The organism is Sedimenticola thiotaurini (assembly GCF_001007875.1).
Classification (GTDB): Bacteria; Pseudomonadota; Gammaproteobacteria; order Chromatiales; family Chromatiaceae; genus Sedimenticola; species Sedimenticola thiotaurini.
This window is the reverse complement of sequence record NZ_CP011412.1, coordinates 3,676,851-3,734,521: the sequence shown is the minus strand read 5'-3', so window position 1 is coordinate 3,734,521 and position 57,671 is coordinate 3,676,851. Positions and strand designations below refer to the sequence as shown.

The following is a 57,671-nucleotide window of genomic DNA, read 5'->3' as shown; positions in this document are numbered from 1 at the left end:
ACGTGATAAAGCCACTACTGGCCAGCCTGCTCTGCGTAGCGCTGCTGACGACCGCCCCTGCCACACGGGCGCTGGAGCAGCTGGATCTGCCCGATATCGGCAACCCATCCGGCAATGTCCTCTCCCCGGCGGAAGAGAAGCGATTGGGTCGCGCCTTCATGCGCAGCATCCGCAACTCCATGTCGGTTATCCAGGATCCCCTGTTATCTGCCTATATCCAATCCCTGGGGGAGCAGTTGATCAGTGCCAGTGAGGATGCCGTCGGCAGTTATGAGTTCTTCATGATCGATAGTCCCCAGGTGAATGCTTTTGCCGGCCCTGGTGGTCATATCGGGGTCTATTCCGGCCTGGTGATCACTACCGAATCGGAGAGCGAACTTGCCTCGGTGATTGCCCACGAGGTGGCCCATGTAACCCAGAAGCACCTGGTGCGCACCTACGATGCGGTGAACAGCATGTCGCTGCCGGCAGCGGCTGTCGCCATCGCCGCGGTGATCATCGGCGCCGCCACCAACAATCCCGATGTGGGGATGGCCGCCGCTACCGGGGTGCAGGCCGGCATGCTGCAAAGGCAGATCAATTTCACCCGTTCTCATGAAGAGGAAGCCGACGCGATCGGCATCCGCACCCTGGCCAACGCCGGCTTCGATCCCACGTCCATGCCGGTGTTCTTCTCCAGAATGGGCAAGGCTTCACGGCTGTACGATAACGGCGAACTGCCCGAGTTTCTGCGTACTCACCCGGTCACCAGTAACCGTATCGCCGACGCCTATGGCCGGGCCGAGGCATTTCCCTACCGGCAGCGGCGTGACTCACTGGCCTATCACCTGGCCCGGGAACGCCTGCGCGTCAAGGCATTTAATGATGCAAGCGAAGGCATCCAGTTCTACAGCAAGGCGTTGAATGACGGGCGCTATCGTAACGAGGAGGCCCATAAGTATGGCTATACACTTGCCCTGATCCTGGGCAGGGAGTTTGATCAGGCCCGCAAAATGATCGACGGACTGCTGGCTGACCGGCCGGAGCAGATTGAATATATCGTCGCCAAGGCCGAACTTGAAAAGCTCTCCGGACAATCGGCAGCCGGCGCCGAACTGCTCAGGCAGGGACTTGATCAACACCCGGGCAACTACCCGCTGGCGATCTACTACGCCCAGGCACTACTGGATCTCGGCCGGCCCAAAGAGGTAAAGAAAATTCTGGAGCCGCAGCTCACCGGCCGGCCGGACGACACCCTGCTCTATAAATTGCTGGCCCAGGCTTCCGGTGACGCCGGGAACAAGACCAGCGGACACCAGTACCTGGCCGAATATTATTATCACAGCGGCGCATTAAGACCGGCCGCCATGCAACTGGAGATAGCACTGAAAGACCGAACGCTGAGTTATTACGAAAGTGCGAGGATGGCTGCCCGCCTGAAAGAGATCCGGACCGAGGAACGCGATCTGAAAGCGCGTGACAACTAGGTAATTACCCTCTTTTCCCTAACCAAGGCATGGGTTATGCTTGGCTCAGCCTGGCAGCACGGACACGGCGATAGACAGGATCCAAATAATAAGCATAAACAAGTCGCCGGCCGTGGATAAATTTTTTTGGAGGATAGATACACAGTTTTCATTCCCGATGGTACTCACTCCCGTTCCGCACCAGACAAGCTGACTTTGTCGCTGAGTCTGCTGCTTATCCAGGCACCGGGAAGTGCACTCCAAGCGTTTGATGGCAAGACCAACCGACACACCAACGGTGTGCCGTGCGGAAACTGCGGGTTGGGGAAATCGGAGACAGAGCAATTCCTGTAACTGATTCGGAATGAAAACAACTATCTGGTCCGGCCTTTCGGACCAGATCACAGGCGCCTCTTAACGACAGACAAACACCGTCCCTCTGTTGAGACAGGAGATAAAGATGAAGACCGATTTAAAACGTCGACTACTACTGAAAGGCTCTGTAGCCACCAGCACGATTGGAATCGCCATCGGCGCCGGACTGCTAAGCCCGACCACCGTACTGGCCGCCTGGCCTAAAGAAGCCTTTGCCGCCAAGGATATTCCCGGTGCATTGAACGCACTGCTGGGAGCAGATAACGCAGAGGAGAGCGACGCCATCAAGATCAAGGCACCGGACATCGCAGAGAATGGCGCAGTGGTCCCGGTAACCGTCTCCACTACTCTGACCGGTGCAGAATCGATCGCCATTATTGCGGCCAACAACCCGGTTCCACTGATTGCCAACTTCGACCTGAAAGAGGGTGCAGAAGGGTTCGTCTCCTCGCGCATCAAGATGGGCAAGAGTGGCGATGTGATCGCCGTGGTCAAGGCCGACGGCAAGCTCTACAAAGCCGCTAAAGAGGTCAAGGTGACCATCGGCGGTTGCGGCGGATAAACACCCCATTGCGAGTTTCCGGATCATCGCCGATCCGGACGATCGAACAGATTTATGAGGAGTGAATAATGGCAACAAAATCCATCAAGATACGGGCCAAGCTGAAAGATGACGTGGTAACCGTAAAAGCATTGATGTCCCACCCCATGGAGACCGGCAACCGCAAAGACAGCAAAGGTGAAATAATCCCGGCCCATTTCATCCAGGAGATCACCTGTACTTCAAGCGGCAAAGAGGTGATCGATGCCCAGTGGAGCGGCGGCATCTCTAAAAACCCCTACATCTCTTTCAAATACCGGGGCGCAAAAGAGGGTGACGAACTGACCCTGACCTGGGTTGACAACCAGGGCAACAGTGCATCCGCCACGGCTAAGGTAAGCTGATGGTTTCGGACCTGCCCGGTACTACCGCGAGGTGGTCCGGGCAGGTCCCTATGGGCAGTTGGTCCGGTGTTGATCAGGTATCTTTGCTATCCGGATCTTCCAGCACATCATCCAGGTTAACCACCTCCTCGTCCTGGGCTGGGTGCAAACCCGCCGGGGTATCCTGTGAATCGGCATTAACCTGCACTGCTTCATCCTGATCAGGGCTAGTGGACACCCCATCCTCAGCCACCACTTCAATATCCCCGTCCGGCTGGTCCGGCACCACCGGCTCATCACCCTCGACCGGTGATTCATCGCCCACCTGCTGCGCCTCATCCCCGAGCGACTCCGGATCGGGGTCTGGCCCTGCTGCTGCCTCCTCGGCCGGCGGTTCGGCAGTTTCATCGCCGGATGGGGCTCCTGAGTCTGCCCCTGGGGCAATCAGTTGACGTATCTTGCTCCTGTCCATGCCAGCTTCTGCGCCACCGGCAAACATCTGGGTGTATTCATTCAACATGGTGCCCATGGTGTTCATGGTCAGTTGCAGTTCGTCCGACAAGCGCTTGTTTTCCTCCCGCAGCAAGTAAAGCTCATCAGCGGAGTCATCCGGCGCCTCAGCAGGCGGTTCAGTTGCCGCGCCCGCCGTTCCCAGCGACAGCTCCAGCGTCCGGTAAGGCTCAACCGACTTTTCGTAATCCACCGAAAAGTTCTGTAATGCCACCGTGTTGCGGTGCAGAAACAGGTCGATCACCGTTTGGTAGAACTGCTTCTCCCCACGGCTGATTTTACCTGCCGTCTCGTCCAGCCCCCCACCGGACAATCCAAACCGTTGCTGCAGAACCTGACGGGTTTCACCGTCACGACGCTCGCTGTCCTGTCGAACAGCGGCAATGAGACTCTTGACGGCGGCCCGCTCGCGGCGGCGCTTGGAGAGAAACAGATAGGTAATGACACCGGCGCAGGCGCTACTCAGGATGAGCAGTTCAATCAATATCATCAGGAGTAAGCGGCTTACTTCGATCATTTCTCAGACTCTCCTTCGTCCACACCCTTTTCAGCAGACCCTGCTTCCTCCACCTGAAACTCGCTAGCTTTTTTACGTCGCCGCATAAACCAGGTGACCACTACCACCAGCAGTGCAAGCAACAGGTTGGCAATCCCGAACAGAGTGACATCCTGGGTGAAACTATCTTCCGGTTCAGGTGCCGGCGGGCTGAGCGGAGGCTCAGGCTCCACCACCGGCTCTGGTTCCGGTGCCGGCTCCAGCGGTTTTTCCGCCACCGCTGATGTACCCTGTACCGTCAGTGGATCAAGTAGCAGTTCCAGTTCAGCACCATCGCGGGTCTGCCCTTGTACGGAAACGGACAGGGTCCAGTCACCCACCAGCTCCGCACTGTTAATGGATGCCTCCAGCGCCCCCGCTTCCGTTCCGGGCTGCAGTTCGACCGAACGGGTCTCCCCGGTCGGCGATACCAGCTCCGCCTGAAACACCAATGTTGCCGGGTCGATCAGTTCAACATCGGTGCGCAGACTCAGCTGTTGCAGGGCATCATCGTCCCCATCCGGCTTCAGCCGCATGACTATGGGATCGACCAGCTCAAACGTCTGGCGCTGTTCACGCTGAAAGGTTTTCCCTTCCGCACGGATCAGCAACTCCACCTTACCGGCACTCAGCCCGTTACCCACCAACAGGGTAAACTCCCCGTCTCCAGCCGCCTTGTCAGCAGCTTCACCGTTATCGAAAATGGGTTGTGCCTCAGCGCTCCCCCGGCTATCGCTGAACCGGCCCTCCAGAGTCACTACGTCAAGAAACTCCTTACGGACGATCTGCTTACCCTGATTGGTAAAGGAGACGGTCAGCGGCAACTGTTCTCCACGGACAAATCGACTGGGTAGCTGGCTGGCGCGCATCTTCAGATCGGTGACCACGATGACCCGATTATCCGGATCCATCGGCGCCTGGATATGCCACTCCCCGGTGTCCGGCTGGGAGATGGTCAACAGGTCGTAGCCCACATCCCGGTGCCAGTTCACCCCCTGGGGCGCAGTGCTGGCATCGAAGGATTCACCTGAGGGCGGCAGAACCCGCGTCGGCTCGGCAGACTCCTGGCGAAACACCAGCAGGGTAACCTCCTGGATACTGTTATCCACCAGAAAACTGTTATCGGTCAGCGGCAGGGTGTCAGGACGCCCGACCCGTTCGAAGATGCGCAGAAACACCCGCTTGAGCTGCTCGGCATCATTAACCTGCTCATACCAGCCCCCGGTCTCCCGGGAGAGGGTCTGCATCAGATCGTGATCAGCCCGTTCGGACAGGGCGATGGTATGGACCTGGGCACTGTGGGCCCGCAACCGGGGCAACAGTTGCTCCAGGATACGTTGACGCGAAGCGGCATTTTTGTGCGGATTATTGCTGATATCCACCATGCCGTCGGTGAGCAGGATCAGGTGGCGCTGATAGCCGGACGCTGGTCCCTCCCAGTCCGCAATGGCCCGTTTGATCACCTCTTCGATATTGGTGAACTGACCGGGTGAGGCGATATTGTCAGCTTCTGATCTGGCCTTGTCTTTCCACTTTCCATCCACCTGGCCGAGCGGAATCAGCATGTTGACGTACTGACCGAAGGTCCAGACCCCCGCCCGGGTTTCCCGGGGCAACAGCCCGACCAGCATGCGCAGTGCCGGTCGCCGCAGATTTTGCGGATCGTTCTGTTTCATACTGCCGGAGATATCGATCAGTATGCGGGCATCCGCCCTGTCACCGTTTTCGGCCAACGCAACAGTACTGACCACCAGCAGCAGGGCAGCCCCCCATAGCCTCAACAACCAGTTTCCAGCACTCTCTCTATAAAACATCCGGGGTCTCTCAAATGGGGATGGCATCGCTCGGCCCGATCCCTTTCGATCCTATTGTGGACTGTTTATCGGCAAATCAGCAGCAACTCTTTAAAAAATTTGACAAATTGGGTAGTAGAGCGACTGGCGTGGGGGAGTCAGCGGAGGCAAATCAACGTCATCCCGGCAACCGGAAGACGGGGCATTTATCAACCAAAAATGTTTCGAAGCCGGCAGTTCAGTCCAGCGGGGGATCTCAGGATGCGGGTCTGTAGTAGGGCGAAATCACCCCTTCCGGCTGGCTGGTGAAACGCTTGTAACTCCAGAGATACTGGGCCGGGGCCCGGCGTATACAGGCTTCCAGTCCACGATTGAGTGCCGCCGCGGTCTCCTCCGGATCTTCGCTGTAGATCTCTGCCGGCGCTTCAAACCAATGCATCCGATACCCACCGGCCCGGGGCAGGCGCTCCGCAAACCAGAACAGCACCGGGGCACCGGTCTTTTGCGCCAGACGTCCAACCAGCACCATGGTAAGTGCAGGATGGCCAAAAAAGGGGGCGTATACGCCGCCCTGTCGCCCGGCCGCCTTGGGTTGCTGGTCGGCCAGCAGGGCCATCACTTCACCCCGCCGCAACGCACCAAACAGCGAACGCACCCCTTTGGGGGTGGCCGGCACCAGGGTTGCGCCCCCCTTGGAGCGTCCCTCCTTGAGCAGTCCATCCAGGCCCGCCTGACGCGGCGGTCGATAGATAGCGGTCACTTTTGCCAGCGAAGTGAGGTAGTGCAGACCAACCTCCCAGTTACCCAGATGGGGGCCGACCGCAATCACCCCTTTGCCCTGACGCAGGGCCGCATCGAACAGCTCGCTCCCTTCGCCGACCTGCATCTGGTCGACCCATCGGTCGGGATTGGAAGCCCACACCACCGGCATCTCCACCAACCCTTTCGCCTCCTCGATCATGCTCGCCCTGAGCAGCGCCCTGCGCTGGTCAGGATCGAACTCGGGAAAGCAGGTATTGATATTGATTTCGGCGATCTTGCGCTCCTTGTTGGGCACCCGATAGGCGATGCGACCAATCACTCCGCCAAGTCCCTGGGCCACAGAGAGGGGCAACCGGGAAAAAATGGCTAGAATGAAAAGTATTACTTTGTCTCGCATAAGGTATATTTATTACTAAGTGGATTGCCGGTATTATACTCCGGCCCCAAAAGATACCGAAATCAGACCAGGAGTAGAGTGATGAGCAATGCTGAACCGATCCCGCTGAATCCGCAGCAGGCCTACAAAATGCTGGAAGATGACCCCAGGGCGATCCTGGTGGATATCCGCTCAAGCATGGAGTTTCTGTTTGTTGGCCACGCCAAGGGGGCGGTTCATGTACCCTGGATTGATGAGCCTGACTGGACCATCAACCCCCATTTCGTCACAGAGATCCGCAAACTGGTACTGGGTGGTGTCACCTGTAGTGAAGATGAAGGCTGTGCGCCGGTGATCCTGATCTGCCGCAGTGGCAAACGTTCTCTGGAAGCGGGCAAGGCGCTGATCGAGGCGGACTTCCATCAGGTCTATCATGTCGACGAGGGGTTTGAGGGAGAGCTGAACGATCACCATCAGCGCAGTTCCCTGAATGGCTGGCGTTATCACGGCCTGCCCTGGGAACAGTGTTAAAACGTCCGGAGAGGTGCCCATAACGGCCCCTCTCCGGACCTGTAGCTGTTACCGATCCGGGTTGGTACCCCAGTTACCGGATTCGGAGCTGGTGTTACTGTTATTGTTGCCGCCGCCGAAGAATCCACCGCTCTTCTTGGGAGGGGTAAAGGAACTGGCGTACATCAGCGGATCCGCCTTGCTCTGGGACACCACCTTATTACCCCGTTTGATTCTGGAGAGCTTGATCCCCACCGGCTTGGCCAGGGAGTATTTCTCCTTGACCGCAGTCACCTGCAGTTCGCCAATCGGTTCATCCTCACCTCCCAGCTCAATACCGGTCTCCGGATCAATCAGTTTTTCACCGCGCTCCATCAGGGTCAGACGATCCCCGGGAGAGACCACCCCCTGGCCCAGGTTGAGGTATACCTTGCCTTTCTTGACCTGAACCACCGAACCGGACGGGGCCTTACTGCCAACCTGGCCCACCAGATCGAACACCCCTTTGTTGACCGCCGCAATCACCGCGTGGCCAATCGGGGTCTTGGCATAATCAGACAGGAACCCCCCCAGGCCGACACCACCGGTAAACCCGAGCCCCCCAAAATTGAGTCCGGACGAGGAGAGGTCCACCTGCACCTGGTCGGTATAGATAATCTCACTGGTCTCAGCATCGATCAGGCGAAAGTTCATGCCGATGATCGCCTTGCTGGATTTCATCGACAGACCGCCCAGCAGTGCGCCGGCGCTGCCCCCGATCAGGCCGCCCAGGCCACCCCCTTTCTGCTCCACGCCATCCTCGTAATTGGTCACCACCGCCTGAAACAGATACTCGGCGCCCAACACCTGCCCCACCTTGGCTGCGGACGGCTTGGCTATCCGGCCGGACGCACCGAGATCCTGCTCACGCAGGGTCTGATCCAGCACCTTGCGCTCCACCATGCGGAAACGGCCGGTACGGTGCATCACATCGGTCAAAATGGCTTCAATACCCTGCACCGGCACTCCACCACGACCGGCATCATAAGTGACCGTACCTCCCGGCCCGGTGATATTGACCGATGAGGAGCTGGAGTTATTCTCCACCTTCAGCACACCGATACGGGTCTTGTTACCACTGTACTTGCCCCATTCCACGTTCACCAGGTACTCCACATCAATACTGTTGATGTCCTTTGGCAAGGGCAACCGTTCTCCCGCTTCGGTGACCGAAAAAGCGACAAAATCGGCCCGAGCAACGGATAGAAAACCCAACGCCAACCCCAACCCAACGAGCAAGACTCCTTGTTTGAACAACCGCATCCCCATTCCTCCAGTAAAATTATCTCCATTACGCCACGGTTCGCAGGCGCAGAGTGAACGCAATATAACGTAAAACAGCGCTCGGCCCCAACGCGATTTAGCCGGTTTTATCCCTGAGCCGGCCGTAATCACCAGCCACACCAAGCTCCCGATTCAGCCGTTTTTTCAATGGCGCCCAGCCCCGTCGACCAGGCATCGAACCGGCAGGTTGCGACCAGTCCCGGCCGGGGGCCGGAAGGGGCGCAAACTAGTGGTGCTTCTCCGCCTCCACCGCTGTAGCCTCCGGCGTCGGCAGATCCTCCAACTCCACCCGTTCAATCTGCACGAACCGTTTGCTGATCTTCTGGGCCGATATATTCACATCCTTGACGTCATCGTGGGCCTGGCGGATGTGCACCGCCAGTTTGTCCATCCGTCCCCGGAAACGGCCGAAGTCCTTGGAGAGCAGATGCAGGTGGTGCTGGATGAGATGGAGTTGCTCCCGGGTATCGGCATCTTTCAGCACCGCCCGGGCGGTGGTCAGGATGGCCATCATGGTGGTGGGTGAGACCAGCCAGACCCGCCGCCGGCCCGCCGCCTCCACCAGGTCGGGATAGTGAGCATGGATCTCCGCGAAGACCGCCTCGGCGGGGATGAACATCACTGCGCCATCAGAGGTTTCACCCGGGATAATGTATTTGTCGGCAATATCATCGATATGTTTGCGGATATCCTGCCGGAACTGGCTGGCCGCCCGGCTGCGCTCCGCTTCCGGGGCGTCGTTGTCGGTCATTCGTCGATAGCTCTCCAGGGGGAATTTGGCATCGATAGCGATTTTGCCGGTGGGTTCCGGCAGAAACAGCATGCAGTCGACCCGGGTCCTGTTGCTGAGGGTGTATTGCAGAGCGTAGCTGTTTTCCGGCATCAGGTTGGCCACCAGCCCGCTCAGTTGTACCTCGCCAAATGCCCCCCGGGAACGCTTGTCGGCCAGCACCTCCTGCAGACTGACTACGTTGGAGGAGAGTTCGGTGATCCGCTTCTGTGCCTCATCGATCCGGGAGAGATGCTGTAGCACCCGATTGAAGGTCTCGTTACTCTTTTCGAAGCCCTCGTGGAGTCGCTTCTCTACCAGACCACCAATCTCTTTCAGGCGCTGATCGGTACGCTCGGTCAACCCGGCCACCTGCTTACCCAGGGACTCCGTGGTGCGGGTGAGGCCATCCATCAACTGCCGCCCTACCCCTTCCAGCCCCTGGGCCAGGCCCTCCTGCTGGGCGATCCGGCCATCGGACAAGGTTTGGGTGACCCGCTGCTGCAGCTGTTCAAAACGCTCGGTCAGATCGAGCCTGAGTTGGCCGCTGTCCTGCAGCAGGGCCTGCTGCAGTTCCCCAAGGCGGCGTTCCGTCGCCTGATGGGAGTGTGCCGTCAACCGCTGCAGCTGCTGTTGCAGCTGGTGGGCAATCTCCCGTTGTCGCTCCCGGTCATCCTGCAGCAGCTGACCCAGCTGCCGCCCCTGCTCTCTGATCAGCAATTCCAGGCTATCGCTGTCCGATTGCGCGCGCATCTGCTGTTCCAGCACCCGCCGGGAGAGGGTCGACTGCCGGTACCAGAGTCCCCATACCAGCAACAGGAGCAGCAGTGCCACCGCCAGCAGGATCGCATCACGGTAAATCATCAACTGTTGAAACCATAGACTCATTATGGGTTTTCCTTTGCACTCATGCAGTATTCGACAATCGGCCGACAGCCGGTTGTTTTTCAAATAGTAACAGTATGTTACATGAATAGAAGTGGCGATTCCCACAGCTTAAACCGGCCCGGACTCATCCGGTGAGCCCGTCCCGGCAGACAAAATAGTCGCCAACCGCTTGCATCCCCGACGGACAACCGTAAACTTGCCCGGATTCTGCTCCGTCAAACTGATCAATCCGATGCGCATACACCTGAAAACCCTGGGCTGCCGGCTCAATGAAGCCGAACTGGAGAGCTGGTCCCGCGATTTTGAAAGCCGCGGTCACCAGATCACCGGCGAGCTGACTGACGCCGACCTGGTGGTGGTCAACACCTGCGCCGTTACCGGCGAGGCGGTACGCAAGTCACGCAAATTGTTGAGCCGTGCCCAACGCCAGAATCCCCAGGCCAAGCTGGTGGTCAGCGGTTGTTACGCCACCCTCAATCCCAGTGAAAGCAGCGAAACTCTCGGCATTGACCTGGTGGTGGACAACCGGGACAAGGAGCGCCTGGTGGAGATCGCCACCCGGGAGCTGGATCTGCATGCCATGCCGGAACAGGCCACCGCGCCGGGCGAGTCCAGTCTGCTCAGCCGGGGGCGGCAGCGCGCCTTCATCAAGGTCCAGGATGGCTGTCGTTACCAGTGCACCTTCTGTATCGTCACCGTGGCCCGGGGGGCGGAGCGCTCCAAACCGATCGACCAGGTGGTGGCCGAGATCAATGACCGGGTAGCGCAGGGATTTCAGGAAGTGGTGCTCACCGGGGTCCATATCGGCGGTTATGGCAGTGATACCGGCAGTGACCTCTATCAGCTGATCCGGGCGGTGCTGGAACGCACCAGTATCCCCCGTCTGCGACTGGGAGCGGTGGAGCCCTGGGATCTGCCGCTGCAGTTCTGGGAGCTGTTCGACAATCCCCGCATGATGCCCCACCTCCACCTGCCCATCCAAAGTGGCGCCGATTCAGTCCTGAAACGGATGGCCAGGCGGTGCAAGAGCGGGGAGTTTTTACGCCTAGCTGAACAGGCACGCCAGCGGGTACCGGACATCAACCTGACCACCGATATCATTGTCGGCTTTCCCGGTGAAACCGAGCAGGAGTGGCAACAGACTCTGCACTTTGTCGAGCAGATCGGTTTCGGCCATCTGCATATCTTCGCCTATTCCCAACGCCCCGGCACCCGGGCCGCACAGTTGCCGAACCCGATTCCCCGCGAACTGATCCGTGAGCGCAGCGAAGTGCTCCATGAACTGGGGGAACGGCTCAAGCGGGAGACATTGATGCGCTTCATCGGGCGCCGTTTTCCCGTACTGGTGGAGAGCCGGCTGGCAGGAACCCCAACTGGCTGGAGCGGTTACACCCCCAGTTTCCTGCGTGTGAACATTCCGGCTGCGCCACAGCGTGATCTGGAGAACCGCGTGGTCGATGTCCAGCTGCAACAGCTCACCGATTCGGGCGATGCCCTGACTGCAACCCTTGAACAGGAAACCCGGTTTTGAATAACACCCCGCATACCGATTGGCACAAGACCCCATTGATCCTGGCCAACCTGATCGGCCTGCTGTTGATGCTCAGTTGGCTGATCGAACCCACCCGCGGCCTGTGGCTGGCGTTCGACGAACAGCTGTTCTGGGCGATGAACCGCTCTCTGGAGTGGAGCGAGGAGTGGCGGCGTCTCTGGGCCATTGCCAACAACCGGGCCTTTGATCTGGTTGCCGCAGTAGCCATGCTGCTGCTGTTTGCCCACCAGGCCCTGCTGCGGGACCGGAAGCGTCTGCAACACTATATCGCGGTGGGGCTGCTGATGTTCACCACCCTGCTGTTGGTGATGGCGATCAGCAAAGAGATACCGATTGAACGACCCAGCGCAACGGCCCAGTTCCCGGAGGCGTTACGCCTGACCCAACTGGTGCCGGACATACCCACCAAGGATTACTCATCGGACAGTTTTCCCGGCGATCATGGCCTGGTGCTACTGCTGTGTGCCGGCTTCGCCATCGCCTACCTGCCACGGCTGCACGGCGTGCTGGCGCTGCTGTTCATGGTTGTTTTCACCCTGCCCCGGCTGATGAGCGGCGCGCACTGGGTTACAGATGAGATTGTGGGCGCCCTGAGTATCGGACTGATCGCCCTCAGCTGGCTGTTTGCCACCCCGCTGCACCGGCGGCTGCTGGACTGGTTTGAACAGCAGGTGAAGCGGCTGTTCCGGCGCTTCGGCCTTAGCTGAAGCCGTTGGCCTTCAGTTCCGCCAGCAGAAATCGGAGTTCATCGGCAAACAGGTTCTTGCCATCGGTGCGCAGCCCCAGGCGTCCCCGTTCCAGGCGAAACTCCAGTGCCATCAGCAGGGTCTCTTCCGGTTCCCACTGTCCATCCATGCCATCGCTGGAGTCATGGCTGGCATTCACCTCATAAAGGGACATGCCCCGGCGGAACAGGACAAAAGCCTCACCGCAGAAGGCATCACGGGAGTATGAGGCGAGTAACAGTTCAATCCCGGACAGACTCTCATCGCCGATCTTGAAGGCGCGCTTGATCAGCTCTACCCCGCCCCCTTCCCAGTCATTCAGAAACTGTGTCTTCGATTCCATAGTGCTCAGATCGCAAATTCCGCCCACACGGGACAGTGATCGGATGGCTTCTCCATCTCCCTTATATCATAGGCTATTCCCGCATCCGTGCAGCAGTTCAACAGGCCGGCAGTGGCCAGTATCAGGTCGATACGCAAGCCCCGCTTCGGCTCCCGGTCAAAACCCCGACTGCGATAGTCAAACCAGCTGAAACGATCTTCCACATCCGGATGAAGCGCACGATAGGTATCGGACAGACCCCACGCCAGCAGGCGATCCATCCACTCCCGCTCCTCGGGCAGAAAGCTGCATTTACCGCTTTTAAGCCAGCGTTTGGCGTTGTCGGCCCCGATGCCGATATCCTTATCCAGACGGGCGATATTCATATCCCCGATCACCAACACCGGCTCGTCCGGGGAGAAACGCTCCTGCAGGTAACGCATGAGATCCCGATAGAATTGCGCCTTGGCAGGAAACTTGACCGGGTGCTCACGACTGTCACCCTGCGGAAAATAGCCGTTGATGATTTTGACACTCTGTCCCGACGGGGTGGCGTATTGGCCGCAGATAATCCGGCGCTGGGCGTCCGGGCTATCAAACGGATAACCTTTCTCAATCAGCTGGGGTTCCTGTTTCGACAACAGCGCCACACCGTAATGACCCTTCTGACCGTGGAAATGGGCCCGGTAGCCCAGGGATTCGATCATCTCAACAGGAAACTCCGAGTCCTGCACTTTGGTCTCCTGGATACCGATCACATCCGGATCATAGCGCTCCTTCAGCCTGGCCAGTTGATGTTCACGAACCCGGATACCATTGGTGTTGAACGAGACAATTTTCATAACCACTTCCACCTGCTTTTCAATAGAGACAATACCTGGCGCCGAGCGGCTGCCGCCAGGAAACCTTAACATGACACCCCGGCCAGAACAGCAGATGCCTTACCAATCGCCGGTTGTTTATACTAGCTGATATGGAACTCATCGATACCCATACCCATCTGGATCACCCCGCTTTCGCGCCCGATTTTGAACAGATGCTGGAACGGGCCAGAACAGCCGGCGTCAGCGCCATGATCGTGGCGGCTATCCGGGCCTCGGGCTGGACCAGCCAGGGACAACTCTGCGCCCACCGTCCCCAACTCTACCCGGCCTATGGGCTGCATCCGATGTTCATGCCGGAACACAGCGAACAGGACCTGACCCGCCTGGACAATCTGCTGGAACAGGGCGATGCGGTCGCGGTCGGAGAGTGCGGCCTGGATTTTTATATCCCCGAACCGGATAAAGAGCGGCAGCAGCGCTTCTTTGAAGCGCAACTTGAACTGGCCCAACAGTACCGGCTGCCGGTGATCATTCACGCCCGCAAAGCGGTTGAGCAGGTAATCCTGACCCTGCGCCGCTATCCCGGTCTTACCGGGGTTCTGCACAGTTTTTCTGGCAGTCGACAACAGGCCGAACGACTGATGGAAATGGGATTCATGCTGGGTTTTGGCGGCCCCAGCACCTATAGCAACGCCCACCGTCTGCGCAGTCTCATCGCCTGGCTGCCCTGTAACGCCCTACTCCTGGAGACCGACTCCCCTGACCAGCCGACGGCGACACACCGGGGTGAACGTAACGAGCCGGCCTATCTGCCGGAGATACTCTCCACCATCGCCCAACTCAAGGGGATGTCGACCGAACAACTGGCTGAACAGACCACCGGGAACGCCCGCCGACTGTTCAGGCTGCCCCCTACTTCAGGCCACTGAGTATGCGAATCAGATCCATCGTGGCAGTAAAGAAGTCGTCCGTCGGGTGTTCGTCACAGTAGACCTGGATACGCCGCATGGCCCCCTTGACCTCCACCCCTTTCAATACATCAGTGGCCGTTGCCAGTGACAGCCCGGTGACCAACCCGGTCAGCCAGTCGCGATAGTGTAAATACTCTGCGATCTGCTCCGCCTGACCGTTCTCCCAACCCTCGAACACATCATTATAGTGCTCACAGCTGCGCACTCCGTACCCCAACACCTGGGGAGTCTCCTGGGCCTGGAGTGGCAAGGCAAACATCAGAAAACCAAGTAGACAAACACGCATCATCACGAAAAACCTCCTGCTTCCGCCGCCGCAGAGACAAATTTGCTCATTAATATTACTAATATGGTATTAAATTGTTCTATTGAATTAACCGGGACAACAGTCGTCATATATATTAGTATTTACTAAACCTCTTATGCAGTAACCGTGAGGCTTCACCATGATTTTCGATAACCTGACCTACGCCGGCATGGCCCTGTTCATACTCGTCAGCGCCTTCCTCATCGGCACCAGAAACCGCCCCCAAAACAAGGGAGACAATCCCTGTCCTGATTGCACAGACAAGCAGAACGATCAATAAAGCCCGATAGATTCTGCAGTTCGGCTGCCTCCTCCCGTGACAAGTGAATTGCCATGGTTGCAGGATCATTGTCCCTGAAAAACCTGCCGTTTCACCACTCTGGCCGTGTTAACCATTAGCCAGACAGCGTACCGGTACCATCCAGAAGCTGCCGGTCAGTTGAACCAACCCCTTTCCAAAGCGGCCATTATGCACATATTCCCCGCCCTGTATGGCATAAAAGTGATCTGACACCGAATCGAATATAACACTCCATCATGCCGTTCGGCCGTCACTTTGCGTAACCTGCCACCCCGCCCCGGCATGAACCTCGGAACAGCCCCGCCAGGGCATATCACCTGCTTCCCGAATTTTTCCCGGGAGGGTCCATATCTCCGTCCACAAAAAGGCGGTCATAGGAGCGTCTTGGACTATGCTTAAACCTGAAAATGGGGCGACAACAATCAACAACTCTCCTACCCGGAGGTAAGGCATGACTAATGGAACAGGCGGTAAATGTGGGCTGCATCTAGTCAATAACCAACGGGACTGTCAAAGTTGCACACTGCCGAGAAAGTGCATTGGCGCGGACCTGGATCAAAGCCAGAGTAACAATATCACCAACATCATCCGTAAACGCGGCCCGTTCAAGGCGGGCGAGACCATTTTTAAAATTGAAGATCCGTTCAGATCCATCTTTGTCATACAATCGGGGTCAGTAAAAATCGAATCATCCCTGGATGACGGCACACCCCTGATCCATGGGTTCTATTTCGGCAGTGAATTGATTGGTATCGAGGCGGTAGGGGATGTGAAATACCAGTGTGACGCGGTTGTGCTGGACACCACCTGGGTCTGTGAACTGCCGTTTGACAAACTGGAAACCCTCTGCAGCCAGATGCCCCTACTTCAGCATGAAATCCTGGAACTGCTGGGTAAACGCCTCCGCTACACCAACCGAACTATCGTGCAGGGCCGCTACCTCAGCGCTGACCGGCGCTTTCTGCTGTTTCTGAACGATCTCTACCAGCGCAGAGGCTGCATCACCAAGGATGGCAAGAGGAGCGTGCTGCTCCCCATGACCAAGGGGGACATCGCCATCCACCTTGGCCTACGTCCCGAATCCCTGAGCCGGGCGCTGGCCAAGCTGCAGGATGAAGGGGTGATACGCAATCACGCCCGGGAGATCCAGATTCTGGGAGACAAACGGACTTCGCTATCCTGTCTCTGGGTATAGAGCGGGCCGGACACTGAGGTCCGGGCTTCGATCATTAATGGTGGGCCGTGAAGGATAACTCGGCGGCTGCGCCGCCTCTTGCAGCTACGCTGTCGAACCAGGCCTGTTCCAGTCGAAGGTTCGAATCTGATCCCCTGAAACAGAAAACCCGGACACTGAGGTCCGGGCTTCGATCATTAATGGTGGGCCGTGAAGGATGACTCGGCGGCTGCGCCGCCTCTTGCAGCTACGCTGTCGAACCAGGCCTGTTCCAGTCGAAGGTTCGAATCTGATCCCCTGAAACAGAAAACCCGGACACTGAGGTCCGGGCTTCGATCATTAATGGTGGGCCGTGAAGGATGACTCGGCGGCTGCGCCGCCTCTTGCAGCTACGCTGTCGAACCAGGCCTGTTCCAGTCGAAGGTTCGAATCTGATCCCCTGAAACAGAAAACCCGGACACTGAGGTCCGGGCTTCGATCATTAATGGTGGGCCGTGAAGGATGACTCGGCGGCTGCGCCGCCTCTTGCAGCTACGCTGTCGAACCAGGCCTGTTCCAGTCGAAGGTTCGAATCTGATCCCCTGAAACAGAAAACCCGGACACTGAGGTCCGGGCTTCGATCATTAATGGTGGGCCGTGAAGGATTCGAACCTTCGACCAATGGATTAAAAATCCACTGCTCTACCGACTGAGCTAACGGCCCAACGAAGCGCGGGATTATACATTACCCGTCGAGCCAGTCAACGGGTAATGGCCGACTCAGACCGCTTCCAACTTGCGCAGACGTTCCGGCAGTAACTTAAGGTCTACCAGTCCAGTCAGCAGCGCCTTGGAGAAGCTCGCTTCATCTTCGTAGACCAGTTTGTAGTACTGCACTTTCATGGTCAGGGCACTACCCAGCATAATGGCGCCAAGAGCCAGAAATGAGCCGATCGCCAGGGTCGATGTACCGGTGATACCCTGGCCGATCGTGCAACCCATGGCCAGCACACCGCCAAAGCCCATCAGTATCGCCCCGATAACATGGGTAGCGAAATCCTTGAAGTTAACAAACCACTCGATCCGAAAACTGCGGCTGATCAGTGCCCAGAGCAGAGATCCGGCAATCACGCCAAACAGCGCCATGATGCCAAAGGTCAACAGTGTGGATTTGAAACCGGTGGCCGCATAGCCCAGGGTCTGCCCCATGGGATTGATAAAGGTGAACGACTGGGTGCTGAGGGGACGGCTGTCAGCGGGTTTACCTTCCGCGGAATCGGCCAGGAAATCCCACTCCTGTACGTAACCGCTCAGGGAGTGCACTTCACCATCCAGATCAACTGCAACGTTGGCGCTGACATACCAGGCTGCCAGAACTGCCAGTCCCACGATCAGGCCGCCCAAGACATTATCAAAACTGCGTCGAAAATCGGCAGACTTGAAAGCAAACAGCAGTAACAGCAGTCCCAGAACCAAGCCGATAGCCATTCGACCGCCAGCGGCCTCTTCTCCCAGAATCACCGAACCCAGATCCTGGGGTGTCTCCAGGCTGATCGAGAGAGGACGAATCCAGTCGTAGAAGAGCACCGACATCAGGGTCTGATCCGATCCGGGAAAGGGATTCACCATATAGAAGGCGATAACGCCGATGATCAGCAGCACCACGATCGATTTCAGGTTGCCGCCCCCGATACGAATCAGGGTCTTGTTACCACAGCCTGAGGCCAACGTCATACCAATGCCGAACATGAGTCCACCGAGAATATTTTCGGCCCAGAGCAGCTGATTCCCGCGATAGGGTGGAAACGATTGACCGGGATTAACCAGACCCATGAACTCCAGTACCGCGACACCCACCATAGCCACAGCAATCGCCAGGAACCAGGCGCGCATACGGCCCGTGTCACCCATATTGACCGCATCAGATACCGCACCCATGGTGCAGAAATTGGTCTTGTTGACCACCGCGCCCATGAGCAGGGCTATGATAAATGTCGCCCAAAGCAGAAAAGACTGGGCCTGGAAAAAAGACTCAAACGCCACGTTGTACCTCCTCAAACCTCTCTGTCGGCATCTGCTGATGCCTGTCGTTTTATCCCGGCCAGTCTCGGCCGGAAGGGCAAGATTAGCCTATAAGCTAACGATGATCTACAGGGGTTTGTGGTAATACGGCGACATTTATTTATACAAGGTCGGGTCGGAAACGCCGGCCGTCCGGAAGCCTTCAGCACGTAATTGACAGGAGTCGCAGCGGCCGCACGCGGCCCCCTTGTCATCCGCCTGATAACAGGAGACCGTGAGCCCGTAATCCACTCCCAGTCCCATACCGGCCTGGATAATTTCCGCTTTGGTCATATCGATCAGCGGCGCATGAATCCGGAACCGGTCACCTTCAACGCCCGCCTTGGTGGCCAGGTTGGCCAGCCGCTCGAAGGCTTCAATAAAATCCGGACGACAATCGGGATAACCGGAGTAGTCCACCGCATTGACACCGAGAAACAGATCCCTGGCACCCAGCACCTCGGCCCAGCCCAGCGCCAGGGAGAGGAAAACCGTATTGCGCGCCGGCACGTAGGTGACCGGGATACCCTCACTGCCCGCATCCGGAACCGCGATAGCACTATCGGTCAGAGCCGATCCGCCGAACGCATCCAGGGCGATCGGGATAACCTTGTGCTCCACCACGCCCAAAGCCCTGGCCACCCGGCCGGCCGCCTCCAGTTCCACCGAGTGGCGCTGGCCATAGGCGAGACTTAAGGCATAACAGTCATAACCCTGTTGGCGGGCCATGGCCAGGGCGGTGGCGGAATCCAGACCACCAGAGAGAAGAACGACAGCTTTTTTCATCAGATCATTTCATATACAGGAGAAAGTGGGGTCATTTACCGGCAACATCGCCCCAGAGATACTTGTGCAGCTGGATCTGGAACCGCACATGCAGCCGGTCCCGCAGGATCCATTCCGCCAATTGGGTGGCATCCTGCCGGCCAAGCGCCGGTGAAAACAGCACCTGGCAACGGTTGTCCAGATCCCAGGCCTGCAACTGCTCACAGGCCCAGTGGTAATCGACCTCGTCACAGATGACAAATTTAACCTGGTCGGTCTGCTTCAGATGGTCGATATTGCTGAACCGGTTTTTTTCCACCTCGCCGGAACCGGGGGTCTTGAGATCCATCACCGTCACTACCCGCGGATCCACCTGGCCAATATCCAGCGCTCCGCTGGTCTCCAGGGAAACCCGGTAACCGGCATCGCAGAGCCCGCCGAGCAGTTCCAGGCAGGCCTCCTGGGCCAGAGGTTCGCCACCGGTCACCGTGACATGGCGCGGTGCATAATCCGCCACCTGCGCCAGCACCTGTGCCAGTTCCAGCCACTCCCCACCCTTGAAAGCGTAGGTGGTGTCGCAGTAGCCGCAGCGCAGTGGACAACCGGTCAGGCGCACGAACACCGTGGGCAGCCCCACGCTGTTCGACTCACCCTGAAGGGAGTAGAAAATCTCGCTAATACGCAATCGCGTCATGTAGATCAGCCTGCCCGGAAAGGGTCAGTATAAACCGCTCAGGGCGGCCAGTTCATCCGCCGCTAGTGTCCTTCCGAGCGCATGCGGTCCAGGCGCTGGGTTGCTAGCCGGCTGGCGGTGGAGTTGGGATAGAGCGTCACCAGCCGTTGCAGAATCTCCCGCGCCTCGGCCCACTGCTGTTTTTCGTAGTGGATGAAACTGCTCTTCAACATAGCATCCGGCACCTTGCTGCTGTTCGGATACTCATCGATGACCCGCTGGAACTCCTGCAGGGCCAGATCGAAATCCCGGGTCACGTAACTCGCCTCGGCCAGCCAATACTGGGCGTTATCGGCATAGCTACCGTTTCTGTATTGGGCCAGAAACGCCTTGAATGCGGCACTCGCTTCGCCGTAGCGGCGTTGCATCAGCAGGTTGAACGCCGCCTTGTAGTCCCGTTCTTCTGCGACCGGGTCAATGGGTGCAGCCACCGCCTGCTGTGGGACTCCGGCGTCCGCTGCCACCGTGCCCGCAGCCGGGGTGCCGGTGACGGTCGGCGACGTGTCGGTCACCGGTGCCGGAGTGCCGGTCGGCATGGCCGATTGTGCGGCAGATGGGGCTGGCACGGCTCCCGCCATCGGAGCGCTCCCGTGGGACAACTGATTGATGCGCTGATCCACATCCAGGTAGAGATCCCGCTGGCGTTTCTTCAGGGCATCCATGGCGTGATTCTGTACTTCGATCTCACCACGCAGCTGCTGCACCTCGCGCTGCAGTGCATCCACCCGCAACACCAGATCGGTCATGGCGGCAAGTTTACGCTCCAGCAATTCGATCTTGCGCGACTGGATCTGCTCCGCCGTCAGTTTCTCTGTCCGCTGTTGTGCCTGGGTCGCCTGCAATGACGCAATCAGAAGTACCCCGATCAACAGACCGATCTGTTTCTTGTTCACCTGTATTCTCCAACCGTATTACACTGCGCCGGTGTGGCGTTTTCTGCATAGCGGCCCGGACATTGTCCGGGCTACGGAGCCCATCCTATCAAACGCCGGTGCATCCGGGGCAGGGAAAATGCCAATCTGTCAGTAGACGATTTCAGCGCGCCGGTTCAGTTCCCAGGAGGTCTCACCGGAACCCATGGCGGCCGGGCGCTCCTCGCCATAACTGATGGTGATGATCTGGCTTTCCGCCGCTCCCTGGGCCATCAACAACCGTTTGACCCCGTTGGCCCGCCGTTCACCCAGGGCGATATTGTATTCCCGGGAACCCCGCTCGTCCGCATGACCCTCGATGGTGACGGTGACTGATGGATTGGCCGCCAGATAGTCGCCATGGGCCGCTACAACATCGCGGTAATCGGCACGCACTTCGTCGATATCGTAATCAAAATAGATCGTCTTGGTGTACAGCAGACTATCCGGGTTTTCCAGTGGACTCCCGCTCCACTCGCCCCCTTCAACAGCACCGGAGATCTGGGCGCCATCGGTCGCTGCATCCTGCCCCCCTTCCGTGACCGGTGCACCTTCCTGATTTGCGTCACTTCCTGACATGCCGGGCATACTGGAACAACCGGCCAGCAGCAGCGTAAACGCCAGCAGCGGGACAATCTTGGACAGACTCAGTTTCATGGGTTTCTCCTGTTGGTTTTTGTATAAGGTGACCAGACCGGCTCGCGCACATCACCCTCCTGGAGGGCTAGACGTTGACGAACCCGCCCATCCACCGAGACCGCCGCAAGTTCGCCCTTGCCATTGATCTTGGTGGCATAAATTATCATGCTGCCATTAGGCGCAAAACTGGGGGATTCATCCAGCCGTCCGTCACTCAGCACTTGCAAGGCATTGTTGGTCAAATCGAGCACAGCCACCCGGTAATCACCGCCAACCCGGGTCACCAGGGTCAGCGACTGGCCGTCTGGTGCATAGGAGGCGCGGGCATTATAGCTGCCCTCGAAAGTGACCCGACTGACTTTGCCGCCGAACGCAGGCACCCGGTAGACCTGGGGTTTACCGCCGCGGTCCGAGGTAAAAACGATGTAGCGGCCATCCGGTGACCAGGCCGGCTCCGTGTCGATGGAGTAGTGGTTGGTAAGCCGGGTCAGGGCGTTGGTATTGATGTTCAGCACGTAGATTTCAGGATTGCCGTCCCGGGACAGGGTCAGGGCCAGTTTCCGGCCATCCGGCGACCAGGCCGGTGCCCCGTTGATTCCCTTGAATGAGGCCACTTTCTGACGCCGGCCGGTGAACACCTCCTGGATGTAGATGGAGGCCTTTTTCTGCTCGAATGAGACGTAGGCCAGACGCCGTCCGTCCGGCGCCCAGGCGGGCGACATCAGGGGTTCGGTGGAGGTCACAATGGTCTGGGGATCGAAGCCATCGGCATCGGCCACCTTCAAAGAAACCTCCTGGGAGCCGTCCGCCTTGCGGCTGGAGACTACGTAGGCGATACGCGTATCAAATGCGCCCGGTTGGCCGGTCAACTTCTCGTACACGATATCGGCAATCTTGTGGGCCGTTGAGCGCAGGTCACGGCTGGTGGTGGGGAAGTTGTAGCCGATCAACTGCTCCCCCTTGAAGACATCGAACAGCTGAAACCGCACCAGGTAACCGCCCTGGCCGTTTGGCCGCACCTGCCCCACCACCAGGTTATCCATCCCCAGCACTTTCCAGTCCCGGAACTCCACATCCGCATCCGACTGGGGACGCGCCAGCATATCCTTCACCGGCAGGGCCGAGAAACGGCCACTGCGTTGCAGGTCGCTGCGCACGATAGCGGCGATCCGCTCACCCACGTCATCCGCTCCTGGACCGACCCAGCCGAACGGTACCACGGCGATCGGCAGCGCCCCTTCAGCGCCCTCGGTAATCTCAATGGTGAGCGGCGCGGCGCTGGCACCGACAGCCCAGCACAACAACAGGATCAAACTCAAAAGTCTTTTCATCATAGTCATTTCTTGTTTGGATCAAATTCAAAATTAATATCCCGGAACTGTTCGAACAGCGCCCCGCTTGGCACAGGTAGTGGATCCGCCTTGAGTACGGCCGCCTCTGCCGAGCGGTCAAAGGCACCGTTACCACTGCTGCGGGTGACGCTTACCGCCAGCACAGCCCCGCCGGGCGCCAGGCGCACCCGCAGGGTACACTTCAGGCCATCACTGATACCAGCCGGACGCAGCCAGTTGCGGATCACCTTCTGGGAGATCTGGATTCTGTAGCGGTCCAACTCCCGGGCATTGTGCTCCGCCTCCATGGCCGCCAGTAACTCCGCCTCGCGCGCCTTCTGGGCGGCTTCCGCCTGGCGCCGCGCCTCTTCCGCCTGGCGTTTCTTCTCCGCTTCGGCTTTTTTCCGGGCTATTTCCGCTTGACGTTTCTTTTCCGCCTCAGCCTTGCGCTTCGCCTCGGCGGCTTTACGCTTCGCCTCCTCGGCCTGGCGCCGCTTCTCTTCCGCCACCCGTTTCGCTTCCGCCTCCTGGCGCGCCTGCTGTTCCGCCTTGCGCTTGGCCGCTTCCGCCTTCTGTTTCTGCTCCGCCTGCTTGCGCTGCTGTTCGGCCTGCTGGCGGCGCTTCTCCTCTTCCAGGCGTTGCGTGCGCGCCTCCTCGCGCTTGCGGGTCTCTTCTTGCCGCTGCTGTTCCAGTTTGGCCAGACGCTGTTTCTCTTCTGCCTGCTGACGTTTCAGTTCCGCCAGTCGCCGCTCCTCTTTTTCCCGGGCCGCACGCTTCTCTTCCGCCTGGCGCTTCTCGTCCTCCTGCAGCCGCTTTACCTGCTCGCGCACCTTGGTTTCGTCAATCACCTGGGCCTGTACCACCTGCACGGCAGAGGCCGGCTGTTTCGGTTTCTCACGCCAGTCCACCCCCACCACCAGGAACAGCAGGATCACCAGGTGCAGTAGAACCGCGATCAGGGCCGCCAGCGGGTTGCGTTTAAGGATCTGCCACATCGCTGGACTAACGCTCCGGTGTCTCGGTAATCAGCCCCACATTGGGTACCCCGGCACGCTGGATCAGCACCATCGCCTCCACCACCCGGCCGTAATCCACGTTGCGGTCACCCTTGACCATGATCGGGGTTTTCGGTTTGTGCTTGATCACTGCGGCGATGCGGGTGATGAGTGTCTCCCCATCCACCGGTTGATCCTTGCCCTCGCCAATATCGATGAACATCTCGCCCTGGCTGTTGACCGATACCACCACCGGGTCTTCCGCCTCGGTGGGCAGTGGTTCCGAATCCGCCTGGGGCAGATCCACCTTGACCCCCTGGGTCAGCAGGGGGGCGGTAATCATGAAAATCACCAGCAGCACCAGCATCACGTCGATGTAGGGCACCACGTTGATCTCCGCCATCGGGCGACGTCTCTTGCGCTGCCGACTCACGATGAACTCCCTTTCACGGCGGCCTGGTCAGACATGGGCCTGACGCTGCAGAATGGTGGTGAACTCATCGAGAAAATCCTCGTAGCGTCCGTTCAGTCGCTCCACGTCGTTGGAGTAGCGATTGTAGGCCACCACCGCCGGAATAGCGGCAAACAGCCCCATGGCGGTAGCGATCAGCGCCTCCGCAATACCCGGCGCCACCAGAGAGAGGGTCGCCTGCTTCACATTTCCCAGCGCATGGAAAGAGTTCATGATGCCCCAGACAGTGCCGAACAGTCCCACATAGGGGCTGGTGGAGCCGACTGTAGCCAGGAATGACAGGTTGTTCTCCAGCCCGTCCATCTCCCGGTTCATGGCCACGTGCATGGTGCGTCGCGCCCCCTCCACCACGGCCATCGGTTCGATATCGGGATTTTTTTTCAGGCGGGCGAACTCCCGGAAACCGGCGTGAAAAATGGTGGCCATGCCGGTGGCCTGGCCCTCTTCCCGATCCAGTTCCCGGAACAGCTCACCCAGGTCGCCCCCGGACCAGAAGCGCCGTTCAAACGCCTCCGCGGCACGGCGTGCCCGTTTCAGTACCCGGGCCCGGTCAAAAACCATGGTCCAGGAGATCACCGACGCCAGTAACAGCGCCGCCATCACCAGTTGCACCAGTGGACTGGCCCCCGCTACCAGGGAGATAAAGGAGAGATCAGACGTCATCATGTATCACCGAAAACAGAGCCTGGGGAATCGGGACGGGTCGAAAACTGGCTGCATCCAGACAGGCGATCTTGATCTCACCGTGGCACAACACCCGGCCATCGACCGCCAATCGGACATCCTGCCGGAATACCAAACTCGCTTTTCCCCGTGAAATAAGTTGAACACTCACTTGTAATGCATCATTAAAACGGGCCGGTGACCTGAAGTCGACCCCGGCCCTGCGTACGGCAAACAGGACTCCCTCTTTTTCCCGAAGTTCATCCTGCTCAAATCCCAGTTGGCGCAGCCATTCGGTCCGCGCCCGCTCCATGAACTTAAGGTAATTGGCGTAGTAGACCACGCCACCGGAATCCGTGTCTTCGTAGTAGACCCTAACCGGCCATAGAAATTCCTTCACGCCCGTCACAATTCAATCCAATAACGAAATACCCCTGAGTGGGGAGAGTCAAAGCCCAGATCCGGTGCGATCCGGGTCCGCTGTGGCGGGCCCGGGGTCAGGTCCATGCCGGTGACTGACAACTTCCATTCGAACCCCATCAGACGGCTCAAAAAAGTTCACCCGGCTCACCCGGCGGGGCGGCGTCCTCCTTCGGTTCCAGGCCGAAGTGGAGGTAGGCCGCATTGGTGGCCACCCGACCCCGTGGGGTGCGCATCATGAAGCCCTGCTGAATCAGGTAGGGTTCCAGCACATCTTCGATGGTGCCGCGCTCCTCGCCGATAGCGGCCGCCAGGCTGTCCACTCCGACCGGGCCACCATCGAACTTATTGATGATGGCGCTCAACAGCTTGCGATCCATGATATCGAAACCACTGCCATCCACCTTGAGCATATCCAGTGCACTGTCAGCCACCGCACTGGTAACCCGTCCCTCCGCCTTCACCTGGGCAAAATCCCGTACCCGCCGCAGCAGCCGGTTGGCAATGCGCGGGGTTCCCCGGGAGCGCCGGGCGATCTCGGCAGCGCCGGCCGGGTCGGTCTCGATATTGAGGATACCCGCCGAGCGTCCCACGATATGGGTAAGGTCGGTGGTGGAGTAGAACTCCAGCCGCTGCACGATGCCGAAGCGATCCCGCAGGGGCGAGGTGAGCAGGCCGGCCCGGGTGGTGGCACCCACCAGGGTGAAGGGCGGCAGTTCCAGCTTGATGGAGCGGGCCGCCGGCCCTTCGCCGATCATGATATCCAGCTGGTAATCCTCCAGGGCCGGATAGAGCACCTCTTCAACCACCGGGCTGAGCCGATGAATCTCGTCCACGAACAGCACATCGTGGGGCTCCAGGTTGGTCAGCAGAGCGGCCAGATCCCCCGGTTTCTCCAGCACCGGGCCGGAAGTCTGGCGCAGGTTGACCCCCATTTCGTTGGCGATGATATGGGCCAGGGTGGTTTTACCCAGTCCGGGCGGACCGAAGATCAGTACATGGTCCAGCGCCTCGCCACGGGCCCGGGCAGCCTGGATAAAGATCTCCATCTGTTCCCGCACCACCGGCTGACCCACATAATCCGCCAGCAGACGGGGTCGGATGGCGCGATCGATCGCCTCATCGTCCGCCCCGGCTTCGGCACTGATAATCCGCATATTGTCATTCATGACTATTTGGTCACCACTGCGCGCAGCGCCAGGCGGATGATCTCTTCACTGGAGAGATTTTCGCTCTCCACCGAGCGTACCATCCGGCTGGCGTCATTGGGTTTGTATCCCAGGGCGATCAGGGCACCGATGGCATCCGAGACCGGTGTCTCCACCGCACCGCTGCTGGGACGCGTCTGGGGCAGCGGTGTGTCGCCGGCGGACTCGATCCGGTCCAGCCGGTCACGCATCTCCACAATCAGTCGCTCTGCGGTCTTCTTGCCGATACCCGGTAAGCGAACCAGCGCCGCCGTATCGTCCCGCTGGACACAGAGGGCAAATTCGTCGGCACTCATGCCGGAGAGTATGGCGAGCGCCATCTTGGCGCCCACGCCACTCACTTTTAACAGGGCGCGGAACAGGGCCCGCTCCGATTCGGTGGCGAAGCCATACAGCACATGGGCATCATCGCGGATCGCCAGATGGGTAAACAGGACCACCTGCCCCCCCTGCAGAGGCAGATCGTAAAAAGTGGACATGGGTGCTTCCAGTTCATAGCCGACGCCCCCCACATCCACCATCAGAAACGGCGGTTGTTTGTGGACCAGCTCACCACGCAAGCGCCCGATCATCGCCAGCCCCCCCGCCGGGAGCGGCCGATCAACTGCAGGGTGCTGTTGGCATGGGCATGGCTGATGGCCACGGCCAGAGCATCGGACTGATCCGCCGTCAGCGGCTCATCCAGCTGCAGGATATGTCTAATCATGTGTTGCACCTGATCCTTGTCCGCACTTCCCGAACCCACCACGGTCTGCTTGACCGCCCGCGGGGCATATTCGAATACCGGCAGACCCGCCACCACGCAGGCACAGATGGCGGCACCCCGCGCCTGGCCCAGCTTGAGCGCCGATGAGGCATTTTTGGCCATAAAGACCTGTTCAATCGCCATCTCTGCCGGTTGATAAGTAGCCACCAGCTCGCTCAACTGACGGTAGATTGCACCCAGCCGTTCCGGGAAAGCCTCGTGACCGATGCGGATACAACCACTGGCGACATGGATACTTTTAATCCCATCACTGTCGATGATGCCGTACCCGGTGATACGGGAGCCCGGGTCGATACCCAGAATACGGCGTTTGAGCCCCCCGGTTCCGCGCTGTCCGGCATTGTGATTGGTGATTTTGATATTGCTTTCCGCTGGTTATGTCAGGGGCGCAGTGAGCGCCCCATTGGGAATCACCCCTCAACCGATGGCGTCCATGATCTCGTCCGAGATGTCGGCATTGGTGTAAACATCCTGCACGTCATCCAGATCTTCCAGGTGATCCACCAGCTTCATCAGCTTCTCGGCCGAGTCCTGGTCCAGCTCCGCCATGGTGGAGGCACTGAAAGTGACCTCGGCGTTGTCCGGCTTCAGACCACTGGCCATTATGGCATCATTCACATCGGAGAACTCCTCCGGGGTGGTCATGATGTCGATCGAGCCGTCGTCGTTGGTCACCACATCCTCGGCACCGGCCTCCAGCGCCGCCTCCATGATGGCATCCTCGTCGGCGCCGGGGGCAAAACTGATAATACCCTGTTTGCTGAACATATAGGCCACTGAGCCGTCGGTACCGAGATTACCACCATGCTTGGTAAAGGCGTGACGGACCTCGGACGCGGTGCGGTTACGGTTGTCGGTCATGCAGTCCACGATGATTGCCGCGCCACCCGGGCCGTAGCCCTCGTACCGCAGTTCATCATAGTTATCCGTATCGTCTCCGCCAGCGCCCCGCTTGATCGCCCGCTCAATGGTATCCCGCGGCACATTGGCACCATTCGCCTTGTCCACCGCCAGGCGCAACCGGGGATTGCTCTCGATCTCACCACCACCGGCCTTGGCGGCAACGGTCACTTCGCGCAGCAGTTTGGTCCAGATCTTACCGCGTTTCTTGTCGTTGGCCGCCTTCTTGTGCTTGATGTTGGCCCATTTACTGTGTCCAGCCATAAGACTCCTCTCAATTTTCGATCAGGCGGGAGTTTACCATCACCCGGGGCAGGCAGAAATAACGGGGCAGCGATTTCTGCACCCTATCGCCGCTTCAGCGGTCGGATCTGGCCGGGGGAAACCGGCCATTGTGGAGAAAACCGGCCACATCGGCGGCCACCTCGCTCGAGAACAGCAATCCCATATGACCGGCCGGATAGAGACGCCGATCGGTAGCGGTCGGTATTTCGGTCTCTTCAAGCAGCACCGTTCCGTCATTCTCCCCCATCAGGCCGCCTACCAGGCGCCCCACGCCGAGCAACCCATTGGTGCCGGCAATCAGGCCCAATTCCCGCCCGCCGTTCCAGGCCGGCGCGCCCTCAATCAGCCCCCGCTCACCGGAGCGCCCGATCAGGGGGCGCCCCCAGCCATGTCGCACCAGACGCCTGGCCACGATGCTGCCGCGCACCGGCGCGCCCAGCAGCACTACCCGTCCGGGGGGCTGATCGGGGAAAAGGTCAAACAGATTCAGCAGCACCAATCCCCCCAGACTATGGGCGACAAAGTGCAGGCAGTCGTACTCCCGCTGCTGCAGATACTGCTGCAGGCGCTGTGCATTCTCCACCGGTGATCCACTCAGGGAGGGGTAGTGGAAACGCTCCACCTGGAATCCGGCAGCCTCCAGACGGTGCCCCAACCAGCCCATCTCCAGCCCGGTCATCCAGATTCCGTGCAGCAGCAGCACCCGGCCACATTCGTTGTTATTACTCATTGTTCATTCAGGCATGGGGTTGTTATAGGGGGTAACAGTGACCATAGTTTACCAGCCGGCCGCACCCGCTGTCTGGCTACCCGTGCCCACCCGGCAAGCCCCCGCCAGGGGAACGGAACTCCGGGGGGAACCGGGGTCTTACAGACCGGCTTCCCTTCTTACCGGTGGCCCGGTAGTGTAGAATTCCACTTTTATCAAACCTCTCGAGTGCCCGTGGAAAATCAACAGCTCAGCTATGTCATCGGCGACAGCCTCTACCTGAACATCACCGATCGCTGTACCCTGGAGTGCGCTTTCTGCCCCAAGACCCAGGGGGTTCTGCAGGTACATGAATATGACCTGACCCTGGATCACCGCCCCTCCAGCGAGGAGATTATTGCGGCCATCGATGATCCGGCCGCCTACAAGGAGGTGGTGTTCTGTGGTTATGGGGAACCGACCCTGCGCCTGAAGGTGCTGCTGGAGGTGGCCCGGTATATCAAGGCCCACGGCGGACGGGTGCGGGTCAATACCGACGGCCTGGCCAATCTGGCCAACAAACGCAATGTGCTGCCGGAGATGGCGGAGTGTGTCGATGCCCTCTCCATCTCGCTGAATGCACAGAACGCCGAAGTCTATGACCGGCACTGCCAGCCGGCACTGGTCGGCTCCTTCGAAGCGATGCTCGATTTTGTCGCCAAGGCACCCGAGTACATCGCTGATGTGACGGCCACCGCCATTGACGGACTCGAGGGCGTGGATATCGAGGCCTGCCGCAAACTGGCGGAGGCCCGTGGCGTCAAGTTCAGAAGACGTGTACTGGATGTGGTTGGCTGAACAGCCAGCAGCATCCGATACCAACAGATTCCAGCTTCCACTGTTTACGGACCCGAGCAGCACCATGAGTGATAAACAGCCAACCCGGATACCCACCGCAATCAACCTGCACAGCAAGTCCCGTCTGCTGGCGATCGAGTTTTCCGACGGTGCCAGCTTCCGGCTGCCGTGTGAATACCTGCGGGTATTTGCCAAGGCCAAGGAGGTCCGCACTCTGGATCATCCGGTCACGGGAAAGGAGTCGGTCAATATCACCAATATCGAACCCCAGGGCCAGTATGCGGTGCGCCTCACCTTCGACGACGGGCATGACAGCAGCATCTACTCCTGGGATACCCTCTACGAACTGGGGGTGCACCAGGAGGAGAACTGGCGGGCCTACCAGGAGAGCCTGGAGAAGATCGGCTACACGCCGGGCCAGGAAGGCACCGGGGAAGGGCCCAGGCGTATCCGCCTGCTCTACTTCACCTACCTGGTGAAGCAGTTGCAGAAAGAGTCAGAGGAGGTGGAGATTCCCACTTCGGTCACCGATGTGACCAGCCTGATCGAGTGGCTGCGCCGCCGGAATCCGGACCAGGCCCACCTGTACCGGGAAGGGAGCTTCCAGGTGACTGTGAACAAGCAGTTCAGTGAACCTTTCACCCGCATCGAAGGAGGCGATGAGGTGGCGTTGATACCCACCTCGCCCAACGCACCGACGAAAAAGTAACCGCGGTCAGCCGGTCTCAGTGATCCTTGTAGAGATTGGCCGCGATCACCATCTTCACCAGCCCGGCCAGGGATGACGCCTCCATCTTCTCCATCACCCGGGCGCGATGGGCCTCCACCGTTTTGGCGCTGACGCCCAGGGCACTGGCGATCTCCTTGTTGGATTTGCCGTTGGTGACCATCTCCATCACCTCATGCTCCCGGGGGGTCAGTTGGGCCAGGCGGGCAGCGATCTCCGCCCGTTCGGCCTGAATCACCCGCTGATCCTGATCGATTTCCAGGGCGCTGCGAATACTGTCCAGCAGCTGCTCGTCATTGAACGGCTTTTCGATAAAATCCACCGCACCCGCTTTCATGGCCCGAACCGACATCGGCACGTCCCCGTGACCGGTGATAATGATCACCGGAATGGTGATATTCTGCTCGGCAAAATACTCCTGCAGCTCCAGCCCACTCATGCCCGGCATGCGTACGTCGAGCAGCAGGCAACCGGCCCGGCCCGGATAGTATGACTTGATAAACTCTTCAGCCGAGGCGAAGGTCTCCACCCGCATACCGACCGTCTCTATCAACCATTTCAGCGAGTTACGCATGGCCGAGTCGTCATCAACTACAAACACAGTGGCATTACTGTTCATCACTGTTCCTGTTACTGGGTAACCTAATACTGAAGCAGCTACCGCCCCCGGTCCGCTGTTCGGCGTTAACGGTACCGCCGTGATCTTCGATAATCGTCCGACTGATTATCAACCCCATACCCATGCCGCCCTGCTTGGTGGTGAAAAAAGGCTCAAACAGCCGGGCCATCTCCTCATCCCGGATACCCGGGCCGGTATCCAGCACCCGGGCCACCGCCCACTCACCATCCTGACAGTCGGTCTGGATCACCAGACTGCGCCCATCTTCCGGCATCTCCCTCAAGGCTTCAAGGGCATTTCGGATCAGATTGAGCAACACCTGTTCGATCTGCACCACGTCGATTCTGACCAGCAGGTTGTGGACATAAAACTCCTGCTCGATCACTATCCCCGCCTTGCGCGCCTCGAACTCCACAAAACTGCAGACCTCCCGCACCACTTCGTTGAGATCGGCGACCCGCCGCACCGGTGTCTGTTTCCTCACCAGGGCGCGCAACCGCTTGATAATCTCCCCGGCCCGATCCGCCTGGGCAGTGATCTGTCCCAGGGCGTAGAGGATATCCTCGGGTCCCTGGCCACTGGCCTGCAGACGTCGCACCGAGCCATTGGCAAAATTGGCAATGGCCGACAGGGGCTGGTTCAGTTCATGGGCCAGTCCGGTGGCCATCTCACCCATGGTACTGAGTCGGGAGACATGGATCAGCTCCTGCTGATGCTCCCGGGCCTGGTGCTCCGCCTGCCGTTCGGCGGTGATATCCCGTCCGTAGATATTCACGTAACCCAGATCCACCACCGGGGTAAACAGAAGGGAGTAGATCCGGCTGCTGCTGTTCACCTGGGTCTGCCAATCCTCGCCATTACCCAGGATCTCGGTTACCCGGTTGCGCCAGTAGAGCGGCAGGGTCTGGGCCCGTTCACAGCCCCAGTAGTCAAGCAGTTCATCGCTGGCGCCGTTGGCATAGAGGATAACCCCGCGCCGGTTCACCCGCAGGATCGGACTGGGACTCTCGGAGGCGAACTTGGCAAGACTGCGAATCTCCAGTTCGGTACGCCGCCGGTTGGAGATGTCATGCATGTAGATGGTGAACGCAAGCCGGCTCTTGAGCCGGATCGGTTTGATCGCCAGTTCCACCGGAAACACTGCGCCACCACGCTTTACTGCGGTCAATTCGTGGCGCATCTCGTCCGGGGCCCAATCCCGGGAACTGAGCACATCCGCCATCAGCAGGGTGAACTGGGGACGACTTTCATTATTGAAAATCAGCTCAGCGAACACCTGCCCCAGCGCCTCCTGGCGATCATAACCGAAAGTCTGTTCAGCGGTGGGGTTGAACTCGATAATCACCCCCCGGCGATCGATAGTGATGATCGAATCCAGGGCGGTCTCCATGATCGCCTGTTTGAGCATCTCCGACTCATGCATTTCACTTTCGTGCTGTTGGCGCATCTCCTCCCGGGTATCCCGCACCAGCTGGATAAACTGGTGTATCCAGTCCTCCAGTACAAACAACTGATTGCCCCGCTCAATCACCGGCTGTTTTGCCCCCAGCGCCCGGCGGGAGAAACGGGAGATACGTTGCAGAATCTTGTTCAGCCGTTCCGACAACAGGTAGAACACCAGGGTAAAAATGGTCACGAAGGTGAAGGCGGTGACCAGCCGTTGGCGCATCTCCAGGCCGGCAACCCGGTCCCGCATCGCCTGCACCACCGAGCGGGGAACCAAAGTGGCAAACTGCAGGTTAAGGGTGGTGTCCTCGTAATCGGAAAACGACTGGGAAGTGACCAGGAAATCGGCCTCCACCTCGTTGAGTCGCTGTTGCCGGTGCAGTCTCGACTGGTCACTGCTGGCCAGAAAGCGCTGCTCATCCGCCTCCAGAATCCCCACCAACACCCCGTTTGAAGAGATGCCCTGCTGAGATGCCATCAGGAACTGCTCGTCAATCGGCACCACCAGCATCAGGAAGCCCATCTCCGTGCCGGTGGCGTCCTCAGCCGGTTCAGAGACCAACAGATAGAGCTGTCCAGCCAAAATAGTAAGGGTAGCCCGCGCCTTGCGTTCCCCCAGCAGCAGTTCACTGGCACCGCCCAGTTCGGCCGGCAGCTGCCGCTCCCCAAGCTGATAGACCTCCCGGGGACGGCCGTCATTGTCCAGCAGCAGAATATGACTGGGTCTGATCAACGACTGCCAGAGACTCGACTCCGGTAACCAGCGGGGGGATTCACGGTACTGCTCTGGCAGATCCCCATCCGCCCGGTACCAGTAGACCGGTTCCAGGTAGTCAGCCAACTGGCGATGGTTGGCCAGCAGGCGTGCCGTCGAGGTGTGGGCCAGCACATAGTTATCAAAGCGGATCAGGGTTTCCCGGGCCTGCTGATCGAGCCGGCTCTGCAGCTCTTCAGCAAAAATGCTCCTGAGCGCCCGGGGTTGGACCTGATCCAGCACACCCCAAACCAACAGACCGCAGAACAGGCCAATAATGACAGACATCAGTGGCATGGGGATTCGGCGCAGCAGCGACAGCTTCTGGGGACGTTTCAGGGACAACGGCATAATGGGATGGGTAGTGACTTCATTGAGCTGGGCATCCTGCCCGAATCATGTGGCTGCGACCGGCTTCTGTATCGCGAATCTATTATGCACTGATGCCGGGGCATTACAATGGCGCCGACCGGGGAGTAAGGATGAACCGTGAAGTGGCCCCCATGCGGCCAGTTCACCCGGTAACCGGCCGGGGATCATGGGTCAGTGCAGCAGATCGGGACAGCCCGGTTCCGCCGGAACCTCCACCGCACTTCGGATCAGTCGGCTGAGGGTATTTCGGCACCCCTCATCCAGTTCATCAAACATCAATCCGACGCCCTGCTCGGCACAACGCACCACAATCGCCTCCACCTGCATGTGGCAGTCGAGCCCGTCCCCACCGAGCAGCAGGGAAGCCTCCAGGGTGGCGTTCACCGGTAGCTGGATCCGACCAATGTCGACAAACATGCCGCCCATACCGATATTCCGGATACAGCCCCTGATCAACCCCAGACTGGGGTAGTTCAGCATGGTGTAGAGATTGACCGGCAGGCGTGGTGAATTGCGATTATCCACAGAGAGTCTGGCCTCCAAACAGTTAAACAGCTCCCTGCCCTTTCCCGGATAGGCAACGGGATAACTTTCTCTTACTATAGACCAGATTTTTCATTCCCATGTGGACGCAACCCAATCCAGTAAAAAGTCACCAGCCGATTTCGCTATCCGGATCAACAGATGAAAAAAGAGCAAAGTATCGATATTGACCAGGCGGTTGCCCCGGGACTGGCACGACGACTGGCGGCCATGCTGTATGACACTCTGCTGGTATTCGGCCTGCTGCTGCTGGCCTCCATGGTGGTCACGGTACCTGTCGGCATACTGGCCGGCGAACAGGCTTCCCAGGCGCTGGCCGGGAATCTGCTGTTCCAACTCTGGTTGGCCCTGGTGCCACCGGCCTTTTTCCTGCTGTTCTGGTTGAAGGGGGGACAGACCCTCGGCATGCGATCCTGGCGCCTGCGGGTAGTCCGGGAGGATGGAGCGGCCCTCACCGGTTCAGACGCCCTGAAGCGACTGCTTTACGCCCTGCTCTCCTGGCTGCCCCTGGGGCTGGGTTTTCTCTGGATAGTGGTGGACAGGGATCGACTCGCCTGGCACGACCGGCTGTCCCACACCCGGCTGGTGCTGCTGAAAAAGCGCTAGCAGACCGGGTCAGTGCACCCGGCGCACAAACCAGAAACCCAGTCCCAGGAACACCAAAGTGGGCAGGGCCGCCGCAAACAGGGGATTCAGGGAGAAGACCACGGCCATATGGCCCAACACCTTGTTCATCAGGAAGAACGCCAGCCCCAGCAGGGAGCCGGCGAAGATGCGCTGACCGATCCCCACGGAACGCAACACCCCGAACACAAAGGGCACCGCCAGGAACACCATCACCAGGGTAACCAGGGGCATGATCACCTTGCTCCAGAAGGCCACTTCGTAAACCACCACCTCCTGGCCGTTTTTCTGCATGAAATCAATGTACTGGTAGAGTCCCCAGACCGGCAGCATGGTGGGACGCACCACTACCACATTGAGAATATTGGGGTTGAGCAAGGAGTCCCAGGTGGCCTGTTCCAGGGTCCGGCTCTCCACATGATCATCCAGGAAGCGGGTCTGGTTGATATCGCGTAACAGCCAGCTTCCATCCTGATACTGGGCGAAACCGGCATGGGTGGAGACCTCGAGCTTTCGATCCGGGGAGAACTCGTAAATATAGATATCCTTCAGTTGGGAACCCGGCAGAATCTGCCGGATATTGACGAAGGAGCTGCCATCCCGGGCCCAGAAGCCATATTTTGACTTCAGGGTGATCTGCTGGCTCATCTTGCTGGCACGCATCCGTTCCGCATACTGCTCCGTATTGGGTGCCACCACCTCGCCGATAATCAGCACCATCAGGGTGGCCAATACGCCAGCCTTGAGTACCGAGACGATAATCCGGGCCAGGGAGACACCCGCCGCACGCATCGCCACCAGCTCGGAATTGTTCGCCAGGCCGCCCAGCCCCATCAGGCTGCCCAGCAGCACGGACATGGGAAACACCTCGTAGGCGCGGCGCGGCAGGGCCAGCAGTACGTAGTAAAACGCATCGATGGTCGTGTAGTCGCCCTTGCCCACATCGCCCAGCTCATCCATCAGGGTAACGAAGCCCACCAGCACCAGCAGAATCAGCAGAGTCAGCGTGATCCCGACCAACACCGTGGTACCAATATAGCGATCCAGCAGTTTCACGCCTGTTGTCTCCGCAACCGTTTTCGCAGCACCCTCAACATACGGGGTGATTTGTACAGCATCACCGCACCGCCCACCAACAGCATGAACAGATGCACCCACCAGCGTCCCAGCCAGACCGGCGTGATACCGGATATCATCCAGTTACCCGACAGCGCCTGGAGATTGAGAAACAGGGCATAGAACAGCAGCGCCAGCATCAGCCGTCCATAGATACCTTCCCGGGGCATCGACTTGGCCAACGGCACACTGAGGATGGCGAACACCAGTACGGCGATCGGGAACATGAAGCGGTACTCCAGTTCCGAACGTATACGCAGGTTATCGCTCCCGAACAGCTCCGCGGTGGGCATTGCCTTGGCCGGCAGGCTCTTAGTCACCTGGTCCCGCTGGTCGATCAGGATGGCGTACTTGTCGAAGTCACCCACCGCCTGATCGTTCTGTCCGGGGGCCCCCTCATAGCGGTGTCCCTGGGTCAACACCAGATAGAGATCACCACTCTCCGGATCGGTGTGCTGGTAACCTTCCGCGGCGGTGATCAGGCCCAGTTTACCGTGCTGGCGATTTTGCACGAACACGTTGTACATCCGCTTCTTGTTCTCGCCCATCTTCTCCACATAAAACACCAGTCCGCCCCGACTGAACTCGTTAAAGCGGCCGGCCGATGCCATGCCCAGTTCGGCGGACTCGCCCTTCTGCTGCTCCATGATCGCTGCCTTGTTGGCATTGACCCAGGGCACCAGATCCAGGGTGAACCAGGCTACCGTCAGGGCCACCGGCAATGTCACGATGACGAACGCCCGATAGATGCGCGCCAAACCGACGCCGCCCGCCGCCAGCGCAGTCATCTCGCTGTCGCGATACATACGGCCCAGGGTATAGAGAATGGCGAAAAAGAAAGCGGGCGGAGTCACCGGCCCCAACACCTGCAACACCTCCAGCCCCAGCAGGCGGGCCATCGCCTCGCTGCTGACCGTGCCGGCAACCGCATCCTGCAGGATCTGTATATAGCTCTGGCTCACCACAATCAGCATCAGCACGGTCATGATGGCCAAAAATGATTTGGACACTTCCCGGAGAATGTAGCGATCAATTATAGGCAGCATAAAAAGCGTTCTGTTGAAAACACCCGGGCCCGGTCCCGCATCGGTGGTAAACAGTTACAATTCTTGTAGACTAGCTATCACAAAGATGAAACTCGGGCTATGGCTGTAGCCGGACAGGGCGACTGGGCAGCGACTTCAGTACCGACTGAAGTATTCCGCGTAAACCGCGATGGATAGTACATGCTGTCCAGCCTGCGGGCAAACGGCCACCGACAGAGACTGATCCCGCCATGGCCGGGACCACAACAGATAAACCGCAACCATCCAGGGAACCCTTATGGAATTTCACGTAAAATCAGGCGATCCATCCAAACTGCGTACCGCATGTCTCGTTCTGGGCATATTCAGTCGACGCCAGCTGACCGGTCCGGCCAAACAGATCGATCAGGCCAGTAAGGGCCATCTCAGCGCCATCCTGAAAAAGGGCGACATGGACGGCGAGTCCGGTCAAAACCTGATGCTGTACGATATCCCCGGCATCCAGGCCGAGCGCATCCTGCTGGTTGGTCTCGGCGCGCAGAAAGAGCTGACCCTGAAGGCCGCCAACAACGCCTGGGCTGGTGCCGTGAAGCTACTGGACGACAGCAGCGTTATCGAGGCCACCAACGCCCTCTGCGCTCTGGATATCGAGCAGACCGATCTGCCCCAGCGACTGCGGGAATCGGTCATCACCGCCGAACATCAGGTCTACCGTTTCGACCAGTGCAAGAGTGAAGCGAAGCCGGCCAAGCGTCCGCTGAAAAAGGTCGGCCTGTTTATTGGTGATCAGAAAAAGAGCCAGCCGGTGTTGCGCGCAGTCAGCCAGGGCGAAGCGATCGCCGCCGGCATCACCCTGACCAAAAACCTCGCAAACCTGCCGGGCAACATCTGCACCCCCAGCTATCTGGCCAACCAGGCCCGGCAGTTGGGCAAGCAGTCACCCAAGCTGAAAGTATCGGTGCTGGAGGAGAAACAGATGCAGGCCCTCGGCATGGGTTCCCTGCTCTCGGTCTCCCGGGGCAGCCGGGAACCGGCCAAGCTGATTGTGATGGAGTACAAGGGCGGCAAGCCAAACAGCAAACCGGTGGTACTGGTGGGCAAGGGACTCACTTTCGACGCCGGCGGCATCTCGCTGAAGCCCGGCGCCGGCATGGACGAGATGAAATATGACATGTGTGGTGGTGCCAGCGTCATGGGTACCATGGCGGCCTGTGTCCAGATGGAGCTGCCGATCAACCTGGTTGTGATCGTGCCGTCATCGGAAAACCTGCCGGACGGCGCAGCCAACAAACCGGGCGATATCGTCACCAGCATGTCCGGACAGACCATCGAGATCCTCAACACCGATGCCGAGGGCCGTCTGATCCTGTGCGACGCCCTCACCTATGCGGAACGTTTCAAGCCCGCTGCCGTGGTGGATGTGGCCACCCTGACCGGCGCCTGCATTATCGCCCTCGGTTCCCAGGCATCGGGACTGCTGAGTAACGATGACAAGCTGGCAGCGGAGCTGCTGGAGGCCGGTAACCGGGCGGCTGATCGCGCCTGGCAGCTGCCGCTCTGGGACGAGTACCAGGAGCAGCTGAAGAGCAATTTCGCCGACATGGCCAATATCGGCGGCAAGGGTGCCGGCACCATCACCGCCGCCTGTTTCCTGTCCCGTTATGCCAAAAAGTTCAAGTGGGCACATCTGGACATCGCCGGTACCGCCTGGAAGAGCGGTGATCAGAAAGGGGCCACCGGCCGCCCGGTTTCCCTGCTCACCCAATTCCTGCTGAAACGGGCAGGTCAGGTAAAATGACCCAGGTCGATTTCTATATTCTGGGAGACCAGTCGGCCGGCGACCGCTACCAGCTCGCCTGCCGACTGGCGGACAAGGCGTGGCAGCAGGGACACCGGGTCTATCTGCATACCAACTCGGATGCGGAATCGAGACACCTGGACAAACTGCTATGGACCCATCGGGAGGACAGCTTTATCCCCCATGGCCTGATCAGTGAGAGCGACCAGAGTCTCACCCCGGTGCTGATCGGCCACGGTGAACAGGCCGGTGACGAGCACGATGTGCTGGTCAACCTGGCCACCGATGTTCCGCCGTTCTTCAGCCGTTTTTCCCGTCTGGCCGAACTGATTGACAAAGACCCGGCGATACGGGCCGCCGGACGTGACCGTTACCGGACCTACCGGGATCGCGGCTACACCCTCAACACACACAATCTCTGACGATGAAGTTCAACTGGCCTTTCAAACCGGAACAGCAGGGGACAACAGCTCCGCAGGGACCACTGCCGCTGGACCAGGAGGGGATACCGATCCTCAATGAAGTGGTGGCACCAACCGAGTTGGGGTTGACCGACGAGAGTGACCCGAATCAGCCCGATCTGCCCCTGTTTGCAGCCGACCCGGACAGCGGAGATACCGCACCCACTGCGCAGGCAGCGGATCAGGAGGCGCTGCGGGAACAGTTGCGCACCGCCCTGCTGGAAACCGCTGAACAGGTTGCTGAATCGGTGATCGCACGGTTTCGTGCCGACCTGGAGCGCACCCTGCAGGATGAGATCGATCGGGTGCTGGAGGAACGGTTTGAGTCATCGTCCGGGCCTGAACGGCCCGGACATACACCGGACTAAGCAGCATTTAAGCCGGCCGGTATCGACGGCTGGAAAGCTACCGCTCCACCTCGACCCGGTCCACCTTCTGGAAACCCCGTGGCAGCTTGCTGCCCCGGCGACCCCGCTCACCCTGGTAGTGCTCCAGGTCGGCCAGTTTCAATGAAATGTGCCGTTTGCCGGAGTGGGCGATCAGCTTGCCATCCTCGGGCACGCAGGCCACGGCCACCACAAACTCTATACGATCCTCCACCCGCTTGGCCGGGATACCGATAATCTTGTTGCCCTTGCCACGGCTCAGGGCCGGCAGTTCAGAGACCGGGAAAGTGAGCATACGGCCCTCGTTGCTGATCGCCACCACCCGATCCCGCTCCCGGTCGGTCACCGCCACCGGATGGAGCACCCGGGCCCCTTTCGGCAGGGTCAGCAGCGCCTTGCCCGCCTTGTTCTTGGCATGCAGATCTTTCAGCTGCACCAGGAAACCGTAGCCGGCATCGGAAGCGACCAGATACCACTGTTCCGGGTCACCCCCCAACACCACGCTGAAGGTGGCCCCACTGGCAGGGGCCAAACGCCCGGTCAGGGGCTCACCCTGGCTGCGGGCGGATGGCAGGGTGTGGGCCGGCACCGAGTAACTGCGCCCGGTGGAATCGATAAACACCGCCGCCTGGTTGCTGCGCAGTCGGGCCGAATCCAGATACCTGTCTCCCGCCTTGTAGCTGAGACTGGTCGGGTCGATATCATGTCCCTTGGCGGTGCGCGCCCAACCCTTTTCCGACAACACCACGGTAACCGGTTCACTGGGGGTCAGGTCGGTCTCGGCCAGCGCCTCCGCCGCCTCCCGCTCCACGATGGGCGAACGCCGCTCATCCCCGTACTTCTCCGCATCGGCCTGGATCTCCTTGCGGATCAGGGTGGTCATGCGCTGTTTGGAACCGAGCGTCTTCTCCAGCCACTCCCGCTCCTTGGTCAGCTCATCCTGCTCGCCACGGATCTTCATCTCCTCCAGGCGGGCCAGCTGTCGCAGCTTGGTGTCCAGGATGTAATCGGCCTGCAACTCGCTCAGCTCAAATCGCTGCATCAGCACCGGTCTCGGTTCATCCTCGCTGCGGATGATGCGGATCACCTCGTCCAGGTTAAGGAAGGCGATCAGCAGGCCATCCAGCAGGTGCAACCGGTCCCGTACTTTGCCGAGACGATACTCCAGGCGACGCCGTACTGTCTCGAATCGGAATGCCAGCCACTCCTTGAGCAGACCCAGCAGATCCTTCACCTGGGGTTTACCATCCAGGCCGATAACGTTCATGTTGACCCGGTAGGTGCGCTCCAGATCGGTGCTGGCGAACAGATGGGACATCAGCCGCTCCACATCGACCCGGTTGGAGCGGGGCACGATTACCAGCCGGGTCGGATTCTCATGATCCGACTCATCCCGCAGATCCTCCACCATCGGCAGTTTCTTGGCCTGCATCTGCTGGGCTATCTGCTCCAGCACTTTGGCTCCCGAAACCTGGTGCGGCAGTGCGGTGATCACCACGTCGCCCTGTTCCCGGACATAGCGGGCACGCATGCGGATGCTGCCGCCGCCGGTCCGATAGACCTTGAGCAACTCGTCACGGGGAGTGATGATCTCAGCCTCGGTGGGATAGTCCGGACCCTGAATGTGCTCGCACAGATCTTCCAGGGTGCTTTTCGGGCTCTCCAGCAGCCGGATACAGGCGCTGGCCACTTCCCGCAGGTTGTGCGGTGGCACATCGGTCGCCATGCCCACCGCGATGCCGGTGGTACCATTCAGCAGCAGATTGGGCAGCCGCGCCGGCAGCATGGAGGGCTCTTTCAGGGTGCCGTCGAAGTTGGGCACCCAATCCACCGTCCCCTTGCCCAGTTCAGAGAGCAGCACCTGGGCATAGGGCGTCAGACGGGCCTCGGTATAACGCATGGCGGCGAAGGACTTGGGATCATCCGCCGAACCCCAGTTGCCCTGGCCATCCACCAGGGTGTAGCGGTAGGAGAACGACTGGGCCATCAGCACCATGGCTTCATAGCAGGCAGAATCCCCGTGCGGATGGAACTTACCCAGCACGTCACCCACGGTACGGGCCGATTTCTTGTGCTTGGAGCTGGCCGACAGGCCCAGCTCCGACATGGCGTAGATAATCCGCCGCTGCACCGGCTTCAACCCGTCCCCTATAAAGGGCAGTGCCCGGTCGAGAATCACGTACATGGAGTAATCCAGATACGCCTTCTCGGTAAACTCTCGCAACGGCATCTGCTCGATGCCTTCAATACTCTGGTCGATTCCGCTACTCATATCACCCTGTCAGATCGCTTGCTGGAGGCCACTCGTGGAGGGGGGATCATACGAAAAGCGCCGGCAGATGTCACAGGGAGTCTGCAGAACTTGGGAGTTACAGCGGCAAAGTGGGGGTACGGGAAGAACCGCTGCGGTCAGGTCAGCCAGTGGCCGTCGGGTATGACATAGAACAGTATGGCGAAGAAGTGGAAGGCACTGCCCGCCAGGACAAACAGATGCCACACCGCATGGTTGTAGGAGAGCCGGTCCCAGACATAGAAAATCACGCCCAGGGAGTAAAACAGACCGCCGATCAGCAGTAGGGTCAGGCCACCCATTCCGATACTGTCCAGCATCGGTTTGATGGTTGCCACCGCCAGCCAGCCCATGCCCAGGTAGAGGGCGAGGGAGGCCTTCTTGTAGCGCTGCTCGGTAAAGAGCTCGAAAATCATGCCGAACAGCGCGATACCCCAGACCCCGCCGAACAGCCACCAGCCCCAGCTATCCCGCAGGCTGACCAGGGCAAACGGGGTATAGGTGCCAGCAATCAACAGGAAAATAGAGGCGTGATCGATCTGGCGCAGAATCCGCTTGGCCCGGGGGTGGGGAATACTGTGGTAAAGCGTCGAGGCGGTGTAACAGAGAATCAGGGTGGCACCATAGATACTGCTGCTGGTGATATGCCAGACATTGCCATACAGCGCAGAGAACGCGACCAACACCGCCAGCCCTGCAATACTGAGGGCGGCACCGATACCATGGGTGACGGCATGGGCAATCTCTTCACCCAGGCTGTATTCCGATACCCACGATTCCGAACTCATCATCTCTTCCTTAACCTTAATACTGAATTTAAGGATGGTCCCTGCCAGGGGAAGTGTCAAGGCGGGTAATCCACACAAAACGTGCCGATTGTCCCCCTGGATCGGTTATCATCGGGGCGCTAAAATTGCGCGGCCGGAACCACCCAAACGATCAACCACTCCCCTGGAATCACGCGGGCGGCGCCACATCTCCAGTAAGCTGCAACCCCGCCGACGGGCAGGAGCTCTTGATCCTTGAAACAATTTCATCAATCGGTCACGGAAAAACTGGCCGGGTTACTGCTGTTCCTGATGGTGCTGCTCTCCATCCTGCATGGCTTGTACGGAGAATTTCCCGCCTATCCGGCCGGCGGACTGGGTTGGCTGGCCGCCCTGCTGCTGGTCACCACGGTCAAGCTGATTCAACGTATTCAGGTGATCGCCATGCTGCTGGTGGGTGGCGGCGGGCTGCTCTGGGGTGTTTTCAACGGGGCGGAGATCCCGGTGGAGAAGGTGTTCAGTACCAACCAGGCGATGCTGGCCATGCTCGCCTCGGTCAGTTTTCTGCGCTTGGTGACCCAACCGGCCATTTGTGACGAGGCGCTGCCCCAGGGCAGCAGACCCCTGTGGCGCACCCTGTTCGGGGTACATTTTCTCGGTTCCGTGATCAACATGTCATCGGTGGTGATCATTGGCGACCGGCTCTCCGCCAACCGTCCCATGACCAGCCTGCAGGCCTGTGTGTTATCGCGGGGCTTCGCCATGGCGGCCAACTGGTCACCGTTCTTCGCCGCCATGGGTGTGGCGCTCTCCAACGCCCCGGGCGCACAACTGACCACGCTCTCCCTGGTGGGCTTTCCGGTGGCCATGCTGGGACTGCTGCTGACCGGCTGGGAACTGACCCGTCACGGCCGGGCCGGGCAGTTCCATGGTTATCCGATGCGTTTCGGCACACTGTGGATTCCGGGTCTACTGGCGCTCATGCTGATGCTGCTGCATCACGCCTGGCCAGCCATCCCCATTCTCACCCTGATCTGTGCCCTGTCCCTGTCCACCACCCTGCTGATACTGGTACTGCGGCACGGCCGCACAGGGATTGACGCCTACGCTCAACATATCCGCATCGGGCTACCGCGCATGTCCGGGGAGTTACTGTTGTTTCTCGCAGCCGGGGTACTGGCCACCGGCATCGCCAGCGCTATCCAGGCCAGTCACCTGGCACTGGATCTGCAACAGTTCGGGGCCGCCGAGGCCAGCCTGCTGTTGCTGGCGATGGTCACGGTGTCGGTAATCGGCATCCATCCGGTGATCAGCATCGCTACCGCCGGTGGTGTTCTAGCCCCTCTGGGGGTCGATCCCAATCTGCTCGGCATCACCTTTCTCATGACCTGGGCGATCGGGGTCTGCGCTTCACCTTTATCGGGATTGCAGCTGACTATCCAGGGGCGCTATCAGGTGAATGCACTGACGATGTTACGCATGAACGGGGGCTTCGCCCTGGTGATGCTGGCGGGTGCCACTGTGGCACTCACCCTCTATGCCGGCGTTTGAGAGTGGCCAAGACCTTTCCGGCTGTTAATGTAAACCGAGTTCCCGGGCCTCTGTAGTGGGGTACTTCAGCTCCCGCACTATGCGCTCTGCGGTGACATTGACAATATTCGGATTACAAAAGTAGAAATCCGCCAGATTATCCCGGTAAAGCGTGTTGACGTTTTTTATTATCGGCCGCCATTCGGACCGTCGGGGTTGCACGAACTCGCCCTTACCATTGCCAAAGGCGTAGGTTTTGTACTCCTTTGTGGAGCAGCGCATCCCCTCGAACGCAACGTTGTTGGCGCCGCTGCGGGACCGGACCACCACCGTATAGCGTACCACCCCATCCTCCTTGGTATAGCTGACCGATTTGGCATCGATAAAATAGCGGAACCTGGGATTGGCACTGTTGACCTCAAACTCGATCAGGTTGTCATCTTCCGGAAAGGGAGGCAGCTTGGCGTTTTTCTCCACCCAGGTGTACTCCTCCACATTGGGATTGTAGGTCTCATGGGGTCCGTAAAAACCCTGCTCGCCTTTGCGGGCCTTGAAAGTATCGGTGGCCTGAACCGAATAGCTGCCAACCAGCAGAGTCAACGGCATTACCAGGAGTAGAGCAAATTTTTTCATAGACATTTCAATTACCCGTTCCGGGCTTAGCGGGAGAATAATTCCCTGAAGAATTACAAATACTGCTATCTAGCATAATCCTGGCCAGATCAGATGCCAAACAAATTTGGCCATGCAGCCCGAATTCCACCCCCCTATCCAGGGCGTCCAGCTGTTCACCTTGAACGCAGGCCGATAAAAATATCTTTTTTGATATCTGGATCAAGCAGTTCGGAGAAACCCATCTCCGGACGCGTCTATCTGCCCAGGCCCTTAATAGGCCCAATGAGTGTATGCAAGCGGCATGCGATTCAACAAATCTCTACGCTCCCGCCAGTCAGGAAGAAACCTGTCCATGCTGGCTTTAAAGCGCTCATTATGTCTGCGTTCCAACAGATGAACGAGTTCATGTACCAGTATGTACTCCAGGCATTCAGGGGGCTTCTTGGCCAGTTCCAAATTTAACCAAATGCGTTTTGCCTGGGCATTACAGCTTCCCCATTTGGTTTTCATACTCTTGACACCCCATTCGGCAGCATTAACCCCTATTTTGGTTTGCCAGTGATTGAAAAGTTCAGGAATCCGGTCCTTGAGTTGTTGTCGATAAAATTCATTCAGAACCAGCTCTCTATTTTGAACGGAAGCCCCCGGCCTCACATAAAGCCGCAGTCTGCCAGGAGCAGTCTTTATCTCATGCTTTCCGGTTCGCTCTATTACATCGAGGCGATAGCGTCTGCCCCAGAGATAGTGACATTCACCACTCACCATTTCTCGTGCGGATTGGCGGGGCTGTTTGGCAAAATCACGCTGCTGTCTTTTGATCCAGGGGATACGACTGATCACAGCCATACGGATGGCCGTATCGCTCATGCTCTTCGGTGCTGAAATCCGCACCCGGCCATCCGGCGGCAGGACGCTGATATGCAGATGCTTGATCGCCTTGCGGTTCAGCTGCATGGGGATGGAGCCGATCTCTATGGTTGCCATCATTGGTACTCTTTCTGTGCCCTGGCCAGTTCCATCACCTGCAGGATATCCACCTCGTAGCCGACGGTTTCTTCCCGTATGGCGTTGGCAATCTCCCGCTCCTTGAACCGGTCGCCCACCCAGTCGGCTTTTTTGGTGTAGCGAATAGCGCCGTCAATTCGGGTGGCCAGCACTTCATCTTTACCAAGGTTATCGTAGAGTGCACGTTTAGCGCTGGTATCCATGGAAGGCGGATAGTCTGAAGCGGTCTGTTCAGGATGAATCACCTTGCGTGCCAGCTCCCGGATGCGTTCCAGATATTCCTGATATTCGATGGCTTTTTGCCGGCGCTGCTCAATCAGCTCGTCCAGCAGCACCGACATCTGCTCGTAGTATTTGGGATTGACCGGGTTTTCGTCGACGATGGTTTTGCGCACATTGTTTTCGATCGCTTCCGCCATGGCTTCAGGGTTGGTGCGCAGCCCCTCGGGCAGGTTCTTAACTGCGTCGCCGCCCTTTTCCACGATCAGCTCGATCAGCCCCAGGTCTTCAAAATCCATTAGCACTTCGCTGTCATCGGCACGAATGTACATATCCAGCAAGTGGCGCATGGCAGGCTCAAAACGCTTCATCTCCACCAGATCGCCGCTGGCCAGTTTCACTTCGTCACGCACCTTCTCGAAGTGAGCAACTTCAACCCGGATATCGTCAGTTTCCTTCGGTGAATAGCCTGCATCGGGCATTTCGTTGGCGATATTGGCAAAGGCCCGCAGCAGTTTGGCCACTTGCTGGTAGAGGGTCAGGCGCAGTGCCTCCTTCTCGCTCAGCGCATCCTGGTTGTTGCCCGACTCACCACAGAAGTGATGGATATAATCTTCAGTGTTGCGGGGCGCCTTAACCGGCTCACACAGGGCGCGCACCGCCTCCAACGCATCATCCAGATCCTGCCGTGCCTGTTCCAGCCGGTCTTTCAGCAACCCGGCTACGTCGTCCTTGTCGTAAGCTTCAAAGGCCCCCTGAGTGTAGTCCTTGATGGCCTTGTCCAGAGAGCGGAACAGATCCTTGTAATCGACAACATAGCCGTACTCCTTGTCCTCCCCGTCCAACCGGTTGACCCGGCAGATGGCCTGAAACAGGTTGTGATCCGCCATCTGCTTGTCGATATAGAGATAGGTGGCCGAGGGCGCATCGAAGCCGGTCAGCAGCTTGTCCACCACAATCAGCAGGCGCATCTGCCCCGGCTCTTCGACGAAGCGTTTTTTTACCTCTTTCTCGAACTCTTCCACCCGGGCGGCAGCCTTGTCTTCCGGCTGTTCGAAGTAATCCGCCAGCATCTTGCGGTAGATGTCATATTTGAACAGTTTTTCCGTCAGCCCTTCGCCAGTCTCTTCCCCCTTGATGCTCGCCGCCGTGGGCTGAAAACTGGTGACAATGGCCACTTTGCCCGCCAGATCGGTCTGACTGAACATCTCGTAGGCCTTGCAGGCCTGATAGACACTGGCGCACACCAGCATGGCGTTGCCGCGCCCATCCATCAGGCGCGGTTTGGTTTCCATATCCAGCAGAATATCATTCACAATCTGCTGCAGCCGGGACTTGCTGGAGAGCACCTTCTGCAGGGTGCCCCACTTCTGCTTGATCTGGGTTTTCGCCAAACGGGAAAGCCCACGGGTTTTGGCTTCGAACCACTCATCCACCTTCTTCTGGGAGGTGATCTGCTGGTCGATATCCCGCGCCTCATAACGCAGATCCAGCACCACGCCATCGGCCACTGCTTCATCAAACTTGTAGGTGTGGATATAGGGGCCAAACACCTCCACCGATTTCTTCTTGTCCTTCTTCATCAGCGGTGTGCCGGTAAAGCCGATAAACATCGCCTCCGGCAGAATGGACGTCATCGCCTCGTGCAGCTTGCCGGACTGGGTGCGGTGACACTCATCCACAAACACAAACAGATCCCCCTTGGCCCGGAAGTCCGAGGGCAGAGAAGCTTTCAGTTCAGCGATAAATTCCTCGGTGGCGGCGTCATTTTCCGACTCCGACTGGCGGCCAAACTTGTGCACCAGCGAGCAGATCAGCCAGGGGTTGGGCTGGTTCAGGGTAGCGATCAGGTCGGCCCCGCTTTTGGTGCGGTAGATATCCTCTTCCACACCGGTAAACACCTTTTCTATCTGCTCATCCAGCTCGGTGCGGTCGGTGACGATAAGGACCCGGCTGTCCTGCACATTCTCGCGAATCCACTTGGCCAGCCAGACCATGGTCAGACTCTTGCCGGAACCCTGGGTGTGCCAGATAATCCCGCCTTCACGTTTGGCCACAGACTTCTTGGCCGCTTCAATACCGAAGAACTGGTTATGGCGGCAGGTTTTCTTCACTCCGGCATCGAAAACGATGAAATCATGGATGAGCTGCAGAAAGCGCTGTTTGCTGCAAAGACGGCTGAGATGGAAATCCAGCTTGTACTCGTACGGGTTGGCAACGTCCTCTTTCCACTCCAGATAGTACTTCTCCGGCGTTTCAATGGTGCCGTAGCGCAGCCCCTGGGTGTCGTTGCCCGCCATCACCAGCTGCAGGGTGGTAAAGAAGTTGCGGATAAAATCCTTCTTCTGGTTATCCAGATTCTGGCGGATGCCTTCGGATACTGAGACCGATGAGCGCTTGAGTTCGATCACGCCCAGGGCGATACCGTTCACATAGAGCACCAGATCCGGGCGCTTCTTGTTCTCGCCCTTGACCGACACCTCTTCGGCGATGGCAAAGTCGTTCGCCTCGAGATTTTTCCAATCAATCAGCCAGACGGTCTCGTTCTGATGGCCCGCGCCTTCCTTCTCCTTGACCCCATAGCGCAGCAGCCGGTAGACCTCCTTGTTGGCGTAGTAGAGCTTTTTGCCTTCGCCCAGCGCCGCTGCCACATCCAGCTGGCGGATCGCCCGGGTAATCAGCGCGTCACCGACACCCCGCTGCTGCAGCCAGCCGGTGAGTATCTCCTGCTCAATGTTCCGATTATTCTCCCGGTACTCCCAGTTGCCCAGATAGCGATAGCCCAGCTCCTGCTGGAAAAACTTAACCAGCCGGTTCTGGGTGGCGCGTTCTCGCTGGCCGACGTTACTCACCAATTAACTCCTGTACCTGAGCCTGAACGGTAGATAAATATTGATTAAATTCATGAATCATTTTTTTCTGATGCAATTCAATCTCGTTTTTCTGCCACTGAGTATTATCATAGATATCTTCCAGCTTCAGCGAAACGCCATGACCACGGAGGCGTTCATTAAATTCAGCTTTTTTAATACTAAATCCTTTGTTACTCATCTCCGAGTTAAGACTGCGCGTCACCAGTGCCAGATTCCCGAAGTTATGCAAAAGTTCATCTGGTATCCGGTCGCTCTGCTTCTCCGGATTTTGCGGTGTAACATGTTCCACTGAGTTTTTAGCGGTGATTCTGAAACCCTCAATATCAGCTGGACTTATGGATTTCTTTTTGATGCATAGAATAAATTCCAGTTTATAGAACCAGTAATGCGGATACTGGGTTCCATTATCAAATTTCTGATCAAGACTGATACTCGCATCCAACAGGGTCTCTTTGTGCCATGGGTTACCCAGGTACCTATGGGTCCGTTCAATCAAAGATGCATTCGCTTCGCTGCATAACAGATTATTGTCCAAGTGCTGCAAATACAAATAAGCATTTTCCTCATTATTATCGAGTAAAAAATTCAATAACGGCGTTAACCAGTATTGCGTACTCATCTGCTGGGAGTGATACAGCATACTTTGCAATAATGCGAACTCCGGCTCGGCATCACTGGATAGTCGCTGCAAATAGGCCGTACCTCGTGAATGACTGCGATTGACATACAAACGGCGAATCGCATGAACTCGCTCTTCCTCAACAGAAACCCATTTGATTACATGCTTGTCAAACAGATAACGTACTTGCCAGAGCAGCTCAATAAAGGCCTTTACGTCATTACCGGCAGGCTTGAATTTAAGCCAGTGAGCATCAAAAATAGCAAGCAGATCTTTGTCCGATACCTTGGTGATATCAGTATCCGGAAATGCCGGGCTTCTATGCAAATAGATCCGAAGCACATGCTGAAGAAGCATGGAAAATGTAATGATACTATTGACCCGATCTGGCAAGTCGGATTCTTCATTTTCAGATACGCCATCGGTTTTTGAAAAGTCCGTAGTTGTCGTTAAAACTGACAACAAACTGGTTGGCGCACAATCTTCAGTTTCATTTTTATTCCGCAAAGCAGAAATTATTTCTGTCGAGCTTGCCAGTGCCTCCCGCTTACAACCCGATAAGGGGCTTTGAATTTTACTTTCATATAATGCAACCCCATCCACTTGAGTGGTACGGTTCAGGTTGCGCTCAACATAATCGTTCATGTTTGAGCAAGCGTCCCACAAGAGTGAGTAGGGTTCCCGCTCATCCCTGCTGATTTTTTCAAGTAATTTGGCCTTTAGAATTTCATGATGCTGTAATTGCACGCCTCGATTGTTGATGACTTCAAATAACTTATTAAGATCGGTGTGCTCAGGCACCCTGGTTAGAATCAGCTGCACTTTGTAAAAAATAAATTGAGCGAGCGCGGCCGTATCTAAGGGCTCATCGTTTGAATTGTTGGCGTAATTGTTGAAATAAGATCGGATTTCTTGCAGGGCATCTTCCAATTGTCTGGCTTCTGGTAAACTTGCACTTTCCCCGCGACATGTTTTTTCAAAAAAAGCTGCCACTTCCGGGCGAATAGCGAAGCTGATACGTGGGCGGATACCGCTATCAGTCTTAACCTGCCGGTAATCTGTCAGCAGGTCTCCCAGCACAATACTGATAAGCCATAGCGTCGTAAAACGCTGCTGCCCATCAATAAGATCAAATACCGGATAATCAAGGCCATTACTAACCACAGGGGAACGTTCAACAACCAGCGAGCCGCCAAGATAAAAGGTGTTTTTTTGTTCCTGACACGCTGAGACTATATCGTCCAGAAGTGTATGGATCTGCTCTTTTCCCCACACGTACAGGCGCTGGTATATGGGAATGTTAAAAAAATAGCGCTTGTTTACAATATCATTCAAGGTAATCAGATCGGAGGCAAACTCAGTCATGGGATACCTCCCTGATTTTCCGCGAATCTGGGTGGGATGGAACAGACATCAACTCTGCCACGGCTTTCTCATCCATGCGCTGGGCTGTTTTTAACGACAAACAGGATAACTTATAATAGCCTGCTACTGCGGCGGCATAGCGCTCCTGAACCTTGCTGCCGCGACTCGTAATCGCCTCTCGCCAACCATCATTCTGCCGGTAGACGGCATCAACCTTATTTTGTTGCAGAAAACCAATGATCTCATCCCCCTCATAGGCAGAAGAAATCACATCGAGCAAATTCCGTTTGGCTTCGCGCAGGAATTTCAGCGGTGTTTCACGGCGGATATCCGACTTGGACAAGCGCAGTGCGCCCAGTTGATGGTCCAGATACAAAGCAAAACGCAACAAACCCTGGCTGCCCAAGCGGTCAAAATAGATCAGCAAAGCCAGGCGAAACAAATTCTGCAAATAAGCTGACAAGGTTCTTACAACACGATTGTAAAACTTCTGTGTGGCTTTTATTTCGGCATTAGAACCCGGTGCAAACAAGAGTTGCTGCAACATCTCAGCGTATTTTTCGGTATAGAGAAAAAACCCAACACCACGGCTGATGGGCTGGCGCAGGGAGAAAGGTAAAGTCACGGCCTGTTGCCCGAACTCTTGCATGGCAGGCGTCAGGCGATAATCATTCTCCGCCGTCAGCTGCAACTCTTTGCCCCAGAGATTGGACCCCGCAGGATACAAGGCCACCCGCCCGATGGGTAACACCCGGCTTTGCTGCCCAAAGTGGCTAAGCATTTCATCCCGGCTTTCCAGCTCATCTACCTCAGAGCCTCGCCAGTTACGGCCGCGCCACAGATAGTAGTGGAACAGGTCCGGGGCAAAATCATAATGCCTGCTATTCCTAACCAGCTCACCCCGCTGCTGCACCTGCTCCCATTTTCTGGCACAAAGGCTTTGCAGTTGCTCTACCAACTGATAATCATCCGCCTGAATAGCGCGCAGGTGAAAGGCTTTCAGCAAATCCGTACTACCCAAGGGAACGCCGCGGTTGTTCTGGGTATCAAAAAAGGTAAACGCCAGGTCTTCACGGGTTACGATAATGACCGTAAAGCACAGCCGGGAGAAAAGATGTCTGAATAAAGAGCGAGCCTCCGGATGCTCTTCAAGCCAGATTTTTATCGTGTTTCTGGCTTGTTGTACATTGCCCAGTGACCTAGAGGAGCGGAACTCAAATTGCAGAAAATCAGGCAGTGTTTCTTCCAGTAGCCAATACAGGATTGCCAGCGTCGTCAGCCTTTGTTGCCCATCAATGACGCAATGATCAACTTTTCCCCCTTGTGCTTTTCGATGAAGAAGTAAAGCTCCAAGATAATATTGACTAACCAAAGTGGGTGACTCAGCGGTAGTAAATTCGGCAAAGTCCTCCAGCAGCTGAATCACTTTTTCCTTAGTCCAGACATAAGCACGCTGGTAGTTATCCAGCACCAGCGGCTCCGCCGCCACAGCCAGTTCGAAAAAACCGGCCAGGCGCACATGTACATCGGGCAGCTCGTTTTGCCCGGCATCTTGTCGATTCAGCGCTTTCACGCTGCCTGCCCCGGTTTGACCAGCCGCGTTCTGCCGGTCAGAAGTTCCTGCATCATGCCCTGTTTGATCTGGCGGGTTTTGGTCAGACGCTGTTGCAGGGTCTGAATCTCTTCGTCCATATCGGAGAGGATGGTGGCGATGGCGGTTTGTTCTTCAAACATTGGGAATGATAGCTCTAGCCCCATCAAACTACCTTTAGATATATTTTTCATACTCCCGCTTGTCCCTGTAGCTGAATCTCTAATTCTTTTAGCTACGGAAGGGAAACTCAATAAATACGAAAGCCAACGAGAATTTATAGAGAAATCATTTTTGAATCGCATCTGCCAAAGTCTATCGGGAAGAAAAAGATCTGGATGGTCACAAGACACGTATCCAATTTCACCAACAAGAGCAGGTGTATTCATCCGACTGACAATGATTGCTCCTTTGATCGGCGAGCACTTAGCGCGGCGGAGATCGCTTGGCAAAATTGACTTCTTCTCGGCAGGAATAAATCTTCCAACATCAACACAAGAAGTTTTCAGGATATGCTTATCATGAGGAAAAGCATTACTTTCATCTAAAGAATTAACACTAACGCCAGCATCAAGCGCTGCAACAAAACGTCCAAGACATTGCACTTCCCAATCCTCCGGAATTTCCCCCAGCTCACTTTGCTTGTAGCCCTTCTCCGTACCATCTTCCCGCAGGGCAAACTGGGGCAGGCGGGTGCGGCCGGTGAGGAGTTGCTGCATGGTGGCGGTTTTGATGGCCTGTTTTTTGGCGATCAGTTTTTCCTGCTCTCTGATCAGAGCATCAACATCGGACAGGGCATTAGCAATAGCGGTTTGTTCTTTTTTACTTTTAGGCAGAAGAACTGAAACATTCCTAAGTATCGAAGTATTTAGTGATGGCATCGTTTGTCCAACTGCCACCTCAACAACCCGTCTTTTAAACGGTGTAGAATGAAAATGAAATGAAAAATACGCGGAGTCATTTAAATTAGACTTTAACCTGATTCGCAACAACCGCCCTGAAAAAAGCCAACCATCTTCTTTTTTACTAACTAAGGAATTTCTATCAACCGATCCGACACGGCTGAACACAATATCACCTTGGCGTAATTGATATGCCTTCAACCTACTCCTATCTGAATCACTAACCATAGGAAGATTTTGGGTTGTAATTCCTAATTCTCCCAAGTGCTCAACTGTAATAATTGGGGTTCCGTTTAAAACATAATCTTTTTCATGCAATGCAGATCCGAAAGGCCCCGTTTTTACATCAGCAATTTCACCTATAGTTACAACCTCCCAATCCTCCGGAATCACCCCCACTTCCGTCCGCTTGTATCCCGGCGGGCAGTCGTGGCTGGCCGGTGTGGCATTGCTCGCAGCTTGAGCCAGATATTGGGCACTGGCTTCAGCCACCCCCGCCTGGCCGTTGCGGTGCTTCTGTGCCCCGTTTTCGCCCTGCTGCGGGGCTTGTGTCAGAACGGTCATCTCGTTCACAGCGTCCACTCCAGTCCCATGGCTTTCAGATGGCCGGCCACTTTTTCACTCAGGGCCTCAACCTGCCGGGTGATGGCGGGCAGGGGTTCGGCGTAGCGCTCTTCCAGTTCCCTGACCCGGTTGGCCAGTTGCTGGGTGATGCGTTCGATTTCCGCCTCAATGCAGGCCTTGAGGGTGGCGAGCCATTTGTCCTCCACGATCAGGGTTTTGATCTCGGCTTCGGACAGTTTGGGGTACTGCTGGAATACCGCCTGATCCAGCGCTTCCTGGGATTCTTTCAGGGCCTTTTTGGCTTTAGTCTCGGCATCAAACAGCTTTTTGGCCTGTGTGAGGGTGGCGATCTCTTCCGGGTCGGTGGCCAGTTTCAGGCGGGCGGTGACGCTGGCCTTGGTGACCTTGTCCTTGTCGTTCAGGGCGTCGCTCAGCAGGCCGTCGTCGCTGCTGTTTTCCTCCAGATAGCTTTCCAGCGCCTGGGCAGCGCTGTCCAGCTCGGTCTGCAGGCGGTCGATCTCGGCCTGTTGCTCGGCAAAGTAGCGGGCGACGATCAGGGCGGGCGGGATCAGGTCGGCCTTGTATTTGGTTTTGGCGATCACCAGATCCGGCTGCTCCTTGAGTTTCTCCCCTTTTTTGGCCACCAGTTCGCGCAGTACCCTGCCCGCCTGCCAGCCCTCCTGCACCAGCAGGTAGACATCGTCCTGCAGGCTGTCGGCCCAGTAGTCCATCAGGATCTGATAGATATCGTAGCGATCCAGCAGGGGCACGGGCTCATAGGCTTCCAGCAGGTCTTCACCGATCTGCTCAATCAGCTGTTTGGGGCTGTCTCCCGGTCTGATCTGGTCCAGTGCCGCCCGTTCGCACCAGGCGGTAAAAGGCTGCAGGCTCTGTTCGGCAAAGATCCGGAATTCCGGGTGGTTGAGGATGGTGGTTTTAACCTCCGCCGCCGGTACCAGACAGCGGCTGTAGCCCTCCCGATCGGTCCGAAACAGGGTATGGCGCAGGCTGGGGAACACCCGCCAGTAGGCCGCCAGGGCGTCGATATCCCGGTTGGGAATGCCGCCCTGCAGGTGGGCGCTGAGGTCGTGCAGGTCTTCCGCTTCGCTGCTGTCGATATAGCGGGGAATATTCAGGTTGTAGTCGTTGGCGGCAATTTCGCTTAAGGACACCATGCGGCTGTAGCCGGGCAGCTCCCGCTGGTGGGTGAAGACGTCCACGATCTTGTGGATGTCCTGAGCACGCAGGCGGTTTTTATTGCCATCCTTCATAAAGCCCTTGCTGGCATCGACCATAAAGATGCCCTTGCGGGTATGGGCGTTTTCCTTGTCGATAACGATGATGCAGGCGGGAATGCCGGTACCGTAGAACAGGTTGGCGGGCAGGCCGATAATGCCCTTGATGTAGCCCTGCTTGATCAGATTTTCACGGATGCGGGCTTCGGCGTTGCCACGGAAGAGCACGCCGTGGGGCAGGATCACCGCGCCCTTGCCGGTGCTTTTCAGGCTTTTGATGATGTGCAGCAGAAAGGCGTAGTCGCCGTTTTTCTCCGGCGGAATGCCCCACACAAAGCGGTCGAACGAGTCTTCTTCCGGGTTAAGGCCGCTGGTCCAGTTCTTGTTGGAAAACGGCGGATTGGCCACGGCAAAGTCGAAGGTTTTCAGCTGGCCGGATTCGTCCTTCCACTGGGGGTCAGACAGAGTATTGCCCTTCCAGATCTTGGCGGTGGCGGTGTTGTGCAGAATCATGTTCATGCGTGCCAGAGCGCTGGTGGCGTTGTCCATTTCCTGGCCGAAGATGGACAACCCCCGCGGGGCCTGATCGCTGGCTTTCAGCAGCAGAGAGCCCGAACCACAGGTTGGGTCATAGACGCTGGCATCCTGCGGGGTGTCATCGCTAATGCCGATCACTCTGGAGAGGATCTGCGAGACTTCCGAGGGCGTGTAGAACTGACCCTTGGATTTGCCCGATTCGGTGGCGAAGTGGCGCATCAGGTATTCGTAGGCGTCGCCCAGCAGGTCGTCCCCATCGGCCCGGTTGGCGGACAGGTCCAGCCCTTCAAAGATGCCGATCAGCTTGGAGAGGCGGTCGATCATCTCCTTGCCTTTGCCCAGCTTGTCTTCGTCATTGAAGTCGGCCACGTCGATCACGCCCTTGAGGTCGTTCTCTTCGGCCAGGCGGGCGATGATCTTGTTGATCCTGTCGCCGATCTCCTTGTCGCCCTTGAGCGCCACCATGTCGTCGAAACTGGCCCCTTCGGGCACCAGGATCATGCCGTAGGGATCGCCCTTGTACTTGTCGGAGACGTACTTCATGAACAGCAGGGTCAGCACATAATCCTTGTACTGGCTGGCGTCCATACCGCCGCGCAGTTCGTCGCAGCTGGCCCAGAGGGAGGAGTAGAGTTCGGTTTTCTTGATGGCCATGGTACTTCCTTGGGCAACGTAATAAGGGTCGTTGCTTTATTATTCGTTATTCAAAGCCTGTTGGTGTTTCCCCCCGCAACTCTCAGGTACCGGATCAAATTACCCCTTTTGCTCAATCCGTCACCAGGGCCGGAGTCCAGCCCGCCCCTCGCGGAACTGACTGGTGGCAATACGCTGCACCCCATCGGCATAGCGCTCGTCTGCAGTGGCGGTTGTCGCACTCCAGCAAGCGCTACACCTCCGCCAGATCCCCTTTATCCTGTAACCACTGTTTACGGTCCGCGGCCCGTTTCTTGGCCAGCAGCATGTCCATCATGCCGTTGGTGTCATCACCCGCATCGATAGTCAGTTGTACCAGCCGGCGGGTGTCCGGGTCGATGGTGGTCTCCCGCAGTTGCAGCGGATTCATCTCACCCAGACCCTTGAAGCGTTGGACCGTCACTTTGCCGGTCAGTTTCTCGGCGCTGATCCGATCCAGTATGCCCTGGCGTTCCGAATCGTCCAGAGCGTAGAACACCTGCTTGCCCACGTCGATTCGGTAGAGCGGCGGCATGGCCACGTAGACATGCCCCTCCTGCACCAGTTTGCGGAAGTGGCGCAGGAACAGGGCACACAGCAGGGTGGCGATATGGGCACCGTCCGAGTCCGCATCCGCCAGGATACAGATCTTGCCGAAGCGCAGTTTGCTCAGGTCATCGGAGCCGGGATCGACACCAATGGCCACCGAGATGTCGTGCACCTCCTGGGAGGCCAGCACATCGGCGGAGTCCACCTCCCAGGTGTTCAGAATCTTGCCCCGCAACGGCATGATCGCCTGGAACTCCCGGTCACGCGCCTGTTTGGCGGAACCGCCGGCGGAGTCCCCCTCCACCAGAAACAGCTCACTGCGGCTGGGATCCACCGAACTGCAGTCGGCCAACTTGCCCGGCAGCGCCGGGCCCTGGGTCACTTTCTTGCGCAGCACCTTACGCCCT

At 57.9% G+C, this 57,671-nt stretch carries 53 protein-coding genes, 1 tRNA gene and 1 pseudogene (2 of these 55 cut by a window edge); 16 read left to right on the top strand and 39 right to left on the bottom strand.

Annotated elements, in window-relative coordinates:
• The 3 genes from AAY24_RS17270 to soxZ all read left to right on the top strand — a co-directional run.
• Window positions 1–1,466, top strand: the 3' portion of a protein-coding gene (locus AAY24_RS17270; RefSeq protein WP_052761308.1) for a M48 family metalloprotease. The gene continues 13 nt to the left of window position 1, outside the view; 1,466 of the gene's 1,479 nt are visible here — the last part of the coding sequence; its start codon lies off the left edge, out of view; it ends in the stop codon at window positions 1,464–1,466.
• Between the two features lie 439 nt (window positions 1,467–1,905).
• Window positions 1,906–2,382 (top strand): thiosulfate oxidation carrier protein SoxY, encoded by a 477-nt coding sequence (gene soxY, locus AAY24_RS17265; RefSeq protein WP_046860719.1) that lies wholly within the window; start codon window positions 1,906–1,908, stop codon window positions 2,380–2,382.
• 68 nt (window positions 2,383–2,450) lie between these two features.
• Window positions 2,451–2,765 (top strand): thiosulfate oxidation carrier complex protein SoxZ, encoded by a 315-nt coding sequence (soxZ, locus tag AAY24_RS17260; protein WP_046860718.1) that lies wholly within the window; start codon window positions 2,451–2,453, stop codon window positions 2,763–2,765.
• Window positions 2,766–2,838: 73 nt separating this feature from the next.
• Here the strand turns inward: soxZ and AAY24_RS17255 are convergent, their stop codons facing one another.
• From AAY24_RS17255 to AAY24_RS17245, 3 genes are all read right to left on the bottom strand, one after another.
• Window positions 2,839–3,771, bottom strand: a complete 933-nt coding sequence (locus AAY24_RS17255) for an ICP22 family protein (RefSeq protein ID WP_046860717.1) — start codon at window positions 3,769–3,771, stop codon at window positions 2,839–2,841.
• A complete protein-coding gene (locus AAY24_RS17250) occupies window positions 3,768–5,603 on the bottom strand; it encodes a VWA domain-containing protein (RefSeq protein ID WP_199930426.1) in 1,836 nt (611 codons plus the stop codon). The genes AAY24_RS17255 and AAY24_RS17250 overlap by 4 nt, the downstream gene beginning before the upstream one ends.
• 235 nt (window positions 5,604–5,838) lie before the next feature.
• Window positions 5,839–6,741 carry a lysophospholipid acyltransferase family protein gene (locus tag AAY24_RS17245; protein WP_046860716.1) on the bottom strand — a complete coding sequence of 301 codons (903 nt, stop codon included), beginning with the start codon at window positions 6,739–6,741 and terminating at the stop codon, window positions 5,839–5,841.
• A gap of 81 nt (window positions 6,742–6,822) precedes the next feature.
• Between AAY24_RS17245 and AAY24_RS17240 the strand changes: the two genes are divergently transcribed.
• On the top strand, window positions 6,823–7,251 hold the full coding sequence (locus AAY24_RS17240; RefSeq protein WP_046860715.1) for a rhodanese-like domain-containing protein: 429 nt from the start codon (window positions 6,823–6,825) through the stop codon (window positions 7,249–7,251).
• Between the two features lie 48 nt (window positions 7,252–7,299).
• Here the strand turns inward: AAY24_RS17240 and AAY24_RS18680 are convergent, their stop codons facing one another.
• Window positions 7,300–8,412, bottom strand: a complete 1,113-nt coding sequence (locus AAY24_RS18680) for a CsgG/HfaB family protein (protein ID WP_234422205.1) — start codon at window positions 8,410–8,412, stop codon at window positions 7,300–7,302.
• A 367-nt stretch (window positions 8,413–8,779) separates the two neighbouring features.
• Window positions 8,780–10,210 (bottom strand): DNA recombination protein RmuC, encoded by a 1,431-nt coding sequence (locus AAY24_RS17230; protein WP_046860714.1) that lies wholly within the window; start codon window positions 10,208–10,210, stop codon window positions 8,780–8,782.
• 232 nt (window positions 10,211–10,442) lie between these two features.
• Here AAY24_RS17230 and mtaB point away from each other — a divergent pair, with 232 nt between their 5' ends.
• Both mtaB and AAY24_RS17220 read left to right on the top strand, forming a co-directional pair.
• Entirely contained in the window at window positions 10,443–11,741 is a 1,299-nt protein-coding gene (gene mtaB / locus AAY24_RS17225; RefSeq protein WP_046860713.1) for a tRNA (N(6)-L-threonylcarbamoyladenosine(37)-C(2))-methylthiotransferase MtaB, read from the top strand.
• Entirely contained in the window at window positions 11,738–12,469 is a 732-nt protein-coding gene (locus AAY24_RS17220; RefSeq protein ID WP_052761304.1) for a phosphatase PAP2 family protein, read from the top strand. The genes mtaB and AAY24_RS17220 overlap by 4 nt, the downstream gene beginning before the upstream one ends.
• On the opposite strand, the gene AAY24_RS17215 is transcribed toward AAY24_RS17220, so the two are convergent.
• Together AAY24_RS17215 and xthA are read right to left on the bottom strand one after the other, a co-directional pair.
• Window positions 12,462–12,830 carry a hypothetical protein gene (locus AAY24_RS17215; protein ID WP_046860712.1) on the bottom strand — a complete coding sequence of 123 codons (369 nt, stop codon included), beginning with the start codon at window positions 12,828–12,830 and terminating at the stop codon, window positions 12,462–12,464. The genes AAY24_RS17220 and AAY24_RS17215 overlap by 8 nt on opposite strands.
• Before the next feature lie 5 nt (window positions 12,831–12,835).
• A complete protein-coding gene (gene xthA / locus AAY24_RS17210; RefSeq protein ID WP_046860711.1) occupies window positions 12,836–13,651 on the bottom strand; it encodes an exodeoxyribonuclease III in 816 nt (271 codons plus the stop codon).
• 131 nt (window positions 13,652–13,782) lie between these two features.
• Here xthA and AAY24_RS17205 point away from each other — a divergent pair, with 131 nt between their 5' ends.
• Entirely contained in the window at window positions 13,783–14,562 is a 780-nt protein-coding gene (locus tag AAY24_RS17205) for a TatD family hydrolase (RefSeq protein ID WP_046860710.1), read from the top strand.
• Here AAY24_RS17205 and AAY24_RS17200 read toward each other — a convergent pair.
• The gene (locus tag AAY24_RS17200) at window positions 14,546–14,893 is read right to left on the bottom strand and encodes a hypothetical protein (protein WP_052761303.1); all 348 of its coding nucleotides are present in this window, start codon (window positions 14,891–14,893) and stop codon (window positions 14,546–14,548) included. The two genes, AAY24_RS17205 and AAY24_RS17200, sit on opposite strands and share 17 nt — an antisense overlap.
• Window positions 14,894–15,663: 770 nt before the next feature.
• Here AAY24_RS17200 and AAY24_RS17195 point away from each other — a divergent pair.
• Complete coding sequence (locus tag AAY24_RS17195; protein ID WP_046860709.1) at window positions 15,664–16,407, top strand: Crp/Fnr family transcriptional regulator; 744 nt, start codon at window positions 15,664–15,666, stop codon at window positions 16,405–16,407.
• 606 nt (window positions 16,408–17,013) lie between these two features.
• Here the strand turns inward: AAY24_RS17195 and AAY24_RS17190 are convergent.
• The 16 genes from AAY24_RS17190 to AAY24_RS17115 form a co-directional block, all read right to left on the bottom strand.
• A tRNA-Lys gene (locus AAY24_RS17190) sits at window positions 17,014–17,089 on the bottom strand.
• Window positions 17,090–17,145: 56 nt separating this feature from the next.
• Window positions 17,146–18,408, bottom strand: a complete 1,263-nt coding sequence (locus AAY24_RS17185; RefSeq protein ID WP_046860708.1) for a YeeE/YedE family protein — start codon at window positions 18,406–18,408, stop codon at window positions 17,146–17,148.
• 135 nt (window positions 18,409–18,543) lie between these two features.
• Window positions 18,544–19,212, bottom strand: a complete 669-nt coding sequence (gene queC, locus AAY24_RS17180) for a 7-cyano-7-deazaguanine synthase QueC (protein ID WP_046860707.1) — start codon at window positions 19,210–19,212, stop codon at window positions 18,544–18,546.
• 31 nt (window positions 19,213–19,243) lie between these two features.
• On the bottom strand, window positions 19,244–19,885 hold the full coding sequence (queE, locus tag AAY24_RS17175; RefSeq protein ID WP_046860706.1) for a 7-carboxy-7-deazaguanine synthase QueE: 642 nt from the start codon (window positions 19,883–19,885) through the stop codon (window positions 19,244–19,246).
• 62 nt (window positions 19,886–19,947) lie between these two features.
• Complete coding sequence (gene ybgF / locus AAY24_RS17170; RefSeq protein ID WP_046860705.1) at window positions 19,948–20,817, bottom strand: tol-pal system protein YbgF; 870 nt, start codon at window positions 20,815–20,817, stop codon at window positions 19,948–19,950.
• Between the two features lie 129 nt (window positions 20,818–20,946).
• Window positions 20,947–21,492, bottom strand: coding sequence for a peptidoglycan-associated lipoprotein Pal (pal, locus tag AAY24_RS17165; RefSeq protein ID WP_046860704.1), 546 nt, complete (start codon window positions 21,490–21,492; stop codon window positions 20,947–20,949).
• Window positions 21,489–22,808 (bottom strand): Tol-Pal system beta propeller repeat protein TolB, encoded by a 1,320-nt coding sequence (gene tolB, locus AAY24_RS17160; RefSeq protein WP_335337187.1) that lies wholly within the window; start codon window positions 22,806–22,808, stop codon window positions 21,489–21,491. The genes pal and tolB overlap by 4 nt, the downstream gene beginning before the upstream one ends.
• A 2-nt stretch (window positions 22,809–22,810) precedes the next feature.
• Complete coding sequence (tolA, locus tag AAY24_RS17155; RefSeq protein WP_046860703.1) at window positions 22,811–23,800, bottom strand: cell envelope integrity protein TolA; 990 nt, start codon at window positions 23,798–23,800, stop codon at window positions 22,811–22,813.
• A gap of 7 nt (window positions 23,801–23,807) precedes the next feature.
• Window positions 23,808–24,203 (bottom strand): protein TolR, encoded by a 396-nt coding sequence (tolR, locus tag AAY24_RS17150; RefSeq protein ID WP_046860702.1) that lies wholly within the window; start codon window positions 24,201–24,203, stop codon window positions 23,808–23,810.
• A gap of 57 nt (window positions 24,204–24,260) precedes the next feature.
• On the bottom strand, window positions 24,261–24,935 hold the full coding sequence (gene tolQ / locus AAY24_RS17145; protein WP_046860701.1) for a protein TolQ: 675 nt from the start codon (window positions 24,933–24,935) through the stop codon (window positions 24,261–24,263).
• Window positions 24,925–25,344, bottom strand: a complete 420-nt coding sequence (ybgC, locus tag AAY24_RS17140) for a tol-pal system-associated acyl-CoA thioesterase (protein ID WP_335337186.1) — start codon at window positions 25,342–25,344, stop codon at window positions 24,925–24,927. Before ybgC ends, tolQ begins: the two co-directional genes overlap by 11 nt.
• Window positions 25,345–25,483: 139 nt before the next feature.
• Window positions 25,484–26,524 carry a Holliday junction branch migration DNA helicase RuvB gene (gene ruvB / locus AAY24_RS17135; RefSeq protein ID WP_046860699.1) on the bottom strand — a complete coding sequence of 347 codons (1,041 nt, stop codon included), beginning with the start codon at window positions 26,522–26,524 and terminating at the stop codon, window positions 25,484–25,486.
• Between the two features lie 2 nt (window positions 26,525–26,526).
• A complete protein-coding gene (gene ruvA, locus AAY24_RS17130) occupies window positions 26,527–27,135 on the bottom strand; it encodes a Holliday junction branch migration protein RuvA (RefSeq protein WP_046860698.1) in 609 nt (202 codons plus the stop codon).
• Window positions 27,132–27,572 carry a crossover junction endodeoxyribonuclease RuvC gene (gene ruvC / locus AAY24_RS17125; protein WP_335337254.1) on the bottom strand — a complete coding sequence of 147 codons (441 nt, stop codon included), beginning with the start codon at window positions 27,570–27,572 and terminating at the stop codon, window positions 27,132–27,134. Before ruvC ends, ruvA begins: the two co-directional genes overlap by 4 nt.
• A gap of 174 nt (window positions 27,573–27,746) precedes the next feature.
• On the bottom strand, window positions 27,747–28,493 hold the full coding sequence (locus tag AAY24_RS17120; protein WP_046860696.1) for a YebC/PmpR family DNA-binding transcriptional regulator: 747 nt from the start codon (window positions 28,491–28,493) through the stop codon (window positions 27,747–27,749).
• 94 nt (window positions 28,494–28,587) lie between these two features.
• On the bottom strand, window positions 28,588–29,244 hold the full coding sequence (locus tag AAY24_RS17115; RefSeq protein WP_046860695.1) for an alpha/beta fold hydrolase: 657 nt from the start codon (window positions 29,242–29,244) through the stop codon (window positions 28,588–28,590).
• Between the two features lie 213 nt (window positions 29,245–29,457).
• Between AAY24_RS17115 and AAY24_RS17110 the strand changes: the two genes are divergently transcribed.
• From AAY24_RS17110 to AAY24_RS19650, 3 genes and pseudogenes are all read left to right on the top strand, one after another.
• On the top strand, window positions 29,458–30,060 hold the full coding sequence (locus tag AAY24_RS17110) for a TatD family nuclease-associated radical SAM protein (RefSeq protein ID WP_046861436.1): 603 nt from the start codon (window positions 29,458–29,460) through the stop codon (window positions 30,058–30,060).
• Between the two features lie 64 nt (window positions 30,061–30,124).
• Window positions 30,125–30,469 (top strand): annotated as a pseudogene (locus tag AAY24_RS19655) (gamma-butyrobetaine hydroxylase family protein); the annotation flags it as partial.
• A complete protein-coding gene (locus tag AAY24_RS19650; protein ID WP_335337253.1) occupies window positions 30,452–30,769 on the top strand; it encodes a MoaD/ThiS family protein in 318 nt (105 codons plus the stop codon). The pseudogene AAY24_RS19655 and the gene AAY24_RS19650, both read left to right, overlap by 18 nt.
• A gap of 16 nt (window positions 30,770–30,785) precedes the next feature.
• On the opposite strand, the gene AAY24_RS17100 is transcribed toward AAY24_RS19650, so the two are convergent.
• The 3 genes from AAY24_RS17100 to AAY24_RS17090 form a co-directional block, all read right to left on the bottom strand.
• Window positions 30,786–31,406, bottom strand: a complete 621-nt coding sequence (locus tag AAY24_RS17100) for a response regulator transcription factor (RefSeq protein ID WP_046860694.1) — start codon at window positions 31,404–31,406, stop codon at window positions 30,786–30,788.
• A complete protein-coding gene (locus tag AAY24_RS17095) occupies window positions 31,396–33,957 on the bottom strand; it encodes a PAS domain-containing sensor histidine kinase (RefSeq protein ID WP_046860693.1) in 2,562 nt (853 codons plus the stop codon). Before AAY24_RS17095 ends, AAY24_RS17100 begins: the two co-directional genes overlap by 11 nt.
• A 192-nt stretch (window positions 33,958–34,149) precedes the next feature.
• Entirely contained in the window at window positions 34,150–34,503 is a 354-nt protein-coding gene (locus AAY24_RS17090; protein ID WP_199930424.1) for a PilZ domain-containing protein, read from the bottom strand.
• A gap of 159 nt (window positions 34,504–34,662) precedes the next feature.
• Here AAY24_RS17090 and AAY24_RS17085 point away from each other — a divergent pair, with 159 nt between their 5' ends.
• On the top strand, window positions 34,663–35,127 hold the full coding sequence (locus AAY24_RS17085) for an RDD family protein (RefSeq protein WP_046860691.1): 465 nt from the start codon (window positions 34,663–34,665) through the stop codon (window positions 35,125–35,127).
• Between the two features lie 9 nt (window positions 35,128–35,136).
• On the opposite strand, the gene lptG is transcribed toward AAY24_RS17085, so the two are convergent.
• Both lptG and lptF read right to left on the bottom strand, forming a co-directional pair.
• The gene (gene lptG, locus AAY24_RS17080) at window positions 35,137–36,201 is read right to left on the bottom strand and encodes an LPS export ABC transporter permease LptG (protein WP_046860690.1); all 1,065 of its coding nucleotides are present in this window, start codon (window positions 36,199–36,201) and stop codon (window positions 35,137–35,139) included.
• Entirely contained in the window at window positions 36,198–37,307 is a 1,110-nt protein-coding gene (lptF, locus tag AAY24_RS17075; RefSeq protein ID WP_046860689.1) for an LPS export ABC transporter permease LptF, read from the bottom strand. Before lptF ends, lptG begins: the two co-directional genes overlap by 4 nt.
• A 277-nt stretch (window positions 37,308–37,584) precedes the next feature.
• Here lptF and AAY24_RS17070 point away from each other — a divergent pair, with 277 nt between their 5' ends.
• From AAY24_RS17070 to AAY24_RS17060, 3 genes are read left to right on the top strand one after another with little or no spacing between them, the layout of a single operon-like run.
• The gene (locus AAY24_RS17070; RefSeq protein WP_046860688.1) at window positions 37,585–39,084 is read left to right on the top strand and encodes a leucyl aminopeptidase; all 1,500 of its coding nucleotides are present in this window, start codon (window positions 37,585–37,587) and stop codon (window positions 39,082–39,084) included.
• Complete coding sequence (locus AAY24_RS17065) at window positions 39,081–39,506, top strand: DNA polymerase III subunit chi (protein ID WP_046860687.1); 426 nt, start codon at window positions 39,081–39,083, stop codon at window positions 39,504–39,506. The genes AAY24_RS17070 and AAY24_RS17065 overlap by 4 nt, the downstream gene beginning before the upstream one ends.
• A gap of 2 nt (window positions 39,507–39,508) precedes the next feature.
• Window positions 39,509–39,913, top strand: coding sequence for a hypothetical protein (locus tag AAY24_RS17060; RefSeq protein ID WP_046860686.1), 405 nt, complete (start codon window positions 39,509–39,511; stop codon window positions 39,911–39,913).
• Window positions 39,914–39,950: 37 nt separating this feature from the next.
• On the opposite strand, the gene parC is transcribed toward AAY24_RS17060, so the two are convergent.
• Window positions 39,951–42,203, bottom strand: a complete 2,253-nt coding sequence (gene parC / locus AAY24_RS17055; RefSeq protein WP_046860685.1) for a DNA topoisomerase IV subunit A — start codon at window positions 42,201–42,203, stop codon at window positions 39,951–39,953.
• 137 nt (window positions 42,204–42,340) lie between these two features.
• Window positions 42,341–43,012, bottom strand: coding sequence for a PAQR family membrane homeostasis protein TrhA (gene trhA / locus AAY24_RS17050; protein ID WP_335337185.1), 672 nt, complete (start codon window positions 43,010–43,012; stop codon window positions 42,341–42,343).
• A 231-nt stretch (window positions 43,013–43,243) separates the two neighbouring features.
• Between trhA and AAY24_RS17045 the strand changes: the two genes are divergently transcribed.
• Window positions 43,244–44,539, top strand: a complete 1,296-nt coding sequence (locus AAY24_RS17045; RefSeq protein WP_052761302.1) for a hypothetical protein — start codon at window positions 43,244–43,246, stop codon at window positions 44,537–44,539.
• A 24-nt stretch (window positions 44,540–44,563) separates the two neighbouring features.
• On the opposite strand, the gene AAY24_RS17040 is transcribed toward AAY24_RS17045, so the two are convergent.
• The 8 genes from AAY24_RS17040 to parE form a co-directional block, all read right to left on the bottom strand.
• Entirely contained in the window at window positions 44,564–45,151 is a 588-nt protein-coding gene (locus AAY24_RS17040; protein WP_052761301.1) for a CNP1-like family protein, read from the bottom strand.
• Between the two features lie 252 nt (window positions 45,152–45,403).
• On the bottom strand, window positions 45,404–46,120 hold the full coding sequence (locus tag AAY24_RS17035; protein ID WP_335337184.1) for a M48 family metallopeptidase: 717 nt from the start codon (window positions 46,118–46,120) through the stop codon (window positions 45,404–45,406).
• Complete coding sequence (locus tag AAY24_RS17030; protein WP_046860683.1) at window positions 46,117–49,209, bottom strand: type I restriction endonuclease subunit R; 3,093 nt, start codon at window positions 49,207–49,209, stop codon at window positions 46,117–46,119. Before AAY24_RS17030 ends, AAY24_RS17035 begins: the two co-directional genes overlap by 4 nt.
• Window positions 49,202–51,214: a DUF262 domain-containing protein gene (locus AAY24_RS17025; RefSeq protein WP_046860682.1), complete on the bottom strand. Its 2,013-nt coding sequence runs from the start codon at window positions 51,212–51,214 to the stop codon at window positions 49,202–49,204. Before AAY24_RS17025 ends, AAY24_RS17030 begins: the two co-directional genes overlap by 8 nt.
• Window positions 51,207–52,787, bottom strand: a complete 1,581-nt coding sequence (locus AAY24_RS17020; RefSeq protein WP_234422204.1) for a DUF262 domain-containing protein — start codon at window positions 52,785–52,787, stop codon at window positions 51,207–51,209. The genes AAY24_RS17025 and AAY24_RS17020 overlap by 8 nt, the downstream gene beginning before the upstream one ends.
• A complete protein-coding gene (locus tag AAY24_RS18815) occupies window positions 52,784–54,271 on the bottom strand; it encodes a restriction endonuclease subunit S (RefSeq protein ID WP_234422305.1) in 1,488 nt (495 codons plus the stop codon). The genes AAY24_RS17020 and AAY24_RS18815 overlap by 4 nt, the downstream gene beginning before the upstream one ends.
• 5 nt (window positions 54,272–54,276) lie before the next feature.
• Window positions 54,277–56,697 (bottom strand): type I restriction-modification system subunit M, encoded by a 2,421-nt coding sequence (locus tag AAY24_RS17010; RefSeq protein WP_046860681.1) that lies wholly within the window; start codon window positions 56,695–56,697, stop codon window positions 54,277–54,279.
• A gap of 232 nt (window positions 56,698–56,929) precedes the next feature.
• A protein-coding gene (gene parE, locus AAY24_RS17005) for a DNA topoisomerase IV subunit B (RefSeq protein ID WP_046860680.1) crosses the window boundary here: on the bottom strand, window positions 56,930–57,671 show its 3' portion. 1,148 nt of this gene lie beyond the right edge of the window; the window shows 742 of its 1,890 coding nt (coding positions 1,149–1,890); its start codon lies beyond the right edge, outside the window; it ends in the stop codon at window positions 56,930–56,932.

What these genes read in the sequence shown, in the direction of transcription:
- AAY24_RS17200 (WP_052761303.1), bottom strand. Translation starts at nt 14,893, where the DNA reads ATGATGCGTGTTTGTCTACTTGGTTTTCTGATGTTTGCCTTGCCACTC.
- AAY24_RS17115 (WP_046860695.1), bottom strand. Translation starts at nt 29,244, where the DNA reads ATGAGTAATAACAACGAATGTGGCCGGGTGCTGCTGCTGCACGGAATC.
- tolR (WP_046860702.1), bottom strand. Translation starts at nt 24,203, where the DNA reads ATGGCGGAGATCAACGTGGTGCCCTACATCGACGTGATGCTGGTGCTG.
- soxZ (WP_046860718.1), top strand. Translation starts at nt 2,451, where the DNA reads ATGGCAACAAAATCCATCAAGATACGGGCCAAGCTGAAAGATGACGTG.
- AAY24_RS17065 (WP_046860687.1), top strand. Translation starts at nt 39,081, where the DNA reads ATGACCCAGGTCGATTTCTATATTCTGGGAGACCAGTCGGCCGGCGAC.
- AAY24_RS17230 (WP_046860714.1), bottom strand. Translation starts at nt 10,210, where the DNA reads ATGAGTCTATGGTTTCAACAGTTGATGATTTACCGTGATGCGATCCTG.
- AAY24_RS17240 (WP_046860715.1), top strand. Translation starts at nt 6,823, where the DNA reads ATGAGCAATGCTGAACCGATCCCGCTGAATCCGCAGCAGGCCTACAAA.
- AAY24_RS18815 (WP_234422305.1), bottom strand. Translation starts at nt 54,271, where the DNA reads ATGACCGTTCTGACACAAGCCCCGCAGCAGGGCGAAAACGGGGCACAG.
- AAY24_RS17095 (WP_046860693.1), bottom strand. Translation starts at nt 33,957, where the DNA reads ATGCCGTTGTCCCTGAAACGTCCCCAGAAGCTGTCGCTGCTGCGCCGA.
- mtaB (WP_046860713.1), top strand. Translation starts at nt 10,443, where the DNA reads ATGCGCATACACCTGAAAACCCTGGGCTGCCGGCTCAATGAAGCCGAA.
- AAY24_RS17025 (WP_046860682.1), bottom strand. Translation starts at nt 51,214, where the DNA reads ATGACTGAGTTTGCCTCCGATCTGATTACCTTGAATGATATTGTAAAC.
- AAY24_RS17205 (WP_046860710.1), top strand. Translation starts at nt 13,783, where the DNA reads ATGGAACTCATCGATACCCATACCCATCTGGATCACCCCGCTTTCGCG.
- tolA (WP_046860703.1), bottom strand. Translation starts at nt 23,800, where the DNA reads ATGTGGCAGATCCTTAAACGCAACCCGCTGGCGGCCCTGATCGCGGTT.
- pal (WP_046860704.1), bottom strand. Translation starts at nt 21,492, where the DNA reads ATGAAACTGAGTCTGTCCAAGATTGTCCCGCTGCTGGCGTTTACGCTG.
- lptF (WP_046860689.1), bottom strand. Translation starts at nt 37,307, where the DNA reads ATGCTGCCTATAATTGATCGCTACATTCTCCGGGAAGTGTCCAAATCA.
- AAY24_RS17195 (WP_046860709.1), top strand. Translation starts at nt 15,664, where the DNA reads ATGACTAATGGAACAGGCGGTAAATGTGGGCTGCATCTAGTCAATAAC.
- AAY24_RS17250 (WP_199930426.1), bottom strand. Translation starts at nt 5,603, where the DNA reads ATGTTTTATAGAGAGAGTGCTGGAAACTGGTTGTTGAGGCTATGGGGG.
- queC (WP_046860707.1), bottom strand. Translation starts at nt 19,212, where the DNA reads ATGAAAAAAGCTGTCGTTCTTCTCTCTGGTGGTCTGGATTCCGCCACC.
- AAY24_RS17215 (WP_046860712.1), bottom strand. Translation starts at nt 12,830, where the DNA reads ATGGAATCGAAGACACAGTTTCTGAATGACTGGGAAGGGGGCGGGGTA.
- AAY24_RS17100 (WP_046860694.1), bottom strand. Translation starts at nt 31,406, where the DNA reads ATGAACAGTAATGCCACTGTGTTTGTAGTTGATGACGACTCGGCCATG.
- AAY24_RS17245 (WP_046860716.1), bottom strand. Translation starts at nt 6,741, where the DNA reads ATGCGAGACAAAGTAATACTTTTCATTCTAGCCATTTTTTCCCGGTTG.
- parC (WP_046860685.1), bottom strand. Translation starts at nt 42,203, where the DNA reads ATGAGTAGCGGAATCGACCAGAGTATTGAAGGCATCGAGCAGATGCCG.
- AAY24_RS17120 (WP_046860696.1), bottom strand. Translation starts at nt 28,493, where the DNA reads ATGGCTGGACACAGTAAATGGGCCAACATCAAGCACAAGAAGGCGGCC.
- trhA (WP_335337185.1), bottom strand. Translation starts at nt 43,012, where the DNA reads ATGATGAGTTCGGAATCGTGGGTATCGGAATACAGCCTGGGTGAAGAG.
- ruvA (WP_046860698.1), bottom strand. Translation starts at nt 27,135, where the DNA reads ATGATCGGGCGCTTGCGTGGTGAGCTGGTCCACAAACAACCGCCGTTT.
- AAY24_RS17060 (WP_046860686.1), top strand. Translation starts at nt 39,509, where the DNA reads ATGAAGTTCAACTGGCCTTTCAAACCGGAACAGCAGGGGACAACAGCT.
- xthA (WP_046860711.1), bottom strand. Translation starts at nt 13,651, where the DNA reads ATGAAAATTGTCTCGTTCAACACCAATGGTATCCGGGTTCGTGAACAT.
- AAY24_RS17010 (WP_046860681.1), bottom strand. Translation starts at nt 56,697, where the DNA reads ATGGCCATCAAGAAAACCGAACTCTACTCCTCCCTCTGGGCCAGCTGC.
- queE (WP_046860706.1), bottom strand. Translation starts at nt 19,885, where the DNA reads ATGACGCGATTGCGTATTAGCGAGATTTTCTACTCCCTTCAGGGTGAG.
- AAY24_RS17040 (WP_052761301.1), bottom strand. Translation starts at nt 45,151, where the DNA reads ATGAAAAAATTTGCTCTACTCCTGGTAATGCCGTTGACTCTGCTGGTT.
- AAY24_RS17255 (WP_046860717.1), bottom strand. Translation starts at nt 3,771, where the DNA reads ATGATCGAAGTAAGCCGCTTACTCCTGATGATATTGATTGAACTGCTC.
- AAY24_RS17085 (WP_046860691.1), top strand. Translation starts at nt 34,663, where the DNA reads ATGAAAAAAGAGCAAAGTATCGATATTGACCAGGCGGTTGCCCCGGGA.
- soxY (WP_046860719.1), top strand. Translation starts at nt 1,906, where the DNA reads ATGAAGACCGATTTAAAACGTCGACTACTACTGAAAGGCTCTGTAGCC.
- tolQ (WP_046860701.1), bottom strand. Translation starts at nt 24,935, where the DNA reads ATGACGTCTGATCTCTCCTTTATCTCCCTGGTAGCGGGGGCCAGTCCA.
- AAY24_RS17070 (WP_046860688.1), top strand. Translation starts at nt 37,585, where the DNA reads ATGGAATTTCACGTAAAATCAGGCGATCCATCCAAACTGCGTACCGCA.
- AAY24_RS17035 (WP_335337184.1), bottom strand. Translation starts at nt 46,120, where the DNA reads ATGATGGCAACCATAGAGATCGGCTCCATCCCCATGCAGCTGAACCGC.
- tolB (WP_335337187.1), bottom strand. Translation starts at nt 22,808, where the DNA reads ATGATGAAAAGACTTTTGAGTTTGATCCTGTTGTTGTGCTGGGCTGTC.
- ruvB (WP_046860699.1), bottom strand. Translation starts at nt 26,524, where the DNA reads ATGAATGACAATATGCGGATTATCAGTGCCGAAGCCGGGGCGGACGAT.